Source organism: Bacteroides sp. OM05-10AA, assembly GCF_003439055.1.
Classification (GTDB): Bacteria; Bacteroidota; Bacteroidia; order Bacteroidales; family Bacteroidaceae; genus Bacteroides; species Bacteroides intestinigallinarum.
Genome location: NZ_QSUR01000009.1, coordinates 115,343 through 173,013, shown reverse-complemented (window position 1 = coordinate 173,013; position 57,671 = coordinate 115,343). Strand labels below are relative to the sequence as shown.

Below are 57,671 nucleotides of genomic sequence, written 5' to 3'. Positions count from 1 at the left end.
GGTGAGCCGGTGATTGTTAATGTCAATAACGATTATACAAGATTAGAACGGAAATTTGATGATTTATACGGAGAAAGTCGAAAGACTAACCGAACATTGAGAAAAATATCAAGAGCATCTGATATGCGCTCGATTTTAAGAAGACTATAATAACTAAGAATAAGTGATATGGAAAAGATTACATTAAAAGTGGAACTAGAAAGAGATGATATATCTTGTATATTTAATCTTTCGGGGAATAAACTGTCTGAAGAATTGTGGGATAAAATGAAAGGTAAGGATTGCGTCGTACATGATGAAGATCTGGGAGAAAAATCTGTAGTCTTAAAAATGCTGTTTAGTTCTATCGCTATAGAAAAGTTATTAAAAAATGAATGTTCAAATATAAAAGCAAACAGTCCAAATCAGCAATCTAGGAAAGGTGGGTTTGCTGAAAGAATAAGGGCGATGGAGCAAGAACGAGAAGACATGAGAAAGGGAATACGCCCGCCAGATCTAACTAATGATGAACCAATTGTTTATTAATATAACATAATCAACGTGTGAAGGAGCACGTAAAAACTATGCTATACACCGACCTCGATAAAATCCCACTGGATACATTCATCGATGTATTCACCGGAGATAAAAGCAAACTAATTATCGAAGGAGATCACTCTGAAGAAGAACTATCCGAACAATCGGAAAAGCTCATCACCGAATACGTGGAAATAATCGGAGGCGCCTCTTTTCTGTCTGAAATGTCCCAAAGAAACAATATCATCAATCTTCACATAAAGATTGAGTGTATGAAGGGTGTTGAGATAATGATTAAAAATAAAGATTGGGCGGATGCAGCGCATATTCTTTCAGAGTTCGGATTTTCTTATTTCCCTTCCGAACATGATAAGATACGCAAAAAAGCGGCTTCCATCCTTTCTATGAGTAAATATATGCTTGAACGGATAAATACTAAAGAGAAGCCCGAAAGTGCCTCTAAAATGGATAAAAACTACTTTGTCCGTGAACGTGTCGCAGTGATGTCTCATTATGGGATGCAGATCCGAAAGAATGAGATCAGTGCAAAGGAATACGCTTTCATGGTAAAGCGCATGTGTGAAGAAATAAAATCAATGGGCAAATCACTTAAAAAGAAATAGTAATGTTTAAATGTGAGCTTCTGATAAATGAAAGTGTATATGATGCAACCAATGATCTACGGAATTGGGATGATTTCGATCTTGTTTACAAAAGAAGCATTTATGATGGGGTTGTCAGGTCATTTTCTACCAAGTTTGAGTTTGTAGAGAGGGCATATAATCTTCTAAAGAGTGAATTCTATTCTCAATATCTTGATGCTACGGCTACCGTTATTTTTTCATTGAGGAACAATAGTTGGGAATATGATGAAGTTTTCCGGTGTGCGCTAGATTTTTCTACTTATTCGGAAGATGGGTTAACTGTTTCGATCAATGCTATTGATAATACATTAGCCGCTATTATTAAGGCTAAGAAGAGCATCCAATATGAATATTTGGTATCCGATCTCGAAACTAGTATTTTAAATTATGACAGATTAAGAATGACTAGTAATATTAAATGGGTTGATGGTGGTTCATTAAGTTCAGATGCCAGTTATTCGGAGATAATTATACCTGCTAGAACCGTTAATTGCCTTTTCCCTATTTATATTAACGGTGATCCAGAAATTTCTACAAAAGATGTCGTGGAAATTAGAGATGTTTCTGTCAAAGGATTAACGAGCTATCCGTATGATTTATTAGATACATTCATTAGTAGCCTAAAAGATGGCTTAACAATAAATCTATCGTTTGATTTCTCAATAACATATTCTAGTACTTATCCACAGGTAAGATTAGTGAAAATAAAAAATGGTTCTTATGATGTAATCAAGGCATGGGGCAATTCATTAAATAAAATTGAATATTCTGGAGAAATACCGTTAAATAGCGGTGAAGGATTAGCTTTGCATTTCTGGGCTAGTATTGAACTAGCTATCGATGTGACTGTTCATGTTTCTAATTTTAATTTTTCAGTTACTTTTCAAGATAGAGGAAAAGCTGTTGATATCGATGTAATCTCTCCCAACACCATCCTTTCCAAGCTATTGGATAGTATGACAGAAAACACAATAGATCACAAAGGCGTTATCGATGTTGTACTCCCGTCAGATGACGGGATCACTCCAATTAAGTTTAACCGATTATTAGAGAGAACACATATCATGGCTGCCGAAAGTGCCCGTGGGCTCCCTAAAGCTAAGATATACACCTCTTACAAGAAGTTTTGCGAATGGATGGAAGCTGAATTCGGCTATGTCCCCGTTATAAATGAAAATACTGTAACTTTCAAACACCGTGATAAACTGTTTAGCTCAACAGTAGTCAAGGATCTGGGAACAGAAATAAACAACTATGAGTTAACAGTAAATGATTCTCTAATCTATTCCTCTGTCAAGGTAGGATATGACAAGCAAGATTATGACAGTATCAACGGGCGTGACGAGTTCCGGTTTACCAACGAATTTAGTACAGGGCTAAAACTCACCGACAATACACTTTCTCTGATAAGTCCGTATCGTGCCGATGCTTACGGAATAGAGTTCCTTGTTCAAAAGAGGGGAGAAGATACTACCGACAGCGATAGCGATAATGATGTATTTTTTGTGGATTGTGATGATTCTGTACCGGTAGATCAGCCTTTACCCTTGTACAGACCGTATACCGAAGACCAGCTTTCCGGCCTGTTAAGTCCGGACACTATGTTTAACCTCAATTATTCTCCACGCTTTATGCTGGAAGCTAATAAGAAATACATAGGAGCGTGTACTAATATGCTTAAATTCACATCTTCTGACGAGAACAGCGATGTTTCTATAGATGGAGTAAAGGAGACGGATGATTTCTCAATCCCTGAACGATTATTTACGGTATCAGAGGTTGAAGTAGAGACTAGCGATATTAGTGCTCCAGATGATTTGCTAGGTTTAATATCATTTGAGAACAAAGGCGAAACTATAACTGGGTATATAAAACAATTAAAATTGAATATTGCAAAGGATAAATTATCTTCCTATACTTTGATTGTAAAAGATATAAAGAATTGATTTATCGTTGTATTTATTATAAAATTTATTATATTTGTAGTATAGTGTCATGTGTCACTAACTTATTAAGAACGAAAAGACCTATGATTATAAGTCCATTTACCCCATTATTCTTTCATCCATCTGCAGATAGGCATGGCATTGAAAGTGATTATATTCAAAAATTTGCTCCTTCTGATCGAATATTCGTTCAGGTTATTTCTGAATATTGGGAATCAGATCCAGAAGTTTATGTTAAAAATATAGCAAACGAATATTCTGATAAAATTCATTTGAATTCATGGAATATAAATCAATCTAAAACAATATATTTCCATTCTATAACTGGGCTAAACAACGGGTTCTATACCATAACAATCAATGGCTTTCAGTCTAATGTTTTCCAAATAACGGATGATGTTGTAGAATTATCTGAAACAACCCTTATTCAATATTCTATGAAAGGTAACAATCAGAGAAATGATTGTGCGTTCTGGATCGACAATATGCAGTATTTTTTTGATTTTAGAGCACCTGGCGGTTTTAAAGATGAAAATTGGTCATTTGGAGTAAGCAATGAGCAGTTTGTGATGCAGAATGAAGATGTTATAGAACTGTATAGTCATGAATATTCTTTGCATACGTTTACTCTGGGAAATGCTATGGGTTGCCCTGTCTGGTTTGCTGAATTGCTTAATCGTATTTTATGCTGTAATTATGTCTATTTCGATGGGATTCGATTTGCTAGGAAGGAAAGTAATGTTCCGGAAATTAAACAACAGATCGAGGGGCTAAAAAGTTTTGTATTCAATCAGATGCTACAGAAAGTAAGGACAATGAGCCCCGTTTTGGAGTGGACTAATCAGCTTTCAATAAGAAGGACACAAAGTGATATTTATAGGATAACAGCCGATGATGGCGAGTTGCGAAGAATAAATTCCGGATTAGAAAAAAATATAGTTGAAGAATCTTATATCAATTTGACTAAAGCTACTTCTAATACTGGAACTTCTATTAATAGCGATACTATGGTTGGAGTGAACAGCATCCATCATCCGGGTGTTGACGAACAATCCTATTGGGACTTAATAACAATTAAGACTTCTGATATAGACAACAAGTATATTGGCAGGAAAGGTTATGGTAAACTGGTCGTTTCCGGGCTAGATAACTTAAAGAAAATATTAGCAGACGATTCTATAAATCTATGTGCTGTACTTCAATGTGGAGATTCATATATTAATCTGATTGAGGGTAATGTAATCAGTATGGATGGAGTATGTATTTTAAAGGGCATTAGCGGGTCGGAAGTAAATGATTTGACAAACTTTCAACTTTATCTTGATAATATATATGATTGCCATATTGACAATATTGGGATGACCATTAAGTTGACATGGATATGCGATAATGATTAAAAAAGATAATTATGACAGATTTTGAAAAACAAGAAATTGTAAATCTAGTTTTGAAAGCATTGAAGACAAACAGTTTATCAATAGAGCAGCTAACAAGTATCAAAGAATTACCTGATGATGGCTATTTTGAAATCAGCGGCGGATGTAAGATTTCTTGTAGAGATTTAAAACAGGTATTTAAGTCTTTCCTCCCTGGTATTGATTTGGTAGGATCTTTTGGAAATAGGATTGATGCAGTTATTACACAAGCTTTTTTCACAAAGAAAGTACAAGAAACAAATAAGCATCTTACAAAGATTACTCCTGTGTTCTTATCCGAATCCGAATATGAAGACTTGGCCGTTAAAGACCCTGATACAACCTACATGATTTATGAGGAGGAATAGTCTATGATTTACAAGAATGGTAAGGAAGTAACTTCTATCTTCAAAGAGAACCGACCGATTGCAATTGTGTACAAAGGTTCAAGATTGGTTTGGGAAGCTATCAACTCCTGTTTCGGTAAGGGGTTTTGGGTGAATGTGAAGCCCTGGAATAATAATGAAGGTTGGAAAAATAAATAAATATTATGGCAAAGAAAGTATATGATAAGAAAATAGATAAGCGTCAGGATTGGGGTGGTGACGATAGTACGGGTAATCTTCCCGTAGCTGGCAACCGTGTTCAGGAATTCATTAAAGAGCAGCTCGACACAAAAGCGGGTGTGTTCCATTATGATACAGCCAACAACCGTTATATTGTATTTGCAGATTCGGATAGCCAGGACGCTTATTTTGCCGACCCGACCCAGACCGATTTGATAATTGGAACATTTGATGCTCCATTCAATTACTCGGCAGAAATAACCCTTTCTTCTCCCACGTACAAAGCAATACTGGCAGGAACTAAGAACAACTATATTGATTTCACATTCGACACGAAAAACAAGTCCGGCCAAAGCGTGGGTGAGGATGTGGTTGTTACATTTACCTTCATCCGCAACGGCGTTAAGAAGACTGTTACGGAACGATACCGCTACGGTACGGCTGTTCACTTCAACATAGACAATTTGATTGATACGGGAGCCAATAACATCACAGTAGGCATTGTAGGGCAGACCACATTAGCAGCTACCACTATAGGTATTACTTATCAGGTTATCGACCTGCAACTATCCAGTAGTTACAACGTATCAAACCATTATAACCTAGTGGAGAATCCGGCATCTACTGCCGCCATCCATTACCGGATCAGCGGGTACGGAACAAAAGTAATGGAATGGTATGTAGACGGCATCCAATTGGAATATATCAAGGTAGAGGATGAAATCGTAGATGTATCCACCACCCGCACTAAATACATCTCTGTATCTAACCTTAATCAGGGCAAACACAGCTTGCAGTTCCGGGCCTATACAATTGTGGACGGTGAGAAATTCTATTCTGATACCATCTATCATGACCTGATTATTTATACCGGTGCAGACCGTGAACCTATCATAGGTGTTTCCGCTATCATCCCCTCTGGAAATGACATCATCAAAGATGGTATCTTGCAACTCTACGGTATCCATCAGTATATCCCCTACATCCTTGAATTCTCTGTGTACAACCCTTCAGGTGTAGTGAGCACCGATGCTGTCATAGCGATTGACAGCAAGGCGGAAAGCACCCTTGCCACGCACAACAACGAAGTGGTGAATTACTCGCTGCGCCCGCTTGATTACGGCTTGAAATCACTGACCATAACTGCCGGGAATACGGTATACACCATCGGGATGAATATTGAGAAGTCATCTACTTCGCTGGAAGAGATCAGGGACGGTCTGGTACTCGACCTGTCGGCTATCGGCAAGTCCAACAATGACGCCAACCGTCAGGAATGGGTGTACGGTCTGTTCTCCGCTTCCTTCTCCGGTTTCTACTGGAACCGGGCAAACGGCTGGGTAAACAACAGGCTGCTTATCACGGGCGGTGCGGCTGTTGACGTGAATATAGCTCCCTTTACGCCTGACCCGACAATAACGGGGCGTACACTGGAATTTGAATTTACCACCCGTAACGTGCTCGACGATGACGCTGTGATCTGCGACTTGCGTAATGAAGCCGGAACAGGTCTGCTGATTACCGCCTCGGAAGCTTCACTGACATCTGCCGGAGGAAGCCGTGTGGCGAAAAGGTTCAATTCGGGTGAGAACAAACGTATCTCCTTTGTGATTAACCCCAAGAACGGTGTGACCAACAAGGGGCTGGTCTTCATTTACGTTGACGGCATCAGCTCCGGTTCGGTGAACTATTCAGGGACTGACAATTTCCTGAACGCCAAAACGATGAGAATAGGCGGTACAGGCAAATGCGATGTTGAACTCAAATCGCTCCGCTTTTATAATTCCCCCCTTGACGCTGACCAGATACTGAACAACTTCATTCTCTACCGTGATACTCCGGAAGAGTTGTTAAGCCTTTACGACCGCAATAATATCTACGAGGACGGAACCCGGAATTTCTCCGTAGACAAGCTGGCTGCCCAATGCCCGGTGTTTATCTTTACGGGTGATATCCCAGCCTTGGAGAATACCACCGACAAGAACAAGGCAATTTATGTGGATGTGGAGTATATCAACATGCAGGAAACATGGCGGTCTTTCACCGGGAAAGCCATCCGCCTTACTCCCCAAGGAACCTCTTCTATGGGATTCCCCAAAAAGAATCTTAGACCTTATACCGGCTATGGTGAAGTATGGGATAATATGGGCAAGATTATGGTTGACGGTCTTTATGCTTTCAAAGAAGGTGCGCAGCCTGTGAATGTATGGTGTTTGAAAGCGGACTACGCGGAAAGCTCCGGTACTCACAATACGGGTATTGCCCGGTTGTGGAATGAAGTGATGTACAATGCGCAGGTGAATGGTGAATATGTACTCCGTACTGAAGCCCAAAAGGCAGCGTTAGCCAACAATTATCCTTATGATGTCCGTACGACGGTGGACGGCTTCCCGTGTAACGTGTTCTACCGTCTGACGCCTGACAGCGAGCTGATCTACATGGGCAAATACAACTTCAACAATGACAAGTCAACGGAAAGCGTATTCGGCTTCCGTGATATTCCGGGCTTTGACAACAGCCGTATGCAGTGCTGGGAGGTGCTGAACAACGGTAACCACCTGGCATTGTTCCAGGACGTTGATAATTTCGATGCTGAATGGAAAGAAGCTTATGAAGCCCGATACCCGGACAAGTCAACGAATGTGGCGGACCTGAAAGCGTTCTCCGAATGGGTTGTTTCCACAAAGGATAACGTAGAGAAATTCAAGGCGGAGAAATGGGATCACCTGGATGTGTACAAGACAGCCGCCTATTATATCTACCTGATGCGCTTTGCGGCTGTTGACCAGCCCGTGAAGAATGCCATGCTGACATCGGAAGACGGTGAGCGCTTCTTCTTTATCAATTACGACAATGATACGATAAACGCTCTGCGTAACGACGGACCTTTGAAGTATGCTCCGGATATAGACCGCCAGACAATTGATACTGACTATACGGAACTGGTATACGCCTTTGCGGGTCATGACTCGACGCTTTGGAACAACCTTGAAGCGGACGATGAGTTTATGCGGATTGTCTCCGAGGTTGACAATGCCTTGTACATTGCCGGGCTGACTTATGAAAAGACGGTTGACATGTTCGACAACAAGCAGGCGTCCAAGTGGTGTGAACGTATCTACAATCAGGATGCACAGTATAAATACATCGGTCCGTACACGGATTCGGGCATCAATAACCTTTTCATGTTGCAGGGTTCACGTTCCTCACACCGTAAATGGTGGCTGGGCAGACGGTTCGACCTGTATGACAGCAAGTTCGTTTCCGGGGCGTACAAGGCAAAATCCATAGAGTTCAAGGCTGCGAACGCTCCTGCGGGGCTGACGTTCAGCGTTACGTCCGGTAACAAGCTGTATTACGGCTATGGTATTAACAATGTAGCCGTAGAGACGGGTATTCACCTGAATCCGGGTGAAAGCACCACGTTTACTTCCAAACAGGTAATTAATGTGGGTGACCCGGTCCGTATCTATTCCGCTCCCAACGTGCAGGAGCTGGACCTGCACAACTTTATCCCGTACCTGTCTACCGTGAACATTACGGAGGTGTACGGGCATGAAACAGGCACGAAACTAAAGAAGCTGGTATTAGGAGTCGACACTTCCGGAGATAACCGCAGAAATACGTCATTGTCTGTCATTTCCGGTTTAGCAAGTGCAAAGTCGCTGGAGTATCTTGATATTTCCGGATTCAAGGGTATTACCGGCATTGATTTGTCGGATCATGTCTATTTGCGTACGTTCAAGGCTTTTGAATCCGGGCTGACAGGCCTTTCATTGTCTGACTCGTTAATTTCCACATTGGAGCTTCCGGCGTCCTTGCAGGCTTTGCAGCTTGACAGCTTGGAGTATCTGTCTACTGGACTGAAAATCTCCGAAGGCGGGAGAAGCCTGAACAACATCCTTATTAGAAACTGTACCAAGTTTGACAGCAGATCTTTTTTATTCACCTGGAATAATGTTCGTGAGACGGAGGATTCTTTGTGTAACATTAGAGCCGAAGGTATTACCTGGAATGATGTAAATGTTGGGGACTTGCTGAAATTGGCAGCGATCCGGAAGAATGGCGGTAATTTGGTGCTGAAAGGTAGGATCAAATTGAAGGAGGTCAACGAAAGCCAGCTGACTGAATTGTTATCCATATTCGGGAATGAGGTGACCAATCCGGATAATGAGCTATACATTAATGCTCCGGACGGTATCTTTATAACGGGACCTACTACTGTGCTACAAGGTGATACAGTGGCGTACAAGGCTTCTGTCTTTTCGGAGAATCCGGGAAGGGTGGAATATTGTCTGGTTTATGACGGAAAGGAAATTTTGACTACGGGTTCCATAACTATAAACAAGGAAACGGGGGAGATGGTATCGGTAGAATCTCCTGCGTCCGTTGGCTTGTTGGTGCGAGCCCGGCATTTTCCTACCGCTGGAGCGGTGGTGTTTAAGGATTTGCCGATTACTGTTCTGGCTAGAGTTTATCCGACATCAGGTAGCTTTTCAGGCAAGACATCGCTAAACAGTACCGGGGATTTTTCATGGACTTTAGATACACTTCCGGTAAACGAAACAGGCAGGTATCATGTTGAGTGGGAAGTTTCCGGTCAGGGTGCTGAAGATGGCTATGTAGAATTGAAAGAATGTGTGGACAGAATATGTACAGTGGCGGTTAAGTCTGTTCCGATAGATCTGATAACATTCAATTTGAAGGCAAAATTAATCAGGGAACGTGATAATAACAATTTCTTGAATGTATCCCAAGATATACAATTATTGATTCCCGGAGTCATCATGACCAAGACGAGTAATCCGGAAGTGCTTGATGTTTGCCACTACTTTGGTTGGACAGCTGACGAGAATTATATGACCGAGATAGAGGCGGCAAGCGTATCTTCGCTAGCGGGAGCTTTTGAAAACAACAAGAAGATAAGACATTTTGATGAGTTTCAATATTTCACAGGAGTGACTGTTATTGAAACAAACGCATTTCGCAACTGTGGGAATCTTAAATCAATCATTCTGCCGGATAGTATTAAATCCATTGGTAGTGATGCTTTTTTTAAATCTGGGATAGAAGAGCTGGTTATATCTGATGGAGTGTCTTTGGTAAATGCGTCATTTGCGTATATGCACTCTCTTAAGAAGATAGTACTTCCTATAGACCTTGTTAATATTCCTTCAAATTTGTTTAAGGAGTGTTCTAGTTTAGAGAGCATTGATTTTCCACCGAATATAAAAAATATAGATGTTTACGCCTTCACCAATGCCGGAATAAAAAACATCGTATTGCCGGAATCGCTTGAAACCTTAGCGGGGAGTGCTTTTCAGAATATGTACTATCTAACAAGGGTATATATCGGAGGCAAAGCTTCCATAACAGGGGTACTCTTTCAAAACTGTCCGGCTTTAGAGACAATCACTGTTTCGTCAGACAATAAGGTTTACTCTTCTGTCGATGGGGTGCTATTTTCCGGTAGTGAACTTTTAAGATATCCGCCAGCAAAAGAAAACATTGAGTATGTTATACCTTCTCATATTACATCCATTGGTGAATATGCTTTTCAAAATGCAAAAGTTGAGCATGTAGATTTGAGTAACATAGAGGCGCTGGGAAAGTATGCTTTTCAATATAGCAATATAGAAGAGGTGATTTTGGAGCGGGTGCAATCAATGGGGGGATACGTCTTTTCTGACTGCAGTAAGTTGGCAAATGCCGAGATAATGGGCCCTGTAAGTATACCTCTATTATCCACTTTCTTCAGGTGCTCTGCTCTGAAACGGGCTGTTATTATTCCGGACGCTATTACCGAGGCTACTTTCTTCGGGTGCTCTCTGTTGCAAGATGTTATTTTAGAAAATGTTAAGAGTATAGGTTCAAGTATGTTTAGAGGCTGTAAAGCTTTGAAGGAACTCTCTATTCCAGCATCTGTGACTATTATTGGTGAATATGCTTTTTTTGAGTGTGTTAAGATGGGTAAATTATATATTAATCGTGCTTCTGCTCCTACGTTAAAATCCGGTGTTTTTGGTAGTAATTGGCAGACTTATACCGGCAAAGACAATCCCCCAGGCACCAGTATCCTCTACGTCCCTGAAGGAGCAACCGGATATGATGAGGGACAATGGTTGGACCCGTTGCAAGCAGAGGATAAATGTAAATTCACAATCAGTTATACTTTATAATCATGTATGTAAAAGGAAATACGGTGTATGCAGATGCTTATAAGTATCTCAAACACAAGGAAAGAAATATAGTTGCGTTATCCATTAAGGGTAATCCGGATGACTATGAAGAGGTGTCGATGGATATGCCTCTTGAAGTCAAGGTTAACGGCAATATGATAAGCTGGAATAAGGGGATGTTCATGAAGAATGTCTCCGGCCTTTCCTACGAAGGGATTAAATCAACTATCATCAAGTCCAGATACAGTTATGATGACCAGATTGCCATAATGCTGAATAAGGATGAAAGCGAAGAGAAGAGAATGTATTTTGATAAGATGCAGCAGTGGAGGGAATTTGCTGCGGGTCTAACAAAGGCCGCTCTGCTCGTCACGAGTTAACGACCTTTTTACACAAACAAAACAAACAATAAAAGTACAATATTTTATTTGTGTGTAGTACAAAGGTAGTATTAATATTTAGATAGAGAAATAAAATGAGTTTAAATGAATGGTTAACGATGTTAGGGGCTGTAGGTGGCACTTCTACTATAACTTGGTTTGTTACATTTTGGGTGAATCGAAAGACGAACGCTCGTAAAGAGGATGCCGGAGCTGACAGCATGGAGATACAGAACCTTTTGAGTATAATCACTGCCCAATCAACACAGATTGACAATCAGGAGAAGCGCATGGGTGTAAGAGATACGAAGGTTGATTTCTTATACTCTGAAAACAATAAGCTACGCTCCGATCAGCTTGAATTGATACGTGAAAAGCATGAACTGGAACTCCGGCTCAAAGAGGCTGAATTAAAGAAGTGTGATGTTCGCGGATGCGCTAACCGGCAGCCGCCAAGTGATTATTAATTAAAATGGGAGGAAGAGAAATGAAAACTATTGATTCGATTATTATTCACTGTTCGGCCACACGTGCCGGGCAAGATTTACGTGCAAAGGATATTGACCGGATGCACAGGCAAAGAGGATTCAATCAGATCGGTTATAACTTCGTCATTGACTTGGACGGAATGGTAGAGAATGGGCGACCGTTAAGCATTGACGGGGCGCATTGTAATACCAAAGGATTTAGCGAATCTTCGTATAATAAGCACAGTATTGGAATCTGCTATATCGGTGGATTAGATGCAAACGGTAAGCCTGCAGATACACGGACTACGGCTCAAAAGGCAGCATTACGTGAATTGGTCGCGAAGCTCTGTAAGGAATATCCTATAGTTGAAGTGTTGGGACACCGTGATACTTCTCCAGACCTAGACGGCAGCGGTGAAGTAGAGCCGGCAGAATATATCAAAGCATGCCCCTGCTTCGATGTTCGAAGTGAATTTTCCAATTTCTTACGCAATACAGTGATCCGACCATGAAAGCGTTACCATGGATTTTGATTGTGTTGTTAGCCTTGGCGGTTCTATTTTTGTGGAACCGCCAGCAAGAATCTGTGTCAGTATCCAGTCCAGATACAACCGAATACGTCGAAACTATTCCTTTCTATTATCCAGTAGCAAGGGATAGTGTAGTAATCAGGTATAAGTATGCGAAGTTGCCTGTCAAGAAGGATACGTGTACTTCTAAGAGGGATACTTGTCTTGCTTCTGTTGATTCCGTAGAGGTGGAGTTACCTATTACCCAGAAGATATACGAAGATAGCCTATACCGTGCATGGGTGTCTGGATATAATGCAAAGTTAGATAGTATTGAGGTATATAGTCGGACGAGGGAGATTAGAATACCTGTGCTGGTTCCTGCTAAACGGAAGCGATGGGGGCTAGGGTTGCAAGCCGGATATGGTTACCCGGCCAGTTGGTATGTAGGTGTTGGCATTACCTATAATTTATTGCAATGGTGAATGGGGCGTTTAATAATTATATACAATACAATTTAGTTAATTACTCTAAAAATAGCAAGATGTAATCTGGGTAATATGCTGGTTAATAGGTAAATGTAATAGTTGAATAGCACAAAAATCGTTTGATTGATGAATCTATGGGGAATTCCACTTAATTATTAAAATAAAGCATCTATCTTTGGATATATAATCTAAATATAATAATATGAAATATAAAATATTGTATATAATTGGGAATGGATTTGATCTACATCATGGTTTAAAATCGTCTTATGATGAATATCATAAATATGTAAAAAAGAACTCTCAAAATGTTGACGATTTCCTAAACCAGTATTTTATTCTTAAAGATAAACAGGATGAGAAGGATGGTGCTTATTGGTGGTATGATTTCGAAAATGATCTTGCAAGTTTTAATGTAGAGCAATTTTACAGTGACCGTAATAACGTTTCTGAAGGATTTTGGGATCAAGAAAATCCAAGTTGGAGTGATTATAATGGAGTAGAAGACGAGATTATAGACGAGTCTGGTAAAATGCATTCTGAAATAAGAGAATCGTTTTGGAATTGGATTAATGATATATCTGAAACCGAGATAGAACAGAAAAATATGCATTTTGAAAAAGATGCTCTCTTTTTGTCTTTTAATTATACGCCAACTCTTGAAAAAGTCTATAATATTCCAAATGTTTTTCATATACATGGATATATTGGCGATGGCAATGATGAAAAACTTGTTTTTGGGCATGGAATGGAAGTTTTAGAAGGTGAAATACCTGAACTAGATGAAAATGGAGAAAGTAATAGGACTCCCAGTTATGATGCAGAAGCAGCTTCTCATATTCTTTTTTATCAATTCCAAAAACCTGTAAAGAATATTATTGACGAAAACCAAAGTTTTTTTGATTCTTTAAAAGACGTTGAAAAAGTAGTAGTGTTGGGACATTCTCTTAATGATATTGATATGTTGTATATTTTAAAAATAAAAAAGTGCATTTCTAAAAAATCAAGTTGGCTGATCGTTTATTATGATAATAAAGATAAGGAAAGAGCAAAAGATGCGATGAATATTATTGGATGTGATAAAAAACAATATGAATTATTAACTTGGGATGAGTATGAATCTATTATAAATTGATAATTAATATTTACTTAGAATCTGTTAGATTTTCTTCAACAATAATTTCATAGCGGACATTTAGGCCATATCCCTTGAACTTTTAAGAATGCTATAATCCGGATATCCGTCTGGCTGAATAACTCCCTGTAAATATGTAATTGACAAACACTTCATAGGTACGCAATCCTAAAATTAGCGAAAGAAAAAGGTCTGAAATTTGAAGAGGTAGCTTATCCGGCTACCTCTTTGTTTGTAACCAATTGATAAAAGCAGCCGAATGAGCTGCTTTTTTTGATTATATCTGACTTTGTTTCTATTCTATAAAGTATTCACTATATTTGCATAGAAAATCATTCAATATTGATGCTTTTTTAGTCTCGGTTTTACTAATGATTTACAATAGCTTAAAATTATAGAGGTTAAATGCTTGATGTATAAATGATTACTTAAAAATAACTCCAAATTTCTTATATTTGGGGTCTAAAAGTTAAAACAGTTACACAAGACTGTTTATCATAGGTTAAATAAGATAGATATGAAAATAAATAAACTTGTTATCACTATATTCTTCTCTGCTGTCGGACTTTTTGTTTTGACTGCTCTTCAGGCACAAGAGGCCAAAACGTTGTTTGTGAATATGCCGGATTCTCTAAGCCCCTTGCTTACAAAAGTGAATCGTGAAGATTGCATAGACTTTCTGGAAAGTAAGATGAAAGCGCAAGTAGAAAACCGTTTTGGCAAGAAGTCGGAGATGACTGATCTTAGCAAAGACTATATCCGTATGCAAATGTCAGCTCAATCGACCTGGCAGATGAAAGTGTTGGCATTAAATGATTCAACGAACGTAATCTGTACAGTCTCTACTGTTTGTGCTCCTGCCTGTGATAGCAGCATCCATTTCTATACGGACGACTGGAAACCGCTTACAACATCTCTCTTTATTACCCTGCCCCTGATGGATGATTTTCTGAATGCTCCCGATTCAGCAAGAGTTTATGAGTTTGATGAAGCACGCCGTTCGGCAGATATGCTATTAATGAAAGCCGATTTTAATAAAGAAAATACGGAACTGACACTTACGTTAACAACCCCCGACTATATGTCAAAAGAAACAGCAGAGAAACTGAAACCGTTTCTCCGCCGCCCCGTAGTCTACCATTGGAAAAATGGAGCATTTATTAAATTGAGAATTGAGAATTAAAAATTGAGAAATAGGGATTATTCAATAATCCCCCTGATTAAATATATCAATAAGGCAACTAACTCGTAAAGAATTAGTTGCCTTATATTTTTTAATTTTGAGAATATCCAGAAATAGCTACACCGCAGCGCAGCTTATTTCTCAATTTTTAATTCTCAATTCTCAATTTAACAAGCATTCGTTGATGAACGCTATCATTTCCGGTGTGTTTGCTTCCACACTTTGAAGTAATTTGAATTGTGCTTTGGTGCGAACGAGGTTATGTTCCGGATATTTGATTTTATAATAAGTATCTCCGTTGATATAATCTGCCAGGAACCGTACGCACTGCATGTATGGGAATAAAGCGGCTGCATAAGGAAGATTCTCAATCTCGATCTGAGTCAGGAATGATTTGGCTCCTTTCAGATAGCCCTTGGTAAATGCTTTGAATATTTCCATATTGAAGTTTACACGATCAAGGTCTTTGTCGTCTTCATCACCTGTGTTGGCACCTGTACGTAAGAAGTCACCATAATCGGAGAATATAAAGCTAGGCATTACCGTATCCAGATCAATGACACAAAGCACTTTACCATCCTCGTCGAACATCATGTTATTCACTTTCGTATCGCAATGGCAAACGCGTTTGGGAAGTTTCCCTTCACGATATAAACGTTCAGCTTTACACATTTCATCCGCGCGTTTCTCTATTTCATCCAGATAGTATTTCACTTCTGCTACCCGTCCGGCAGCATCCTTCGCAACGGCTTCACGTAGCTGTTTGAGGCGAAACTCCATGTTGTGGAAATCGGGTATGGTTTCACCCAATGTTTCCGGAATATCGGCCAGCATAGCCTGGAAGTTACCGAAAGCTTCTCCTGCATAGTTGGAATATTCGGGATTTACCGTCTCATACGTTTTTGCACGTGGGATGAATACCATCACACGCCAATAACTGTCACCGTCGAACCAGTATGTTTTACCTTCTTCTGTTTCGAGGAAACTCAACACCTTGCGGTCTATATCCGATTCTCCGGCTTCCGTCAGTTTCTTGCGAATGTGATTGGTAACAGCGCTAATATTGGATTGAAGCATTTCTACATTCTGGAAAATGGCATGATTGATGCGTTGCAAAACATAGTCGGGAGCATCTGCTTCTTTGGTGTTTACTTTATAAGTGTCGTTGATAAGTCCTGCACCCAAAGGTTTGATTTCTTCTATCGTACCTTGGACTTTAAATTTAGCTACGATGCTAGATAAATCTTTCATGTTTTTTTTCTTTAAAAATTTATACTAAGGTTATCGATAATCATATTTAGCAGCTTCGTTGGCTTGGTTAGCCGAGCGAACGGGTACTAATGTGAAGCCCCACTGGTAATCACGGTTAGCCGGGATCTGGTAGAAAGGTTCCGGACGTGAGCCCCAACTGTCATATCCGCCTACTCCTTGTTGTTTCATATCTACACAAACCTCAATAAAATCTCTGGGAGTGATGTCGTTGACATGATGCATTCTCCGTAATACGTTGCGAGCAGCGTTCTCGTCGTGATTGGCAACCTCTTCCGGGCTGAAGTTATTCCATTGGTAAGGGTGGGGCAGAGCTTCTTCGGAGTCAAAGTCTTCGATAGAGTTGCGCAAGGCATTGAAACCGATAAGACTGTCCGCTATCAACACCAGGCCGTTTCCTTTATTAGGAGATAAGGCGATCCAACGGGTATCTGTGTGATGTCCGTTTTCTTGTGGACGCACATAGTTGAAGTACATTTGATCTGCTGTTGTCTTGTATACGCCAACGAGCGTTCCGTGATTGCGGTCGATATAATTCTCTTCCGGGCCACGGCCAAAGTATTGTACATTGTTCATCTGTGCCGGCAAGCGGAAACGCACACCGATACGGGGGACTTCCAGTTTGGAGGCAGCCTTACGGGCAGCATCACTTCCGGGGGTAAATGTAGCCATGCGGGTAGCTTCGGAAACTTCTGTTTCTGTAGGCTGCATATCCGTTGATGTGAATTTGGCATTTACGTTAACTATTCCGTTCGGATAGATTTTGTAAGTGACAACATACAAGTTGCCGGCAGCCAGTAAGTAGGTTACATTTAAGGAGACTGCTTTATCTTCTGCTGTCATGGTAGCATCCGTTATGCGGAAGTTTTTGCTTGATTGTTTCCATACCTGCAAACGTTTAGGAGTGCTGTTACCATAGTCATTATCATTAGGAGCACGCCAGAAGTTAGGCTGAATACCAAATCCGTCTTTGAAATATTCTGTACCATCTACTTTATACGAGGTTACTAATCCGCTATTCTTGTTGAATACAAAGTTTACTTTGGAGGAAGAAACGATTAATTCATCTCCTTGAGTCGTTGTTTTCAATGCCGGACCGTTTGCTTTATAAATACTCTTCTCTGCCTGGATAGGAAGTTGGAACTGGTCGTATGCAATTTCATATCCGGTTGGAATCAACGGTTCAGGCTCTGTGGTTGTTACACTGAAGTTGACAAAATATTCTGTTCCCGGTTGGGCTTTCAGACCATTTACCGGTACGGTGAATTCTTTAGAGGCTTGCGGAGCAATATCCAAAGATACTTTTCCACCTTTTATTGTCTTTCCGTTAGCAAGTACATTGTAGTGAATCTGATATTTTTTCAGGTTAGTGAAATAGAAACGGTTGGTGATTTTGAATATACCGGCTGCGGCATCTACTGCTTCAAAACCTACATTCTGATGTACATATTTCACTTCAGCCATTGCCGGATGCGGACCACGATCCGGATTGACAAGACCGTTGCAGAGGAAGTTACCATCGCTAGGTGCGTCTACGCCGAAGTCACCTCCGTAGGCCCAGTATTCTCTTCCATTCTTATCTTTTTGGAGAAGACCTTGGTCTACCCAGTCCCAGATATATCCACCTTGGAGATTCGGATATTTGTAAATTGCCTGCCATTGTCCCCACAGGTTTCCCGTGGAGTTTCCCATGGCATGTGCATACTCCGAAGGAGCTACAGGACGGTCGCTACCATTCTTTCCGATATTTTCCAGCCAGTCGGCACCCGGATATTGCGGAACATACATATCGGAGTTCCATTCCCATTGAGCACGTTCGTAGTTGACCGGACGATCCATCAGGTCTTTGTCTGCCTTTTTCAACCACAAATAAGTCTGATAGAAATTATATCCGTTTCCGGCTTCATTTCCCAGCGACCAGAATGTGACGCTCGGATAATTCTTATTACGTTCAAACATATTGATGGTACGATCCATGTGCGGTTTCAGCCATTCGGGATTGTTACCCAGTGAACCGCCTTTCCGGAGATCATAATACATTCCGTGGCTTTCCACATTGGCTTCATCATATACATAAAGTCCGTATTCATCACAAAGTTCATAGAAACGGCGGTCTTGCGGATAGTGGCAAAGGCGTACACTGTTTAAGTTATGCTGTTTCATCAATTCGAAGTCACGGCGCATTAAATCCTCTGTTACATAATGACCTGTTGACGGGTTATGTTCGTGGATATTTACCCCTTTCAGTTTCAGAGGCTGACCGTTGATGAATAAGCAGACATACGGTTTTCCGTTGGCAGCCTTCTGTTCGATAGGCTTGATCTCAATCCGGCGGAATCCTACATTGAAAGGAATGATTTCATTGATTTTGCCATTCTCTTTTACTGTCATCAACAGTTTGTATAGATTCGGATGTTCGGAGGTCCATGTGCTGACATCTGTCAGATTCTTATCGAAAGAAAGTGTACGTACTTCGTTCGATGGAATATAGGCTGTCTTCTCTTCAGTAGCTACAACTTTTCCTTGTGCATCTAATAGTTCATAAACTAATGTAAGATTAGTTGCAGCCTTTTCATGATTTCTCAAATCGACATTTAAACCGAAGATTCCATTTTTGTAACTGTCGTCCAGCGTAGACTTAATTCGGAAATCTTTGAGAGCTGCTTTAGGCTGTGAATACAGAAAAACATCGCGTTCAATACCACTCATACGCCAGAAGTCTTGACATTCAAGATAGGAACCGGTGCTCCAACGGAAGATTTTAACTGTAAGTACGTTCTTTCCCGGCTTCACGTAATTGTTGATAAGAAATTCTGCCGGATTCTTGGAGTCTTCGCTATATCCTACTTCTTGTCCGTTGATATATACATATACGCCGGACTTAGCTCCTGCCAGATGCAAGTAGATATCCCGCCCATCCCAGTCTGCCGGAATATCGATGTCCCGGCGATAAACTCCTACCGGATTGGCTTCGGGAAGAGTAGGAGGTTGTGGATTGCGCGGTTTGAATTCATAACCATGATTGGTGTAGATGGCTATTCCGTGTCCTTGTACTTCCCAGTTGCCGGGCACCTGAATATCATCCCACGAATCTGTATTGGTGTTCGGATCGGTAATGTTATCGGGAAGTTTTTTATAAGAGTCTACGAAGTAGAATTTCCAGGTTCCGTTCAGCAAGCGGTAATACTTGCTTCGTTCGAACTTGCCACTCAAGGCATCAGCGCGATTGTTGTATGTCATAAAAGAAGTACGTGGATACTCTTTGTTGACTTCAACTACCTGCACGTCCTGCCAATAAGGTTTCACGGCTTTCTCAGCCATTGTACTAAGTGTTGTCAGGGAAAATATTCCCATGAAAATGCCTGTTAATAAGTTGGGGGTTGGTCGAAATTTCATGTTTCTCAATATTGGTTTTTCATTTCTTTTTTATTTTACTTTGATATGATCGAATCCTTCTCCATACACTCCGATGACAGCACTTTGCGATACAAATGCATTCGGGTCTATGTCTTTTATCAACCGGAAGATGATAGGCGATTCCCTTTTCTTGGCTAATACAAACATCATCTTTACTTCTCGTCCTGTATAAAAGCCGGTTGCATTGATAATCGTTACTCCCCGGTGCGGATATTCGTTAATATGCCGTCCAATTTCTTCATATTTGTTAGATATGATAAAGAACTGTACGGATTGGCGGGCGCTATTCACTACCTGGTCGAGAACGAAACTACAAATATAAAGAGTTACAAACCCATACACCACTTTTTCCCAGTCTTTTAAGACAAAATAACTGGAAGAAATGATAATCATATCGCAGATGAGCACGACTCTTCCTAATGTGATGTCCCGGTATTTGTTGATGATGGCTGCAATAATATCTGTACCTCCCGTACTTCCATTAGCCGAAAAAGCAACACCTATGCCGCCTCCACAGAAGGATGCTCCGATGACACATGCCATAAAGGGCTGGTCGTGGAGAAGCCCGAAACCTGCTGTCAATTTTTGAATGACGGACAGAAAGAAGGTGAGGGTAAATACACCAAAAATAGTTTTGATGCAAAACTTTAGTCCCAGCAACTTGAGGGCTAGTAGCAGCAAGAAGAAGTTGATGCTGAAGTACGTATATTGTACCGGAAAACCTGTGGCCCAATATACGATAGAAGCAATACCCGGTACTCCCCCGGTGGTGATATCGTTAGGCAACAGAAAAACGGTCCAACCGATACCATACAAAATCATGCCGATGGCAATCATTACATAATCTCTGGCTTCACGGATAATGCTTTGCTTAGAAGGCTTTGGAATAGCTGTTTTCATAAACGTGATTATGATAATCTATAAAATGTTCAAACACGAACCCATGAATAATCCGGCTTTGGGGGAGAAGCCGGATTGGTTCATTATGCTCGTGCTAAAAGGAAATATTCTGTTTTATTTTGCAAAAGCGTGACGGTAGCCTTGTACTTTATTCCATCCGCCGCGAGTGAAGTCGGGTACTTCTACCGGAGCTGAATTGTTCTCGATAGAAAGTCTGGTAAGTTCAGCCATGCAACACCATTCTGCCAGGTCATAAACGTCTATATCCAATGGTAGTCCATTCTGCAAGCAATATGCCAGACGGTAGTCCATGATAAAGTCCATACCACCATGTCCACCTACTTTCTTGGCTGTTTCTTCCAACTCTATATGAATAGGATCTTTATATTTATCCATCAAGGCTTTTTTTACGTTTTCAGGTACAGAACCATGTGCATTCAGATTCTCATGATTAGGCACATCTTTTGAATCAACTTGTGAAGGTCTCAGGCAATATTCTTCAATCGGATATTTGCTTGCGTAACCATCGGCTCCCACTATCTGATACATACGGCTGTATGGGCGTGGAGTCATTACGTTGTGCTGAATCAACATTGTTTTACCGTTCTCTGTGCGAATCAGGGTAGAAGTCTGGTCACCATTCTGGAAGTCGGTCACCTCTTCTCCTGTTTGTTTCTTAATATAAGCCGGTCCGTTGACAGCTTTCGTATCCATCGATACCAATGTTTTCATGCGGTCGCCACGGTGGATATTAAGTACCTGACAAGCAGGGCCCATGCCATGGGTAGCATATACATCACCACGGTGTAGATGATTATAATCCATTCGCCAGTTATTCCAGTATTCAGGCCAGAAATCTTCCAGATTGTGGATATATGAACCTTCTACATGAAGTACTTCTCCGAATACGCCTTGTTGTGCCATATTTAAAGAAGTCAGTTCAAAGAAGTCATATACGCAGTTTTCGAGCTGCATACAATGCTTACGTGTCTTTTCGGAAGTATTGATTAGCTGCCAGATTTCATCCAGTGTCATGGCGGCAGGAACTTCGATAGCTACATGCTTACCGTGTTCCATGGCATAAACACCCATTGCTGCATGATGTTTCCAGTCGGTGGCTATGTATACCAGATCAATATCGTCCCGTTCACAAAGTTGCTTCCATGCCTCTTCCGAACCACTGTAAGAAGCAGCTTCAGGAAGTCCGGCATTCTTCAAAATTTCTTGTGATTTTTCAACACGTTCGGGAAGCAGGTCGCATAATGCTACAATCTTAGTTCCCGGGATATGGGTCCAACGTGCCACGGCACCGGGACCACGCATTCCTAATCCGATGAAACCGACACGAACGGTATCAATTTTAGGAGTAACGAGTTGGATTACATCTTCTTGTCCGGCAGGGCGGGCAGGAGTTTCTACTTTGATAGGAGTAAAGGCTTCGGGAGCCTTTGGTTGTTGAGTACAACTGGTGTGCCAAGTTAACAAAGCCAAGCCGATGGCAGTGACTGTAAATAGTTTCTTCATCATATTTTAAAGTTTTTAATAGGGGTTATTCGATGTTTTTCATTTACGTGTCAAAAATAGTAATTAATTAGCCAACTATTTGTATTTGTTCCCGATATTTTCATCACAAAAGTTTCTATTATGAGGTAAAAGATGAGTCTGACTTTTTTTACCTGATTTTGTGTAGGCTTATGTGATGTCAAATACATATAAAAGACATGCCATAAAAAGGCTCTTCCTAAAAAGAAGTCACCTTTTTAGAATTGCTTAACGTTTACTACTCCTGTTGGGGTAAACTATCTACTTCGTCTGTACTTCTGATAGAACCTAGTATTTGTATTTTTTCCAGGCTCCCCTGGTGAAATCCGGTATTTCTACTGCTATGCTCTTATTCAGTACAGATTTTTCACTTAGTTCTGTGATACACGACCATTCGGCTGCATCGTATACATCCATATCCAGTGGAAGCCCGTTGCGCAGACAATGAATAAGGCGGTAATCCATAACATAATTCATTTCATTGGGTAGGCCTCTGCGATGTGCTTCTTCGCCAATGGTTGCGCTAAAAGGATGTTTATAGCGTGCCATCATTTTTTTCTAGCAGTTCTCCTTCAAGTGGAGTGTCTCCATTAGGATCCAGGGCGATACAGGGGACAGGGTATTTTTGGGCGAATCCCAGTGTGCCGCATACTGTTTGAAGGCGGCTGTAAGGACGTGGGGTGGATATGTCGTATTGAAGCATGATTGTCTTCCCTTTGAGCGTGTGGATAAGAGTCGTGTTTACGTCTCCCAATTGATATTTCTGGTGGGCTTCCGGTGAATATTCGCCGAATAGTCTACGGGCATACTCGCTCATTCCTGCCTGATGAGTAGACATGGAAACGAGATATTCCATTCTGTCACTGCGATGAATATCCAGTATCTGGCAGGCGGGGCCTAACCCATGAGTGGGATAAGGATTGCCTGTATGTTCGATGCTGTATCTTTTTCCCCAATGGTTGTGATAGCCGCCTTCGCTCTCTTCGGCAAAGTACATTGAACGAAGATCGTGAATGTAGGCTCCTTCTACATGCATGATTTCTCCGAACAATCCTCGTTGGGCCATGTTGAGAGTCATTAGTGCAAAGGGATCATAACAACAATTTTCGAGCATGATGCAGTGTCGCCTGGTTTTTTCTGCAGTGTCTACCAATTGCCAACATTCTTCCACGCTCATAGCAGCCGGAACTTCAATAGCTACATGTTTATTGCATTCCATTGCGAAAGTTGCCATTGGAGTATGCATTAACCAGTCGGTGCAGATGAATATTAAATCTACTTCATCCGATTCGCACATCTTCTTCCATCCCTCCACTCCGGTATATCCGGTGGCTTCGGAACGGTCAGCTTCTTTTAATAGTTGTTGGGCCTTACTTAGATTTCCTTCTCTTATTTCACAAAGAGCTTTGATTTCTACTCCTTCAATTTGCAGATAACGTTGTAAGGTGAGCAATCCTCGATTGCCCAGTCCTATAATCCCGATGCGGATAGTGGGGATAGGGGGATGTGCTAGTCGGAGTACGTGCGATTGTACCGGAGAATTTTTCATAAGCTTAGCGGTCTAAAGTAAAACAAAAAAAGAGAATCTAATTTCTCAGATTCTCTTTGGAGAGCGGAAGACGGGGCTCAAACCCGCGACCCTCAGCTTGGAAGGCTAATGCTCTATCAACTGAGCTACTTCCGCAATTTTTGTGGGCAAAGATGGATTCGAACCACCGAAGTCGAAAGACAGCAGATTTACAGTCTGCCCCATTTGGCCACTCTGGTATTTGCCCTTTTTTGCTTTTGAGGAGGTTTGTTTCTCAATTGCGGTGCAAAGATACAACTATTTATTTAAACTCCAAACAAAATCGATCATTTTTATTGCAGTAATTGCACATTCATCTCCTTTGTTACCCAGTTTGCCACCGGCACGATCCTCTGCTTGCTCCATTGTATTTGTGGTAATTAATCCGTAAATAACTGGTATATCGCCAGTTGCGTTTAATTCGGTAATTCCTTGGGTTGCTCCCATGCAAACATAATCAAAATGTGGGGTATCTCCTTTAATTACGCAACCAATTGCAATAATTGCATCAAGATCGCAATTTTCCATCATTTGGTTAGCTCCAAAAGTAAGTTCGAAACTTCCCGGTACAGTTTTCACCAGAATATTTTCGTCTTTTGCTCCATGTTTTTTTAATGTATCGACTGCGCCTTTCAGTAAAGCACCGGTAATATTGAAATTCCATTCGGATACGACGATACCAAATTTCATTGCTTCTGCATTCGGAACGGAATTGAAATCATATTCGGATAAGTTATGGTAAGCTGTTGCCATAGTTAATTAAAAGTTGAGAATTATAAAATGAAGATTTGAGAGTATGAGAGATTTAAGAAGAAAGGCACGGATTTCACGGATTCCACGGTTTTAATAGATAGTCCGCTTAATCCGGTGTAATCCGTGCCTCGATTCCCTTATATAATAGATGGTATATTATTTTTTCATCAATTTAGCTTGCTCGATATATTTGTCGATGTCCATAGCCTGATAAGATTGGAAATATTTATCCTTGATCTTAGTGTAAGCGTTTACAGCATCGTCATATTTTCCCTGTTTTACCAGGATTTCACCAGCTTGTATCAGGAAGATCGGGCTTAATGTGTTGTTGTCAGCTTTGTCTGCTGCCGACAATAAAGTAGAAGCCGCTTTGTCTAATTGGCCAAGTTGTGCGTAGCAGTTACCTGCAGCACCCAAAATTGCCGGAGCAACCATTTGGTCTTTTCCATTGAAGCTGTCCAGCATCTTCACTGCTTCTTCATATTTGCCAAGTTGTGCGTAGCAAATACCAGCATAAGCTTTTGCCAAATTGGCAGCTTTTGTTCCGCTGTAGTCATCAGCAACTTTCAGGAAACCTGTATAACCGATGCTGTCACCGTTCAAAGCCTGTTCAAAAGCATCCTGTTCAAAGTATTCCTGTCCTTTGAAAAGAGCTGCCTGTGCTTTTTCTTCACGTGGTTCAGCATAGAGGTTTTTGTACATGATAAAACCTGCTACAATAATAATCACAGCAACAACACCGCCAATAATTGCGTTTTTGTACTTGATAAGAAATGCTTCCGATTGTGTCAGTGCATCTTCTACGTTCAGATGTTCGTTCTGATTCTTTTGTTCTGCCATTTTATATGATTCTTTTTGTTATTATTCACAGTTTGATATTTCGACTCGCAAAAGTAGTTTTTTTATATCTACAAACGAAATTTAGAAGCATCTTTTTTTGTTTTACACCCGAAAACCACGAAAATCTTGCTACTTTTGTGAACAAATTAACGTGTACACAATGATACTGAAACGAATATCCATATTAAACTATAAGAATCTGGAAGAGGTAGAACTGGGATTCTCTGCTAAGCTGAATTGTTTTTTCGGACTGAATGGAATGGGAAAGACGAATTTGCTGGATGCGGTGTATTTCTTGTCTTTCTGTAAGAGCTCCGGAAACCCGATTGATTCTCAAAATATTCGTCATGAACAAGACTTTTTCGTAATTCAGGGCTTTTATGAAGCGGAGGACGGAACTCCTGAAGAGATTTATTGTGGGATGAAACGCCGTTCGAAGAAACAATTTAAGCGGAATAAGAAAGAATATAGCCGTTTTTCGGACCACATCGGTTTTCTGCCTTTGGTGATGGTTTCACCTGCCGATTCCGAATTGATAGCCGGGGGAAGTGAGGAGCGTCGCCGGTTTATGGATGTAGTGATTTCGCAGTATGATAAGGAATATCTTGAAGCGCTGATACGGTATAATAAAGCATTGGCGCAGCGTAACACATTGTTGAAGAGTGAGTTTCCGGTGGAGGAGGAGCTGTTTCTTGTGTGGGAGGAGATGATGGCGCAAGCCGGTGCAATCGTATTCCAGAAACGTGAAGCGTTTATCCGGGAGTTTATTCCTATTTTCCAATCTTTCTATTCCTTTATCTCGCAGGATAAAGAGGTGGTGGGATTATCTTATGAGTCTCATGCGCGGGATGCTTCTTTGTTGGAAGTGTTGAAGCAAAGCAGGGAGAGGGATAAGATAATGGGATTCTCTTTGCGTGGGATTCATAAAGATGAGTTGAATATGTTGTTGGGTGAATTCCCGATAAAGAAAGAAGGTTCGCAGGGACAGAACAAAACGTATCTGGTAGCATTGAAACTGGCGCAGTTTGATTTCTTGAAGCGTACCGGCCGGACTGTTCCTTTATTATTATTAGATGATATTTTCGATAAGTTGGATGCTTCCCGTGTAGAGCAAATAGTGAAGCTGGTGGCTGGAGACAATTTCGGGCAGATATTTATAACGGACACGAACCGGGGACATCTCGACCGTATTTTACATAAGGTAGGCAGCGATTATAAAATATTTCGTGTAGAAGAGGGCACAATTCAAGAAACGGAGGCTGATAATGAAGCGCAATGATGCCGAACAAATAGGAAAACTGATTCAACAGTTTCTTCGTCAGGAGAGTTTGGAATCTCCGCTGAACGAACAAAGACTGCTGGATGCCTGGCCTCAAATCTTGGGACCGGCGGCGGCTTATACCAGCAATCTTTATATTCGTAATCAGACATTATATGTACATCTGACTTCCGCAGCTCTTCGTCAGGAATTGATGATGGGGCGTGAGGTATTGGTGCGCACGCTGAATCAGAGAGTCGGAGCTACCGTAATTACAAATATTATTTTTCGTTGAAGAAAGATATTCTGTCTATAACCTTTATACCTAGCTTCCGGAGTGTTTCGGTTGCACGGTTGTAATAAAAAGGATTTTCCAAATATTGATTGTTATGGGCATCTACGCCGATGATAGCGGTGCAACCTTCATGGGCGGCTATTTTCCAGAAATCCGGATGAGGAATGGTAGTAATGCCATGAATATCATTGTACTCTTCATATCCGATATTATATTCCAACGGTAAGTTTAACCGTACTGCCGTCCGGCAGATATGTCTGCTGACTAGCTTACAATGACGATCGAACTCGGGGTAAGAACGCATAAATAAATCCGGATGGGCAAGGTAGGCAAATAGTCCGCTTTCCATTCCTTCAATAGCACTCTCTTCATAGAGTTCGAGCATGTCTACCGAATCTGTATTCCGGCCGAAGTAGGGGAACTTCTCATCTGTGTGAAAATGGTGATTTCCAAAGATGATATAGTCCAGTTTATATTCTTTGATGATTCCTTTTAACCAGTGTATGTATTCAGGAAAGTATTCGCATTCCAATCCTATTTTTATGCTGATTTGATTTTTATATTTCTCTTGCAGCGAACGGATACTTTCCACATATCCCGGTAACTCTTCGGGAAGCATCCGGATGTCGGATATATAATCAGTGTGATATTTCCACGGAGTGTGGTCAGAAAAGCCTAATTCTTGATAGCCGCCTTTGATGGCACTTAAAACAAATTCTTCGTCACTCCCTGTCGCATGATGGCAGCGGGTGGTGTGGGTGTGATAATTCGTCTTCATTGATTGTTATGATTATATCCATGCGGATGTCGAATGATTCCGCCGGAACTTCTTCTACTAATTGAAATGGGAAACAGATTCCTGCTTTATAGGCTGATGGTATGCGTGGCAGGAGACGGTCATAATATCCTTTTCCCCGCCCCAAACGGTTACCTTTAGCATCGAAAGCTACTCCGGGAACGACGATGAACTCTATGGCTGCATAGTCTGTGAATATTTCTCCGGTTGGTTCTGCTATACCGTAGATGCCGCTGATTGACATGTCTTCCGGTCCGGTGTATATCCGTAGTTCTAAATCATCGCCTACTACTACAGGGAGTAGAATCCGTTTTTCGCTACTCCATTTTTGAATAAAGGCATGTGTATCTACTTCGTCATTCAGCGAATGGTATAGTAATACAGTATTTGCCGCCCTGAAAGCCGGATGGGCTTCAAGGGCGGCAAGTATATTAGCTGATTGCAGCTTTCGCATAGTTGAATCCGCGTGTTGGGTCTTCAGTAATGCTATATGCTTGCGCAGTTCTTTTTTTCTTTCCATCTTTTTTATCCTTCGTCACTTCTTCTTCAACGGCTACCGGAGCTTTGGGGAAAGCTTCTCCTTTTTCAAGTATCTCAATACCTTTAATGACAGTAGCATCTGTTTTGTTGAAGTATTGGAGATAGGCTTCCAGTCCAAGCATATTGTAGATGATGTTGCCAAAGAGGTTCTTTTCCAATAGTTTGTATGATTTCTGAATGAGGATATTTCTTCTTTTCACTCCTTTACTGTCGGCAAAACGGACAAACTGTTCCACCAAACCTTGATGACGAAGATAGTTTAGTAATTCTTCCTCAGTTTCGTATTGGCTTAACTTCTTCCGGTTATTGTCGGTGTATTGGAATGTGAACTGAATAGTCAGTCCCCGGTTAATAACTGTCGATAGATAAGAAGTGACTCCCGTTGTATCCTGCGGAACGAATATATCCGGCATGATACCACCGCCGCCATACACAGTACGTCCCAAGCTGGTATTATAACGTTCGCTCTCATTCTGCTTGATACTATCACGTGAGAAAAATTCTCCATGTTCGTAACGGGTGTATAAATCCAGCTCGTAGTTACGGTCTTTACCGCTTTCGTATGGGCGTTGGATGCAACGTCCGGATGGGGTGTAGTAGCGGGCGATTGTCAGGCGGATAGCCGATCCGTCACTGAAATCGATAGGCTGTTGCACAAGTCCCTTACCGAAAGAACGGCGTCCTACAACTGTACCCCGGTCGTTATCTTGAATAGCTCCGGTGAAAATTTCACTGGCGGAAGCAGAACCTTCGTCAATCAATACAACGAGCGGCATTTTCTGACAACTACCCGTACCGTTGGCAAATTCTTCTGCACGTGGATATTTACGGCCTTGAGTATATACGATCAGCTTACCTTCAGGCAAGAATTCATTTACCATGCGGATAGCAGCTTCCATATATCCTCCGGTATTACCGCGCAGGTCAATGATTAGACCTTTGCATTTTTTGTGGTTGAGTTGTGCTAATGCATTAAGCAATTCTACATGGCTGGTACGTCCGAATTTGCTGACTTTCACATAACCGATATCGTCGTTCACCATGTAAGCAGCATCTACGGTATTTTGAGGAATGTCTCCACGTGTGATGTTGAAGTGTAATAAGTCCTTTTCTCCTGTTCGTTTGATTCCCAATTTTACCTGTGAGCCTTTCGGACCTTTCAAGGTGCGCATAGCCCGTTCGTTCGTTACTTTCTTGCCGACAAACAAGCTATCGTCTACAGTAACAATGCGGTCGCCCGCCATTAATCCTATCTTTTCAGAAGGACCTCCCTGAACAACAGCATTGACATGAATGGTGTCATTCTGTATGGTAAACTGGATGCCAATTCCGCTGAAGCTGCCTTCCAGTTCAGAGTTGACTTCTTCGAGATTTTGGGCTGGGATATAAGTTGAATGCGGATCCAGTTCGGCTAGAATTTGCGGCATGGCTTTTTCTACCAAATCGGCCATGTTTACGGTGTCGACATATTGATCGTCTACAATGCGTAACAAGGCGTTTAGCTTATTGGAGGAGCCATTGATAATACCCAAACGGTTGCCGGCAAAATGCTTGGCATAAAATGTGCCGATAAGAATCCCGACTACCACACTGACTGCTATGATGACAGGTGTAAAACGTGAAGAGTTTTTTGTACTCATGTCTATTCCTTTTTTAAAACGTTCGTCTTCTTATTTATTTGGAGAGGAATTATCATCTAACTCTGTGTAGATAACTTCGATTCCCGCCCGTTTTAATAACTCTATTCCATCTTCCAGGCGGTAATGCTCGGAATAAACTACCCGTTTGATTCCTGCCTGTATGATTAACTTTGCACATTCGATGCAAGGAGAGGCGGTGACGTACATGGTAGCACCGTCGCTACTGTTATTTGAACGCGCTATTTTGGTAATGGCATTGGCTTCCGCATGCAGAACGTATGGTTTTGTCAGGTTGTTTTCATCTTCACATACATTCTCGAATCCGGAAGGTGTTCCGTTATATCCATCAGAGATAATCATTTTATCCTTAACAATTAAAGCTCCTACTTTACGGCGTTGACAATAGGAGTTTTCAGCCCATATACTGGCCATACGTATATAACGTTTGTCAAGTTCTAATTGTTTTTTTTCAGTGTCCATGTTGTTTACTATTTATTGCTGACTACCCGGAAAACCATACGGAAAGTTTGTTTACCGGATGCCGGTTTGTATAAAAGGTATAAGTTATTGCTGTCTCCTTCGTAAGATGTAGCTGCATTAAGTCCCTCTATGAAATTTCTGGCAAGTTTGTCGTCACCATAATTACCAGCAGTGGTAACGGTAGCTTTAAAACCGTTATTCTTGGCATTGGCATTCCATTTTCCTTCAAAAGTACTGGTTGCAATTACACTTCCTTTTATATTTCCGTTAATAACGTCTCCATCTACTGTGCCATCAAATACGATGTTGTATGTACCGTTCTTATTAAGTTCTTTAATACTTGCTTTTTCTTGTTCTTCATTCTCCCAAAAGCCAAACATCTCATGACCTCCATCTACTGTGATATAATTTAGTTTCCAGGTTTTTCCTGTAAAGATAGCAGCTACATCGTCCGAATCATTACATCCTGAAAATAAAGGAAGCAATAAAAGCAATCCTACTATTTGAAATATACTTCTCTTCATACTTAATACCTTCATACTTAATACTTATTTCTTTATCCCATTTCTGATTAGCAAAGCATCAATGCTCGGTTCCTGTCCGCGGAAACGTTTATAAAGTACCATCGGATGTTCCGTTCCTCCTTTCGACAGAATATGATTGCGGAATGAGTCTGCCACTTCCTGATTGAATATCCCTTTTTGCTTGAATAATGAAAAAGCGTCAGCATCCAATACTTCCGCCCATTTGTAGCTATAGTATCCGGCGGCATACCCACCGGCAAAGATGTGGGAGAACTGCGTACTCATGCAAGCTTCTTGTACTACCGGCAATATTTGCGCATCCTTCCAGGCTTCCTGTTCATAAGCTTTCACATCTCCTTCAAAAGGAGTGTTACGCGTATACCATGCCATATCAAGTAGACCGAAGCTGATTTGTCTCAGGCAAGCATAAGCAATATTGAAGTTTGATGCATCTACAAGACGTCTTATTAATTCATCCGGCAAAACTTCTCCCGTCTGATAATGACGGGCAAAGGTATTGAGGAAATCTTTCTCTATGGCGAAATTCTCCATAATTTGTGAGGGGAGTTCCACGAAATCCCAATATACATTGGTTCCACTTAAACTCCTGTAAGTGGAATTGGCAAACATACCGTGCAGGCTATGTCCAAACTCATGCAAGAATGTTTCTACCTCATTGAAAGTCAATAAAGCGGGCTTATTCTCGGTTGGCTTGGTGAAGTTCATCACAACGGATACATGAGGACGGCTGTTTTCACCAGTCTTTTTATCGATCCATTGGTCTTTGTAGCTCGTCATCCAGGCTCCGGCACGCTTTCCCGGACGCGGATGGAAATCGGTGTATAGGACGGCTAAGAATTTGCCGTCTTTATCAAACACTTCAAAGGCTTCTACCTCTTTATGGTAAACCGGAATTTCTGTATTTTTCCGGAAAGTGATTCCATATAACTTTTCTGCCAGGCCGAATACTCCTTTCTTCACTTGTTCCAGTTCGAAGTAAGGGCGAAGCATTTCTTCGTTGATATTGAATTTTTTGTCTTTCAGTTTGTTTGAATAATAACTCCAGTCCCAAGGCATGACAACGAAATCAGCTCCCTGTTCTTCACGAGCCAGTTCTTGTATCTCTTTATATTCTTGCTGTGCAGTAGGAGTGTATGCTTCCAACAGTTGGTTGAGCAGCTTGTATACCGACTTGCTGTTTTCAGCCATTCTTTTCTTTAGCGTATATTCCGCATAATCTTTGTATCCCAGTAACTGGGCTATTTTCATGCGTGTATTGGCTATCTTTTTTACAATGTCGATATTATTGAATTCGTTATCGTGTGTACATTTGGTATTATAAGCCATATACAGCTTTTGACGTAAATCCCGATTGTCGGAGTACGTCATGAAAGGAACATAGCTCGGAGCGTGAAGCGTGAATGCCCATCCTTCTTTACCTTCGCTCTTAGCTGTTTCTGCAGCTGCTTCTATGATAATTTCGGGTAGTCCGGCAAGGCTTTCTTTTTTTGTTAACAGCATTTGATAAGCATTCGTCTCTTTCAGGTTGTTTTCACTGAAAGTTAGAGTCAGTTTACTCAATTCGGTAGTCAGGCGACGGTATTCTTCCCGTGCTTCTCCTTCCAAGTTGGCGCCATGGCGTACAAAACTGTTATATGCATTTTCCAGTAACTGTTTTTGTTCCTGTGTCAGCTGCAAAGCCTCTTTCTGGTTATACACTTCTTTCACACGTGCGAATAACTTTTCGTTCAGTGTGATATTGTTGCTGTGTTCACTAAGCAACGGCATAATCTTTTGAGCCAGCTCTTGCAGATCGTCATTCGTTTCTGCGCTTAGCATATTACCGAAGACGGCTACTACTCTATCCAGTAATTCTCCGGATTCGTCGAAAGCTTCTATTGTATTGGTAAAATCAGCCTTTTCCGGATTCTGTATGATAGCTTCTATTTCAGCATTTTGCAACCTGATTCCTTCCAGAATAGCAGGTTCATAATGTTCTGTTTCAATCCGGTCAAACGGCACGGTTTCGTGTGGCGTATGGTATTGCCCGTAGAAAGGATTCTGGGCATTTGTTATATTGTTCATAGTGCAAACTAGTATCAATGTTATTAATAATCTCTCCATAGAGGTACAAAGCTACTAAAATTGTAGCTTATTCAACGGATAACACGTTGCTTTTTAACAATATATAAAATGAAATGTATAAAAAAACCGCTACGGTTTCCCGCAGCGGTTTCTATATTGTTCAGGCTTCTAATTAAGCGTTAACTGATGCCATGTGAGCGATCAAGTCAAGAACTTTGTTAGAGTAACCGATTTCGTTGTCATACCAAGATACAACTTTAACGAAAGTATCAGTCAAAGCGATACCAGCTTTAGCGTCGAAGATAGAAGTACGAGCGTCACCCAAGAAGTCAGAAGAAACTACTGCATCTTCAGTGTAACCCAGGATACCTTTCAATTCGCCTTCAGAAGCTTCTTTCATTGCAGCGCAGATTTCAGCGTAAGTAGCCGGTTTAGCCAAGTTAACTGTCAAGTCAACTACAGATACGTCCAAAGTCGGAACACGCATAGACATACCAGTCAATTTGCCGTTCAATGAAGGGATTACTTTACCTACAGCCTTAGCAGCACCAGTAGAAGAAGGGATGATGTTGCCAGAAGCAGCACGACCACCTCTCCAGTCTTTCATAGAAGGACCGTCAACTGTTTTCTGAGTAGCAGTTGTAGAGTGAACTGTAGTCATCAAACCGTCAAGGATACCGAACTTGTCGTTCAATACTTTAGCGATAGGAGCCAAACAGTTAGTAGTACAAGAAGCGTTAGATACGAATTGAGTACCTTTTACATATGTTTTTTCGTTTACACCGCAAACGAACATCGGAGTGTCATCTTTAGAAGGAGCTGACATTACAACATATTTTGCACCAGCTTCGATGTGAGCCTGAGCTTTGTCTTTGCTCAAGAACAAACCTGTAGATTCAACAACGTATTCTGCACCTACAGCATCCCATTTCAAATCAGCCGGATTTCTTTCAGCTGTGATACGGATAGCTTGACCGTTAACGATCAATTTGCTGTTTTCAACATCAGCTTCGATAGTACCGTTGAACTGTCCGTGCATTGTGTCATACTTCAGCATGTAAGCCAAGTAATCAACCGGGCAAAGGTCATTGATACCTACGATTTGAATATCGTTTCTCTCCATTGCAGCGCGGAAAACGAAACGTCCGATACGTCCGAATCCATTAATACCTACTTTAATCATTTTGTTTAAACTTTTAAGGGTTTTATAATATTTGTTCAAATATCTCTCAGCCTCCGCACTTGTTTTATTTTCAAATGCGGTGCAAAATTACAAAAATGTTTTTATATTCGCATATTAAATTCACATTAAATATTGAAAAAAGATGGGAAAGAGCACATTTTTACAGGACTTTAAGGCGTTTGCCATGAAAGGCAACGTCATTGATATGGCTGTCGGTGTTGTTATTGGTGGTGCATTTGGAAAAATCGTATCATCATTGGTTGCTAATGTTATCATGCCTCCGATTGGTTTACTGGTTGGCGGTGTGAACTTTACGGATTTGAAATGGGTGATGAAAGCGGCGGAGGTCGGTGCCGACGGCAAGGAGGTAGCTCCGGCTGTAACACTGGATTACGGCCAGTTTTTGCAGGCTACCTTTGATTTTTTAATTATCGCTTTCGCTATATTCTTATTTATACGTTTGATAACGAAATTGACTACTAAAAAACAGGCGGAAGTTGCGGCAACTCCTCCTGCTCCTCCTGCACCAACGAAAGAGGAAGTTTTGTTGACGGAGATACGTGACTTGCTGAAAGAAAAGAATAGTTGATTCTAACTTAAAATAGAGGAGATTCCAGGTGTAAACTAGAGAATCTCCTTTATTTTTCTCTTCATTATTAATATAGATTGCGTACTTTTTTCTACTTTTGCAACTCAATTTATTCAAAATCCAACCATTGATATGCAGGAAAAAATAATAATTCTTGATTTCGGTTCGCAGACAACACAGCTCATAGGCCGTCGTGTACGTGAATTGGATACGTATTGTGAAATTGTTCCTTATAACAAATTTCCTAAGGAAGACCCAACTATTAAAGGAGTTATTCTCTCCGGAAGTCCTTTCTCGGTTTACGATAAAGATGCTTTTAAAGTAGATTTGAGTGAAATTCGTGGTAAATATCCAATATTGGGTATTTGTTATGGTGCACAATTTATGTCATACACCAATGGCGGAAAAGTGGAACCGGCCGGAACACGCGAATATGGACGTGCCCACTTGGCTTCATTTTGCAAAGATAATGTGCTGTTTAAAGGAGTACGTGATGGTTCGCAGGTATGGATGAGTCATGGAGATACGATTACTGCTATTCCTGATAATTTCAAAAAAATAGCTTCAACAGATAAAGTAGAGATTGCTGCTTATCAGGTAGAAGGTGAGCAAGTGTGGGGTGTTCAATTCCATCCGGAAGTATTCCATAGTGAAGACGGAACTCAAATCCTGAAGAACTTTGTGGTAGATGTTTGCGGTTGCAAACAAGACTGGTCGCCGGCTTCTTTCATTGAAAGTACGGTTGCCGAGCTGAAAGCGCAGTTGGGGGATGATAAAGTCGTTCTCGGTTTGAGTGGCGGAGTTGATTCTTCAGTTGCAGCAGTGTTGTTAAACAAGGCTATCGGTAAGAACTTGACTTGTATCTTTGTAGATCACGGTATGCTGCGTAAGAATGAGTTCAAGAATGTGATGAAGGATTACGAGTGTCTCGGTCTGAATGTGATTGGTGTTGATGCCAGCGCAAAGTTCTTCGCAGAACTGGCTGGTGTGGCTGAACCGGAAAGTAAGCGTAAGATTATAGGTAAGGGCTTCATCGATGTATTTGATGTGGAGGCTCACAAGATAAAAGACGTGAAATGGCTGGCTCAGGGTACTATTTATCCGGATTGTATCGAGTCATTGTCTATTACGGGTACAGTGATAAAGAGCCATCATAATGTAGGCGGTCTTCCTGAAAAGATGAATCTGAAGTTGTGTGAACCACTTCGTTTGTTATTTAAGGATGAAGTGCGCCGGGTAGGTCGTGAGCTGGGTATGCCGGAGCATCTGATTACCCGTCATCCGTTCCCGGGGCCGGGACTGGCAGTGCGTATTCTGGGAGATATTACTCCTGAAAAAGTACGTATTCTGCAGGATGCTGACGATATTTTTATCCAGGGATTGCGTGACTGGGGATTGTATGATAAAGTATGGCAGGCAGGAGTTATCTTGTTGCCGGTACAGTCTGTGGGCGTAATGGGAGATGAACGTACTTATGAAAGAGCGGTTGCTTTGCGTGCTGTGACATCTACAGATGCTATGACAGCCGACTGGGCACATTTACCTTATGAATTTATGGGTAAGGTGTCGAATGATATTATTAATAAGGTGAAAGGAGTGAACCGTGTAACCTATGATATCAGTTCCAAGCCACCAGCAACCATTGAATGGGAATAATAACATTATCCATCATAAAAATAGCCTCAACAGGAATTTCCGTTGAGGCTATTTTTATGATGGATAGTTTCTTTTTTTGATTGGTCAGTCCGTATCTACTCGCTTACCAGCTTCTGTGCGTCCGGAATAAGAATCTCTTTCCGGCGTAACTCTAATAGTCCTTTGTCTTGTAGCTCGTTGAGTGCTTTCGATGTATTCAATCGGGTATCATCTAAGTAGTGGGCAAGGTCGTCCATTTTTACTTTGAATATCTTTTCTCCCTGTGTCTTTTCACAATGTAACAGGAAAAAGCGAATGATTTTCTCTTTTAAATCCTGTGTCGGCTCTTCCCATAAACGGGAATAAAGGTTTTGTGCCCGGTTACTGACAATATTCATGTAGTTGAGCCGGAATATTTCATATTTGAACAGGTCGCTAAGTACGAATGCTTTGCTGATACTGACTGTATGTGCTTCCGTATGTGCCACATAAGCAGAAGTGTAATTGGTATTCATGCCAAACAACGACTGTGGTTCCAGCAGGTAAGGTGCTTCCATCTGTTCGATGACGGTGTATATATTTTCTTTGGAACTTGTGACGATAGAAACCTCTCCTTTTAACAGGAAGCAGAGTTGTTTACACGGACTACCACTCTCTATGATAGTTTCTCCCACTTTATGCTTGATAAAGTGTAGCTTGACCTTATCCAGAATACTTGTGAAATCTTCATGACAAAGACCTTGAAATAAAGGCAATTGGAGCAAAGTGTCGAACATTGTTTCCATATGTTGTAATCTCTTGTTAATCGTACAAATTTACTCATAATACAATACTGCTGTCAACATCTGACCGTTCTTTTTGTTTTTTTTATTGTTTGAATGCATAAAAATAGAGTATATTTGCAGAAAAAAAGGAGGGAATTATGTTCGCAGGCTTCAATTGGCAGCAGATGATTAGTGCGTTTATCGTACTTTTTGCCGTGATAGACATTATCGGCTCTATACCTATTATAATTAACCTCAAAGAAAAAGGGAAAGATGTGAATGCGATGAAAGCTACTGTCATCTCTTTTGCTTTGCTGATCGGATTTTTCTATGCGGGAGATATGATGCTGAAACTCTTCCATGTAGATATTGAATCGTTTGCAGTAGCCGGCGCATTTGTCATTTTCCTCATGTCTTTGGAGATGATTCTGGATATTGAGATTTTCAAGAACCAGGGGCCTATCAAAGAAGCTACTTTGGTGCCGCTTGTCTTTCCTCTGTTGGCAGGTGCCGGAGCTTTTACCACTTTGCTTTCGCTCCGGGCGGAATATGCCAGCATTAATATCATTATAGCTTTAGTCTTGAACATGATCTGGGTTTACTTTGTTGTGAGTATGACCGGTCGTGTAGAACGTTTCCTGGGAAAAGGAGGTATTTATATTATTCGTAAGTTCTTCGGTATCATCTTGTTGGCTATATCTGTAAGATTGTTTACGGCCAATATAACGTTATTGATTGAGGCGCTGCATCGGTCTTAATGAGTATTTAGATTATCTTATTAGATTGGAATACTATCGTATCGGCTGTGCCATCGTGTTGGCACAGTTGTGTCATCGTATTGGCACGGCTGTGACACTTCGATGGCACAACTGTGACAATAAGGTGGCACGGGTTGGCATTTATAATGCTTCTTTTTCTTCTTCTACTGCTACTGTTGTTGTCTCTTCTGTATTCTCTTCGTCTTCCGTTTCATCTGCAAAAGGTTCCGGTCGTTGTGGCCCGTGATTGACAAAAACGAAAGCGCAGAGCGTTCCCATAATTCCGCCGCTAAGATGACCTTCCCACGACATATTGGTGGGGGAGAAATAAGGAAACATGTGCCATATAATTCCTCCATATAAAAAGGTAACGAGTAGAGAGATGGCAATGAGCGGAACATATTTGCGGAGAATACCACTGAAAAAGAGAAAGAAGGCAAGTCCGTAAATTAATCCGCTGGCACCAATGTGCCATCCCGGTTTTCCAATCAGGAAAGTAAGCAGTCCGCCTCCGAGCCAGATTAGGATAAAAATCTTACCTGCTATCCCCCGGTAAAAGTAAAAAAGACACCATGACAAGAAAAATAAAGGAATGGTATTTGCCAGTAAATGACTGAATCCGCTATGTATCAGCGGGTGAGTTAAAATACCTACCAGTCCCCGTTTCTCCATAGGATATACCCCCAAGCGAGAGAAGTCCCAGTCCATTCCGACTTCCATAATCTTGAGTATATAGAGAATAAAAATAAGAAACAAAGGCTTTGCTGCAGCCAGCATGATACGCTGAATATCTTGCTTCATGACATTCTTTTCTTTAGATATTTTACGCAATACTACGAATATTTGCACAAAATCTGAAAATAAAAAGCCTTTTTATTTTTGTTTTTATCTATAATTTGTACATTTGGGCGTTATACCCGTTGTATATGATGCTACAACCAATATATGCGGTATGTAACAATAAATAGATATACGATATAATGACCAATAATTAACCTTTAATAATGCACAACTATGAGTTATTTACGATTTGACAAGACCCTCATGACGAATCTGGAAGAGTCTCTTCAAAGAGAAATCCTCCGGACGAACAAAGCAGGAGCTTATCATTGTACGACGATTGTTGATTGTAACACACGCAAATATCACGGCCTGTTGGTAATCCCAGTTCCCAATATCGACGATGAAAATCATGTGCTGCTATCTTCTCTTGATGAAACGGTAATTCAACACGGTGCGGAGTTTAACTTGGGATTGCACAAATATCAGGGAAACAACTTTAGTCCTAACGGACACAAGTATATCCGCGAGTTTGATTGTGAGCATATCCCGGCAACAACTTACCGTGTTGGAGGTGTTATCCTCCGCAAAGAAAAAATCTTTGTACATCATGAAAATAGAATCCTGATTCGTTATACTTTGCTGGATGCGCATTCGGCTACGACTTTGCGCTTCCGCCCGTTCCTCGCTTTCAGGAGTGTACGTGAGTACACACATGAAAATGCGCAGGCAAGCCGCGAGTATCAACTTGTGGAAAATGGTATTAAAACCTGTATGTATCCCGGATATCCGGAACTATATATGCAGTTGAATAAAAAGTGTGAGTTTCATTTCATGCCTGACTGGTATCGGGGGATTGAATACCCGAAAGAACAAGAGCGTGGGTATGACTTCAATGAAGACCTTTATGTTCCCGGTTATTTTGAGGTGGATATAAAGAAAGGGGAGAGCATTGTATTCTCTGCCGGAACTTCAGAAGTGACTCCCCGTAGATTGAAACAGACATTTGAGGCTGAAGTGGCTGATCGTACCCCGCGTGATAGTTTTTACCACTGTCTGAAGAATTCCGCTCATCAGTTCCATAACCAGCAGGAAGACGAACATTATATTCTTGCCGGTTATCCGTGGTTTAAATGTCGTGCACGTGATATGTTCATTGCCCTGCCGGGACTGACGCTTGCGCTCGATGAGGTCGATCAGTTTGAGGATGTGATGAAAACGGCGGAAGAGGCAATTCGCAATTTTATAAATGAAGAACCAGTAGGCTACAAGATTTATGAAATGGAGCATCCTGACGTTTTGCTTTGGGCTGTCTGGGCTTTGCAGCAATATGCAAAAGAAACTTCCCGTGAGCAATGTCGTCAGAAATACGGAGAACTCCTGAAGGATATAATGGAGTTTATTCGTCAGCGGAAACATGAGAATCTTTTCTTGCATGATAATGGATTACTTTTTGCCAACGGTACGGATAAGGCGATTACATGGATGAATTCTACGGTGAACGGACATCCGGTGATTCCTCGTACGGGGTATATTGTTGAATTTAATGCATTGTGGTATAATGCGTTGCGTTTTATAGCTGATTTGGTGCGCGAAGGAGGAGATGTATACTTGGCGGATGAACTCGATGCGCAGGCAGAAGTAACCGGAAAGTCTTTTGTCGAGGTATTCCGTAACGAATATGGTTATCTGCTTGATTATGTAGACGGTAATATGATGGATTGGAGTGTACGTCCTAACATGATATTTACCGTAGCGTTTGATTATTCTCCTTTGGATCGTGCACAAAAGAAACAGGTGCTTGATATTGTGACCAAAGAGCTGCTCACTCCGAAAGGGATTCGTTCGTTGAGTCCTAAGAGTGGCGGATATAATCCGAACTATGTAGGTCCGCAGATACAACGCGATTATGCTTATCATCAGGGAACGGCCTGGCCTTGGTTGATGGGATTCTATCTGGAAGCTTATCTTCGAATTTATAAGATGAGCGGATTGTCATTCATTGAACGCCAACTGATTAGCTATGATGACGAGATGACAAGCCACTGTGTTGGTTCCATTCCCGAGCTATTCGATGGGAACCCGCCTTTCAAAGGACGCGGTGCAGTATCGTTTGCGATGAATGTAGCAGAAATACTGCGTGTCTTAAAGCTACTGTCTAAGTATTATTAAAAAAGGAGGAACGAAGATGAAAGTTTTAATGTTTGGATGGGAATTCCCTCCCAAAATATATGGTGGTCTTGCGGTTGCTTCTTATGGAATAACTAAAGGATTGAGTCTGCAAGGTGATATGGAGACGATTTTCTGTATGCCTAAACCGAGCGGTGAAGAAGAAAAGTTCTTGAAAATAATCGGTATGAATCAAGTACCCATCGTATGGCGTGATGTCAACTACGACTACTTGAAGTCCCGCTTGTTGGAAATGACACCAGAGGAGTATTATTCTTTCCGTGATCACATCTATGCCGATTTTTCTTATATGCATGTGAATGATTTGGGATGTATGGAGTTTGCAGGTGGTTATCCCGGGAACTTACACGAAGAAATTAACAATTTCTCGATCATTGCCGGAGTAGTGGCTCGTCAGCAGGAGTTTGATATTATTCATGCTCATGACTGGCTGACTTACCCTGCCGGCGTACATGCCAAGATGGTAAGTGGAAAGCCGCTTTGTATCCATGTGCATGCTACTGATTTTGACCGTTCTCGTGGCAAAGTCAATCCTACTGTTTATTCGATTGAGAAGAATGGTATGGATCATGCTGATTGTATCATGTGCGTATCCGAGTTGACTCGCCGCACTGTTATTAACGAGTATCATCAGGACCCCAGAAAAGTATTTGCGATGCATAATGCTGTTTATCCATTGTCGCAGGAGCTGTTGGACATTCCACGTCCCGATCATTCAAAAGAAAAGGTGGTCACTTTCCTCGGACGTATTACAATGCAGAAAGGACCGGAATATTTTGTAGAAGCTGCTGCACTTGTGTTGCGTCGTACTCGTAATATTCGTTTCGTCATGGCTGGCTCGGGCGATATGTTGAATGCTATGATTAACCTGGTGGCTGAACGCGGTATTGCTGACCGATTCCATTTCCCGGGTTTTATGAAAGGTAAGCAGGTATATGAGGTTTATAAGAACAGTGATGTATTTGTCATGCCGTCTGTCTCTGAACCTTTCGGTATTGCTCCATTGGAGGCCATGCAGTGTGGAACACCTTCCATTATTTCTAAGCAGTCGGGGTGTGGCGAGATTCTTGATAAGGTGATAAAAACTGACTACTGGGATATTCATGCAATGGCTGACGCTATCCATTCTCTTTGTACTAATCCGTCTCTTTTCGAATACCTCAAGGAAGAGGGAAAGAAGGAAGTAGATGGGATTACTTGGGAGAAAGTCGGCTTGAGAATCCGTGCTCTCTATGAGGCTGTGTTAAGAAACTATGGTAAATAACAAAACAATAAATAAAAATGAGAACTATCTGTCTTTATTTTGAAATACATCAAATTATCCATTTGAAACGTTATCGTTTCTTCGATATTGGTAATGACCATTATTATTACGATGACTATGCGAATGAAACGGGTATGAATGAGGTTGCTGAACGTTCGTATATTCCTGCTCTCAATGCTTTAATTGAGATGGTGAAAAACTCGGGTGGTGCTTTTAAAGTAGCGCTTTCTATCTCGGGGGTAGCCTTGGAACAATTGGAAATTCATGCTCCGGCAGTCATTGATTTATTGCACCAGTTGAATGAAACAGGATGTTGTGAGTTTTTGTGTGAACCTTATTCACATGGTTTGTCTTCACTTGCCAACGAAGATTGCTTCCGCGAAGAAGTGCTTCGTCAACGTGATAAGATGAAACAGATGTTTGGTAAAGAACCGAAAGTGTTCCGCAACTCTAGTCTGATTTATTCTGATGAAATTGGTGGCTTGGTAGCTTCTATGGGTTTCAAGGGGATGTTGACGGAAGGGGCTAAACATATCTTGGGATGGAAGAGTCCGCATTATGTTTATCACTGTAATCAAGCTCCCAGTCTTAAGCTTTTGTTGAGGGATTTCAAACTTTCTGACGACATCAGCTTGCGCTTCTCCAATTCGGATTGGGCTGAATATCCTTTGTTTGCCGATAAGTATATTAATTGGATTGATGTATTGCCGCAAGAGGAACAAGTGATTAATATCTTCATGGAATTGAGCTCGCTTGGTATGGCTCAACCATTGTCTTCTAATATTCTTGAATTCTTGAAAGCGTTGCCGGAATGTGCAAAGGCTAAGGGAATCACTTTCTCTACACCGACAGAAATTGTAACGAAACTGAAATCGGTGTCACAGCTTGATGTCGCATATCCGATGTCATGGGTTGATGAGGAAAGAGATACTAGTTGTTGGCTAGGTAATGTTATGCAACGCGAGGCTTTCAATAAATTGTATAGTGTAGCTGAACGTGTTCATTTGTGTGACGACCGTCGTATCAAGCAGGATTGGGATTATTTGCAGGCTAGCAATAACTTCCGTTTCATGACAACGAAGAATAATGGTATGTGGTTGAATCGCGGAATCTATGATTCTCCTTATGATGCTTTCACCAATTATATGAATATTCTGGGTGACTTTATCAAACGGGTAGATGCACTATATCCTGCTGATGTAGACAGCGAAGAATTAAATTCTTTGTTGACTACAATTAAGAACCAGGGGGATGAGATTACCGAGTTAGAAAAAGAAGTGGCTAAATGGCAGGCAAAAGCAGAAGCGGCAAAGAAAACGACAGTCAAAAAGGCTGCTGATGCTAAAGAACCGGTAATAAAAGAAAAAGCTGTTGCTAAATCAAAACCTGCTGCAAAGAAAGCTGAAGTTAAGAAAGCAGTTGCGGAGCCGAAGAAGGCTACAGGTAAAGCTAAAAAGGCTGCTGCTAAATAAGGAGTATAAGAATTTATCATATATGGAACCGTGAGTGAGATAAAATCAAACTCACGGTTTTTTTGGATATGCCTGCTTTATTCTATATAGGTCTGCTGAAGTTTTATTATATTCGATTGTGTTGTATTTAACGGCTTGATTAGCGGGGGATTTGGTAACTTTTACCTTTGTTTACAATAAAGGATATTCATTGAATACATAATACATAAATAAAGAGGGTCCACTTCACATTGAATGGCACCCTCTTTATTTATTACTGTTTAGTCTAGGACTAATTTGTATGTTTAGTCTTTATCCTATGGTTTGGTAAAACTGGTATAAACAACTTCCAAATTTAGTGCTCCACCGTCTTGTCCTCCTTTTAATTTTACATATCCGGGGCGCAGGTCATGTTGGATACCAATAATATTGCTGGAAGTACCATAATAATTATTACTACTTGAAGAGTCGTAAGTTACCAGAACCGGAATTAATACGACTCTATCCCATTTGGTATCTTCTTCCCATTCTGTGATCTTATTAGTCGATTTGGGTTCATCAATACCTGTATCTGTATTATACACTGTATACTTAACCTCGCCTTTTTCATTGATGTCTCTTTCGGCAGCTTTTCTGTCGTTTACACACGCATTGATAAGCCCAGTGATATTATTGAAAGTATATTGGTTGGTACTGGTGGAATGAGAAGTTAAGAAAGAGGAAACTCCATCATTTAACTGGTTTTTTGCAAAGAACCTGTCTTTCTCTTTTTCCCGTATCAGCATTACATTAGCTGGTGCAGACATTCCGAAATTGCTACTATTGCTTGATTGATTGTAATTGGAGAATGTTAATTTGACGGCATTTAATGTGTCTCCATATAATTCTTCATTGATCTTGCTAATAGGCAGAACTGCTTCTGTGAAAATTCCGGCAGGAGTTTTCAGGTATGTACAACTCTTATCATTTTCAATTAGGTCGTCAATTTTGCTGTCATTGTCGAGCCGATTAGCTTGAATGACTTCACGTGTAGAGTTAAAGACGCGATAAGCATAATAGGTTGAGTCTTTTCCGTCATGTGTTAGATGTGGCGTTCCTTTTATACTATCAATAGCATAACATTTATATACTACATTCATTTGGACTTGATTGACATATAATACTGTTCCGTCTCCAAAATCGCTCCTTACATATAGTCCCTTGAATGCTTTAAAGAATTCTTTATTATCAAATTTAGCACCTTTATCTTGAGCTTTTCTGAATTCTCTTAATATATTTCCTCCTACTCTTTCAGCAATAGACTTCTCAAAAGTAAGATGTACACTTGGAACATAAGTGTCTGAGTTACGAATAGAGTCTTTAACAGAGAGGTCAACAGCTGTATATGCTTTACTTCCTAAAATATCACTCTCTTTATAAAACTCATCTGGGTTAATGTCGGTATAGTAATAATCTTTATTTTCCGCTTTTTCTAATTCTTTCTCTAACTCATAGACACTTAGACGACAAGCAGTCAATGAATCTCCAAAATAGCTGTTGTACCATAAATAAAGTTCGACAGTGTGGATGTTGCCTATTACTTCGCTACTTTCATCATTTGGGTCCTTATGAATCAATACGATATCATCAGAATCAGAAGCTTTTTCTACCATTGTATTGGTAATCTTATTATTATTACCGAAAGCAGTATTGTTATACAATCCAGGAAAAGTCAATCCTTCCGGACAATTCAGTGTAGACAAGAATCCCGCCTGATAAGTACCGAATTGACTATCTGTGAATTTACCTACATATCCAATATTTGTTTTAGCATAAATTCGTCCGGCAGGCACAGAACTTGTTGTTACAGGATATGTTCTTAATTGTCCATTGATATTTTGGTCGCTTCCCGGAAACATTCCCAATCCCAGTCCGGCAGTGTTGTCATCACAACCCCAAAAGGTGATTGCCAGTAAAGCTATTAAGGCGTATTTTGCTTTCATGATCGTCGTATCTTGATTTTTTATTCTTCTTCGTTTGCAGTGGCTTCCCATACTTGGTCGTAGAACTCGTTGCAGGCATCTGCATAGTTTTCCGGGTTCTGGTAGTCAAGTACCAATTTGCCAGATTGGCGGGCATATTCAATAATAGACTCGTCTACCTTTTCACTGTTTTGTATTACTCCGTCCGAATAGTCAACAGCGAGTTTGCAAAGAGCGGCGTAGTCTACCGGTTCCTTCAAATCACCTAAATCTTTCTTAGTAATACCTTTCAGCATCAGTTTTGTTGCGAAATCGTCGCTAAGTGTACTCTTGAAATCATCTTCATAAACAGAGAATACCACTTTAGCGTCGCGGAAAGAAGGCTCGTCTTTATAGGCTTTCTTAATATAAAGAGGAGCTAAAGCTGTCATCCAGCCATGACAGTGAATGACATCAGGACACCAGCGAAGCTTTTTCACTGTTTCCAATACACCGCGTGCATAGAAAACGGCACGGCTATCGTTATCATCATATTCTATACCATTTTCATCCGTTGTCTGCATACGATTCTGGAAATAATCATCGTTATCGATGAAATATACCTGCATGCGTGCGGATTGGATAGAAGCAACTTTTATAATCAAGGGGTGGTCAGTATCGTCGATAATCAGGTTCATACCAGAGAGGCGGATCACTTCGTGCAGTTGATTTCTGCGCTCATTGATATTTCCCCATTTAGGCATAAAGGTTCTGATTTCACGGCCTTTTTCTTGTATCGCCTGTGGAAGGTTTCTACCTATATTGGCCATTTCGGATTCTGAAACGTAAGGTGTAATCTCTTGAGTAATAAATAAAACTTTATTCGCCTTTGTCATAATAACAATAGTTCACTATAATATTCTGCAAAGATACGAAAAAAAAGACACATTAAATAAGATATTCTTTCTTTATGTGGCAAATATTAGTTTATTTTGCAGAGTTTTTGCAAACGAGTAAAACATAAACCAATTGACGAAAATGAAAGTAGTGCACACTATCAAGGACTTACAGGCAGAATTGACTGCCCTAAGAGCCCAAGGTAAAAAGGTGGGACTGGTTCCTACAATGGGTGCTTTACATGCGGGACATGCATCTCTGGTAAAGCGCAGCGTAAGTGAGAATGGTGTAACTGTTGTGAGTGTTTTTGTGAATCCCACACAGTTTAACGATAAAAACGACTTGGAGAAATATCCGCGTACATTGGATGCAGATTGCCGTTTGTTGGAAGAATGCGGGGCGGATTTCGCTTTTTCTCCTTCAGTTAGCGAAATGTATCCGGAACCGGATACCCGTCAATTTAGCTATGCGCCATTGGATACGGTGATGGAAGGAGCTTTCCGTCCGGGACATTTTAACGGTGTTTGCCAAATTGTCAGCAAGCTGTTTGATGCTGTACAGCCGGATCGTGCATATTTCGGAGAGAAAGACTTCCAGCAGTTAGCGATTATTCGTGAGATGGTTCGGCAATTGAAATATAACCTTGAAATTGTAGGTTGTTCAATTGTACGTGAGGAAGACGGACTGGCATTGAGTAGCCGGAACAAACGTTTATCTGCAGAAGAACGTGAAAATGCTTTAAATATTTCTCGCACCTTATTTAAAAGTCGTAACTTTGCAGCCACTCATACAGTGAGCGAGACGCAAAAGATGGTTGAAGATGCGATTGAAGCCGCTCCGGGTTTGCGTATGGAGTATTTTGAGATCGTAGACGGAAACACATTGCAGAAAATTAGCAATTGGGAAGATACTTCCTATGCAGTAGGATGCATCACAGTGTTCTGTGGAGAGGTCCGGCTGATCGATAACATTAAATATAAAGAATAACTAAAAAGACGAAACCTTATGATGATTGAAGTGTTGAAGTCGAAAATTCATTGTGCACGTGTCACGGAGGCAAATCTGAACTACATGGGTAGTATCACGATTGATGAAGACCTGCTGGATGCTGCAAACATGATTCCGGGAGAGAAAGTGTATATCGCTGATAATAACAACGGTGAACGCTTTGAAACCTACATTATCAAAGGTGAACGCGGTTCGGGCAAAATTTGTCTGAATGGTGCTGCTGCCCGCAAGGTGCAACCCGATGATATTGTGATAATCATGTCCTATGCATTGATGGATTTTGAGGAAGCCAAGTCGTTTAAACCGGCTGTAATTTTCCCTGATCCTGCGACGAACAAAGTGGTAAAGTAGAAAGTATCTTTGATATTTGAAATAAGAAAAGCCCCGTTTACATTTCGTAAACGGGGCTTTTCTTATTCTACTTTTTATGCCGGGGGTGATCGGTGTTCTACCCACGTGTGAGTTGGTTTTAGCACACCTCTCGATAAACTTCCGCCCACGTGTCAGATGTAGTTATCCCACGTGTTAGGGAAGTTTAGCCCGGGTGTTAATAAGCGGCAGTTAGTTGCCGGCGTTTGTTTTCAGTTGCTCATTCATAGCAGCGGCAGCTTTACGGCCATCACCCATCGCCAGAATTACGGTAGCTCCACCGCGAACGATGTCACCACCTGCGTAAATCATTGGAATAGAAGATTCCATGTTGTCATTTACTGCGATAGTTCCTTTTCGTCCTAATTCCAGTCCTTTGATAGAGCTTGGAACAATCGGGTTGGGCGATACCCCAACGCTGACAATGGCCAGGTCTATATCGATTGTTTCTGTTGCTCCTGGGATGGCTACAGGACTACGACGTCCAGAAGCATCAGGTTCGCCTAATTCCATCTTTTGCAGAATAACCTGTTTTACGCAACCTTGTTCATCAGCAATATATTCGATGGGATTATGCAGAGTGAGGAATTCAACTCCTTCTTCTTTGGCGTGTTTTACTTCTTCGATACGTGCAGGCATTTCTTCTTCCGAACGACGATAGATAATAATAGCACGTTCAGCGCCAAGACGTTTTGCCGTACGGACAGAGTCCATAGCTGTGTTACCGCCGCCGATTACTGCCACATTCTTACCGAAAGCTACCGGAGTGTCCGAATCTTCGCTGGCGGCATCCATCAAATTGACACGGGTGAGGTATTCATTTGAAGACATGATATTAATAGAGTTCTCTCCCGGGATATTCATAAAGTTTGGCAGTCCGGCACCGGAAGCCACGAATATTCCTTTGAAACCTTCCGCTTTCAAGTCTTCTACACCGATAGTCTTTCCTACAATACAGTCTTTGATGAAGTTAACGCCCATCTTACCGAGGTTGTCGATTTCTACGTCTACAATCTTGTTTGGCAAACGGAATTCGGGGATACCGTATTTCAATACACCGCCAATTTCATGCAACGCTTCGAATACAGTTACATCATATCCATATTTAGCCATATCTCCGGCAAATGCCAATCCTGCAGGTCCTGAACCGATAACAGCTATTTTGATGCCGTTTTTCTCTGCAATGACAGGTACGGAGATTTGTCCGCTTTCACGTTCATAATCAGCTGCAAAACGTTCCAAATAACCGATAGCTACCGGCTTTTCATTCATTTTCAGATGAATACATTTTGATTCGCACTGTTTTTCTTGTGGGCACACACGACCGCAAACTGCAGGGAGCGCACTTGTTTCTTTCAATGTTTTAGCAGCTTCGAGGAATTCGCCGCGTTCGATATTCTTAATGAAGCGGGGAATATCAATGCCTACCGGACAACCTTCCATACATCCCGGATTAGCACAGTCGAGACAGCGTTTCGCTTCTGTAACAGCCTGTTCCGCTGTTAATCCTTGATTAACTTCCTCTTTACGGCTGTGTGAACGGTATTCAGCATCGAGTTCATTCATCTCTACACGAGGAATAGTCGTACGTTCTTTTGGCTTCATGGATTTACGTAATTCCTGTCTCCAAGCAGCATTACGACTTTTTTCATCGATTTCTTTGGTTGCTTCACATTCCGATTCCAGCTTATGCATTTCTTCGCGTTCGATATTCTTGAACGCACCCATACGTTTCAGCATTTCGTCGAAATTCACTTGGTGACCGTCGAATTCCGGACCATCTACACAAACGAATTTAGTCTTTCCTCCTACAGTGATACGGCAAGCACCGCACATACCTGTTCCGTCCACCATGATCGTATTTAGCGAAACATCTGTCGGAATTTCATATTTTTTAGTCAGCAAGCAAACGAATTTCATCATGATGGCAGGGCCAATAGCGAAACATTTGTCTACTTTCTCACGTTTGATAACTTCTTCTACACCTTCTGTCACCAGACCTTTACGGCCGTAGGAACCGTCATCCGTCATGATAATTACTTCGTCAGAGCTTTCACGCATTTCTTTTTCCAAGATGATAAGATCTTTATTGCGTCCGGCCAATACAGTGATAACACGGTTACCGGCAGCCTTCAAAGCCTGTACGATAGGAAGCATCGGAGCCACACCTACACCACCACCAGCGCAGACTACTGTTCCGAATTTCTCTATATGGGTAGCTTGTCCGAGTGGGCCTACTACGTCAGTGATAGATTCGCCTTCATTCAGTTCGCAGAGACGGGTAGAAGAAAGCCCGACTTCCTGCACTACCAGAGTAATGGTACCCTTTTTCAGGTCGGAACCTGCGATAGTCAATGGCATACGTTCTCCTTTTTCGCCTACACGTACGATGACGAAGTGTCCGGCCTTACGAGATTTAGCAATTAAAGGAGCTTCAATTTCAAATTTGAATACTTTTTCAGAAAAGCGTTCCTTGCTAATGATTTTGTTCATTATCTAATTAATTTGTTGTTTTTATTACGTAACTGCTATCAGAATGATATAAATTTTGGCAAAGATACAGCTAATTTACGAAATATAAAAGAAAAGCCACTCTTTTGATGAGTGGCTCTTTATATACGGTACTTTTATTAGTCTGTCATGTCAAATATTAGTCTATCATGTCAAAGCCGCAATATGGAACCAAAGCTTTCGGAATTCTAATACCTTCCGGAGTTTGGTTGTTTTCAAGTAGGGCGGCAACGATACGTGGCAATGCTAATGCTGAGCCGTTCAATGTATGGCAGAGTTCGGTTTTCTTTTCTGCATTACGGTAACGGCATTTCAGACGATTGGCCTGATAGGTGTCGAAATTGGATACGGAACTTACTTCCAACCAGCGTTTCTGTGCCTCTGAATATACTTCGAAGTCGAAACAAAGGGCAGCAGTGAAACTCATATCACCACCACAGAGGCGGAGAATACGATATGGAAGTTCCAGTTTTTGCAACAGACCTTCTACGTGGTCGAGCATTTCCTGATGAGATTGTTTGGAGTGTTCCGGTTTGTCAATACGAACCAATTCTACTTTGGAGAATTCGTGCAGACGATTCAGTCCGCGTACATCTTTACCATAAGAACCAGCTTCACGACGGAAACATTGTGTATAGGCACAATTCATGATTGGCAACTGTTTTTCTTCCAAAATTACATCACGGTAGATGTTGGTTACAGGTACTTCTGCTGTCGGGATCAGATATAAATCATCTACTTCGCAATGATACATTTGTCCTTCTTTGTCAGGAAGCTGTCCTGTGCCATAGCCGGAAGCAGCGTTAACTACTGTCGGTGGCATGATTTCAGTATATCCGGATTTGCGTGCTTCGTCCAGGAAGAAGTTGATAAGAGCGCGTTGAAGTTGTGCGCCTTTACCTTTATATACAGGGAAACCTGCACCTGTGATTTTTACACCCAGGTCGAAGTCTATTAAATCATATTTCTTAGCCAGTTCCCAATGGGGGAGTGCATCTTTAGGAAGTTCAGTTTCCATACCTCCCATTTTTTCCACTACGTTATCTTCAGCGCCTACACCTTCGGGTACACTGTCGTAAGGAATGTTGGGGATGGTATAAAGTACATTCTGCATATCTGTTGCAGCCTGTGTCATAGCGGCGTCTAATTCTTTGTTACCTTCTTTTAGTTCGGCAACGCGGGCACGTGCAGTTTCAGCTTCCTCTTTCTTGCCTTCTTTCATCAGTTGACCGATGGTGCGTGAAAGCGAGTTAACCTCTGCCAGATTCTTATCTAATTCATTTTGTGTGCTACGTCTCTTGTCGTTAAGAGCGATCACTTGGTCGATCGTTTCCTTTGCATTTTTGAAATGCTTCTTTTCCAGTCCGCGGAGTACCGCCTCTGTGTTTTCTGTAATTTGTTTAATGGTAAGCATATCTATACTTTTTATGAACTTTCTTATTTAAGGCTACAAAGATAAAGAAAAAACGAATAATCGAGCAAGTATATGTGTATTATCTGATACATATATGCATATCAAGTACACATTTTATGAGGGAAATCTTAGTTAGGTGCTGATACAATGAAGTGAATTAGACATAAAAAGAAAGGAGATGTAATCCAATGGATTACATCTCCTTCTCTTAAATATTTTCAGTTGTGCAATTATGCCTCGGTAGCAGGAACAACAGAAACATATCTTCTGTCTTCTTTGCCAACTTTGAAGCTAACTGTACCATCTACTAAAGCGAAAAGAGTGTGGTCTTTACCCATTCCGATGTTTTCACCCGGGTGGAATTCAGTACCTCTTTGACGAACGATGATGTTACCTGCTTTGCAAGCTTCGCCACCAAATATCTTAACGCCTAATCTTTTACTTTGTGATTCGCGGCCGTTCTTAGAACTACCGACACCTTTCTTATGTGCCATTTCTTCTTACTTTTTAATTGATTAAGCTACTACTTCTGTAATTGTTAATTCAGTAAACTGTTGACGGTGACCGTTCAGTTTTCTGTGTCCTTTTCTTCTTTTCTTGTGGAAAACAAGAACTTTGTCGCCTTTAACCAAGTTTGAAACAACCTGGCAAACAACTTTAGCGCCTTCTACGGTAGGAGCACCTACTGTTACGTTTCCGTCTTTGTCTACCAAAAGAACTTTTTCAAATTCTACTGTTGAACCGTTTTCTGCACCTTCGATGTGGTGAACGAACAACTTTTGACCAGCTTCTGCTTTAAATTGCTGACCGTTAATCTCTACAATTGCGTACATCTTATATATAAATGTATAAGTTAGCTCCGGCGGGTGGTCTTTAATCACTTAAAGAACTCTTTATCGAACCCGTTGCGGAATAATCGGGCACAAAAGTACTATTTTTATTCGTTCCCGACAAATATTTCTTTTATTTTTTATAGGAGATAAAATGATTACGGCAAATAAATGAGCATTTTAGCTCTCATTGTAGCCTATTGGACTAATTCTCCTAAATTCTGCATAATGATTTTGTGTGGATAAACACGAAGTTCCTCTGCAGTTGTCATTCCGTTCAGCACACCTGCAAAATCGACTCCTGCATTCTGCGCTGTTTCGGCATCTACGGTGCTATCTCCAATATACAATGTCTCTTCGGGGCTACTTCCCAGATGTTCCAATGCAAATTTAACTCCTTCCGGCGAAGGTTTCGGTGCTTTTACATCTTCTCCTCCCACTACTATATCAAGAAAATCCTTAGGCAGATATTCTTCCAGATAACTCAATATCCGGAAACGATACTTGGTAGAGATAATTCCGACGCGGGCACCCCGTTTCTTCAATTCTTTCAGCGTAGACAATGTGTCGGGGAAAAGACGGGTATTTACATTCATGTGCACATCAGCTTCCAGTCTGTACTCCTGCCGGAAGGCCTCCAGCTGTGCCGGGTCGGTAATTCCGGTAAGGATACTGAATGATTCTTCCAATGTTTTGCCGATTGTACGCTTGATAGCTTCATCAGTAACGGTTAAATACTGATGCCGGGTAAGCACAATTCTGAAACACTTAACGATACCACGCGACGAATCGGCTAGTGTGTAGTCGAAATCGAATAAATAGGTTTTGTAGTTCATTGGGGAAAACTTTTCCGCAAAAGTACTAAATACTTTTCTTATTTCACAGCTTCTACCGTGTATCCTTGTCTTTTTAGTAAGTTTAATAATCCTTTTTCTCCGGGGAGGTGCAGGGCGCCTACTGCAACAAAAGTCGGAGAAGTCTTCATGATTGCCGGTAGTTTTTCAGCCCACGCTTTATTACGGTTGTAAATCATAGCATCTTCTTCGCCGGGAAGTGCGTCACATTGATCGCCTTTACGCTCTTCGCTGATTTTAAGCATGGTGTTCAGATCTTGGTTCATGTAGGCGTTTGTGAGCCTTTTCAGGTTTTCTACTTCAGTCTCTATATGGTTAAGAGTGCACATTAATAGTTGTGCTTGCCGTTGTAGTGAACTGCCATTGAAAAGCAGGTTGAATTGGAATTCTGCAGTTTCCAGTCCGTCCACCTTTTTTCCGTTTTGGATGGCTTGGCTCTGAAAGAATGTGTCGAGTTGCTCTTGCGGGTTGAATTTCCCTATATGTTTTACGTAAGCCATCACCACTACATTATTTAATAAGAAGGCAGGTTTTAGCTTCGGAGCCATATTTAAATCTACCATCAGGTTTTCTTTGCAGAATTTATTAGCAGTCTCAAAGTCTTTCGGAGAAAGGAGAGAGTTCAGCGTGGTATCACTTTCAATCATCATTGCCTTTTGCATCTTTTCCATGGTGGCAGGCGATTGCATTTCCGACATTTTCATCTCTCCATATACTTGTTGGGTTTCATTCATAGCCTTTTTAAGTCCGGCAATGCTGTCCATGATGCTGAACGGTGCCAGATGGTGAGTGCCTATGATATAGGAAGGTTGGTTCAGTCCGTTGCCGGACGCTTTCCATAAAAGCTGTGCATTGGCGCTGAATGCCACGCAAATAAATAGAACTGCTCCGATGAATGATTTCATAATTTTATATCATTAGAAGTTGATAATTAACGTATTCTGCCGCCGCTTATCCAGTGTTTGGTATAATAGTTCTCGTTCAAGTTGCTGACGATCACTCCTTTACTGGTGCTGGAATGAATAAACTTACCGTTTTTGAGGTAAATGCCTACATGAGCTACTTTATTTTTTGAACGACTGCTGGTGAAGAATACTAAGTCTCCTTCCCGGAGATTCCGCTTGGCGACTTTATTACTTTCTTTTTTCAGATCTTCCGTGTTACGCGGCACTTGGGTGCGGTATACCTTACGGTACACTTGATAAACTAATCCCGAACAGTCGGCTCCTCGTTTCGAATCACCTCCACCACGATAGGGAACCCCTATCCAGTCGGCTGCTTCCAGATAGAGCTTATGGTTATCCTCCATATTAATATCTACCCCCAACAATATAGAAGCTCGCGCCAATGCTTGATAATCCAGCCGGGGCGCGGAAGTGCGGCAGGAACTAAGGCTGGCAACCAGTCCTAATAAAAGGATGAATTGCAGGAAGTATCTTTTCTTTCTATCAGGTTTCTTTATACTAGACTTATGGGTATCAGACTTTTCTGTTATATATCTCATCATAATTAGTTTATGCAATAATTTTGGTAAGGATGAATACTTACCATTCATTATTTTATCATTCCCTATTTATCGTTTACTCTTCTTCTACATTAAAATAATCCTCCAGTTCTTTCTCTGCGGAGTTGTCCTCGTTGATAATATCCCGGATGATGACACCGTGTTCCAATAAAGCGATCCTCGGACATACATCTACGGTATGATTGAGGTTGTGACTGGATATAATAACCGTAGCTTGATGCTCCTCATTATATTTCTTGAGCAGATGTTTGATGATAGACTGAGAACTTGGATCGAGGAAGTTGAACGGTTCGTCCAGTATCAGTAATTGCGGGTAATGAAGCATGGCAGAAATAATTCCGATCTTTTGCTTATTACCTGCGGAGTAGTTGCGGATTAGCTTCTTGTGCCCGATCACTTCTCCACTCATAAAACGTTCGAAAGGAATCAGACGTTCGTCCACTTCTTCTTTCTTTAGTCCGTACATCTTTCCGATGAAATAGAAATATTCTTCCGGAGTGAGATAATCAATCAGAAAACCATCGTCAATGAAAGCACCGGTAATGCTTTTCCAGTCTTCGCTTTGGCTGACATCAATATCATTAATAATCACCTTACCATCATCTGCTTTTAGCAGATCCAGCATGATTCGGAAGAGAGTTGTTTTACCGGCACCGTTGTTTCCCACCAATCCGAGCATATCGCCTTGATTGATTTCGTAGTGTTCTATGTCTACGGCAATCTTCTCACCGAAATTCTTTTTAAGTTTGTCAATGATAATCATGATCTTCAATGTTTATATGGTTAATGATTCATGAACGTTTATTGGCGGCTGTCTCTGAAGCCTTCCATGTTTTCGTATCGCCGTTTCATGAAACGATGATATACATTTTTAATCCATAAAGGAGAAGTCAGGGTAAATCCGAGACCGACAACTAACAGAATTATGTAAGTGATTGTTTCACCTAAAAATGCATTTAATAGACTGTATAAGATGAGAGGCACACCGAAAGCAGCGAAATTAACCACCATCTGTATAGCGCTATTCGTTTGCCGGGTTGCCACTTTCTCGTTTAAGGGTACCGTCTGTTTGTTGTAGACAGCCAGTTGGAAAAAACAGAAATAAATAAAGCCGATGGTATAGAAAAACCAGGCAAAGGCGCCCAGTAAAGTGAGTTTATTCATGATGATGGCGGGAATCATGAGTATGAAAGGTATGATTTCGCCAATGCTATATGTGTAATATTTGGCTTTCAGCAGGCTCATAATTGATTCTTTACGAGACATCAGGCCATCAATGTAATTACCTTCGAATGACATAATCTGTGAAAGGATAATCATTCCGAATACGGCAAAGTTGTATACACAGATGAAAGAAGTCATGAAATTGCCGTCGTAGACACTGGAAAAGCTAAGTGCGACGGAGAAAGCCACCACTACAATTGCGATATTGCGTAATGCACCTTTGCAGCGGCGGTTGCGTAAAAGCATTTTCAGTTCCAGCCTCATATATTCGCCAACTTCCCCGTAGCGTTCGAAGAATTTATATTCGGAGACATGTTTAATCTGGCTATCTTCTACTTTTGCCAGCTCTGCATAGATAAGTCCGGACATGATCTTGCGGTTAATCAGCCATAAAATGGCAATCACAAGTATGGTGCCGAGAAAATAGAGAATGTTGCCCTGTATATATCCGTCTCCCAGATCCATGAAGAAATAGAAGAGAGGACTATCTTCGGGAATGAAAAGAAGGCAGCCTATTCCACCGTAGAAAGCGATAGGTAATAGAATCCACCAAATACGTTCGTTGATAAGAGTGCGGCAAAGCAAGTACCAGTAATTATTGGCAATAATCAATAGTAAGATACCGATAAGATAGGTGATGACACCGGGGATACCGAAAAACTTGGTAATAGTGATGAAGGAAAAAGGGACAAACAGAAACAACCAGAACAGGTTGAACAGGCTTAGTCCCGAGCGGATTAGTAAGAAGTCGATGACACGAATTCGTTTAACCGGCAGCAGGAGGTAAGGTTTTACCTCCTGCGTCGGTGTTTTTTGAAACGGAACACGCAACAGAAAGTCCAGTGCCAGGATAAAGATCAGAACCACTGCGTTCATCACATGATATGGTTCCCGGTTGGGAACCATATCAGAAAATCCGAACGCGAACGTCGTACCGAAGAATATCAGGTAACCGGCCCAGAATGCGCCCATGACATAACCGAGTATTTTAGCAACTTTGTTCTTTTCATACATCGGATGCCGTTTGGCGGCAAGCCTTCCATGTTTGCGTAATTCGTTGAATATCATCATTCAGTAGATATACTAGAGAATTTTTATTTGTTTTCTTCTGGCACGGTCATGATGACTTGAATTTCGTTGTTCTGTTT

51 protein-coding genes, 2 tRNA genes and 1 pseudogene (2 of these 54 running past the window's edge) are annotated in these 57,671 nt (G+C 41.2%); 24 read left to right on the top strand and 30 right to left on the bottom strand.

Translation table 11 applies throughout. From position 1 onward, the window contains the following. From DXB58_RS09210 to DXB58_RS09145, 14 genes are all read left to right on the top strand, one after another. Positions 1-150, top strand: partial view of a phage tail tape measure protein gene (locus DXB58_RS09210; protein ID WP_122136611.1) — the 3' portion only. The gene continues 3,915 nt to the left of window position 1, outside the view; 150 of the gene's 4,065 nt are visible here — the last part of the coding sequence; the start codon falls outside the window, past its left edge; it ends in the stop codon at positions 148-150. 18 nt (positions 151-168) lie between these two features. Next, positions 169-525 (top strand): hypothetical protein, encoded by a 357-nt coding sequence (locus tag DXB58_RS09205; RefSeq protein ID WP_122136610.1) that lies wholly within the window; start codon positions 169-171, stop codon positions 523-525. Between the two features lie 38 nt (positions 526-563). Then, on the top strand, positions 564-1,139 hold the full coding sequence (locus DXB58_RS09200) for a hypothetical protein (protein WP_122136609.1): 576 nt from the start codon (positions 564-566) through the stop codon (positions 1,137-1,139). A gap of 2 nt (positions 1,140-1,141) precedes the next feature. Next, positions 1,142-3,106, top strand: a complete 1,965-nt coding sequence (locus DXB58_RS09195) for a hypothetical protein (protein ID WP_122136608.1) — start codon at positions 1,142-1,144, stop codon at positions 3,104-3,106. Between the two features lie 83 nt (positions 3,107-3,189). Then, entirely contained in the window at positions 3,190-4,503 is a 1,314-nt protein-coding gene (locus tag DXB58_RS09190) for a hypothetical protein (protein ID WP_122136607.1), read from the top strand. A gap of 11 nt (positions 4,504-4,514) precedes the next feature. Beyond that, entirely contained in the window at positions 4,515-4,889 is a 375-nt protein-coding gene (locus tag DXB58_RS09185; RefSeq protein WP_122136606.1) for a hypothetical protein, read from the top strand. 3 nt (positions 4,890-4,892) lie between these two features. Continuing rightward, entirely contained in the window at positions 4,893-5,066 is a 174-nt protein-coding gene (locus DXB58_RS09180; RefSeq protein WP_122136605.1) for an MFS transporter, read from the top strand. Between the two features lie 5 nt (positions 5,067-5,071). Then, on the top strand, positions 5,072-11,266 hold the full coding sequence (locus DXB58_RS09175; protein ID WP_122136604.1) for a leucine-rich repeat domain-containing protein: 6,195 nt from the start codon (positions 5,072-5,074) through the stop codon (positions 11,264-11,266). 2 nt (positions 11,267-11,268) lie between these two features. Next, a complete protein-coding gene (locus DXB58_RS09170; RefSeq protein WP_122136603.1) occupies positions 11,269-11,646 on the top strand; it encodes a hypothetical protein in 378 nt (125 codons plus the stop codon). Positions 11,647-11,741: 95 nt separating this feature from the next. After that, the gene (locus DXB58_RS09165) at positions 11,742-12,113 is read left to right on the top strand and encodes a hypothetical protein (protein ID WP_122136602.1); all 372 of its coding nucleotides are present in this window, start codon (positions 11,742-11,744) and stop codon (positions 12,111-12,113) included. Positions 12,114-12,133: 20 nt separating this feature from the next. Then, complete coding sequence (locus tag DXB58_RS09160; RefSeq protein WP_117937820.1) at positions 12,134-12,628, top strand: N-acetylmuramoyl-L-alanine amidase; 495 nt, start codon at positions 12,134-12,136, stop codon at positions 12,626-12,628. Then, positions 12,625-13,110, top strand: a complete 486-nt coding sequence (locus tag DXB58_RS09155) for a DUF6808 domain-containing protein (protein ID WP_122136601.1) — start codon at positions 12,625-12,627, stop codon at positions 13,108-13,110. The genes DXB58_RS09160 and DXB58_RS09155 overlap by 4 nt, the downstream gene beginning before the upstream one ends. A 205-nt stretch (positions 13,111-13,315) precedes the next feature. Continuing rightward, positions 13,316-14,248 carry a bacteriophage abortive infection AbiH family protein gene (locus DXB58_RS09150; protein ID WP_122136600.1) on the top strand — a complete coding sequence of 311 codons (933 nt, stop codon included), beginning with the start codon at positions 13,316-13,318 and terminating at the stop codon, positions 14,246-14,248. A 517-nt stretch (positions 14,249-14,765) separates the two neighbouring features. Then, the gene (locus DXB58_RS09145) at positions 14,766-15,431 is read left to right on the top strand and encodes a DUF3256 family protein (protein ID WP_122136599.1); all 666 of its coding nucleotides are present in this window, start codon (positions 14,766-14,768) and stop codon (positions 15,429-15,431) included. A 162-nt stretch (positions 15,432-15,593) separates the two neighbouring features. On the opposite strand, the gene DXB58_RS09140 is transcribed toward DXB58_RS09145, so the two are convergent. From DXB58_RS09140 to DXB58_RS09100, 9 genes and pseudogenes are all read right to left on the bottom strand, one after another. Next, the gene (locus DXB58_RS09140; protein ID WP_004301757.1) at positions 15,594-16,682 is read right to left on the bottom strand and encodes a phosphotransferase enzyme family protein; all 1,089 of its coding nucleotides are present in this window, start codon (positions 16,680-16,682) and stop codon (positions 15,594-15,596) included. 30 nt (positions 16,683-16,712) lie between these two features. Next, a complete protein-coding gene (locus DXB58_RS09135; RefSeq protein WP_369907099.1) occupies positions 16,713-20,054 on the bottom strand; it encodes a glycoside hydrolase family 2 TIM barrel-domain containing protein in 3,342 nt (1,113 codons plus the stop codon). Between the two features lie 72 nt (positions 20,055-20,126). Further along, complete coding sequence (locus DXB58_RS09130) at positions 20,127-21,017, bottom strand: YitT family protein (protein ID WP_004301761.1); 891 nt, start codon at positions 21,015-21,017, stop codon at positions 20,127-20,129. Between the two features lie 114 nt (positions 21,018-21,131). Beyond that, positions 21,132-22,541, bottom strand: coding sequence for a Gfo/Idh/MocA family protein (locus DXB58_RS09125; protein ID WP_122136650.1), 1,410 nt, complete (start codon positions 22,539-22,541; stop codon positions 21,132-21,134). A 306-nt stretch (positions 22,542-22,847) separates the two neighbouring features. Then, a pseudogene (locus DXB58_RS09120) lies at positions 22,848-24,108 on the bottom strand (Gfo/Idh/MocA family protein). Positions 24,109-24,170: 62 nt separating this feature from the next. Beyond that, positions 24,171-24,243 (bottom strand) — tRNA-Gly (locus DXB58_RS09115). An 8-nt stretch (positions 24,244-24,251) separates the two neighbouring features. Further along, positions 24,252-24,334: transfer RNA gene (locus DXB58_RS09110), tRNA-Tyr, on the bottom strand. A gap of 50 nt (positions 24,335-24,384) precedes the next feature. Beyond that, positions 24,385-24,879 (bottom strand): 6,7-dimethyl-8-ribityllumazine synthase, encoded by a 495-nt coding sequence (gene ribH / locus DXB58_RS09105; RefSeq protein WP_004301766.1) that lies wholly within the window; start codon positions 24,877-24,879, stop codon positions 24,385-24,387. A 156-nt stretch (positions 24,880-25,035) separates the two neighbouring features. Then, the gene (locus DXB58_RS09100) at positions 25,036-25,719 is read right to left on the bottom strand and encodes a tetratricopeptide repeat protein (RefSeq protein WP_004301767.1); all 684 of its coding nucleotides are present in this window, start codon (positions 25,717-25,719) and stop codon (positions 25,036-25,038) included. A gap of 160 nt (positions 25,720-25,879) precedes the next feature. Between DXB58_RS09100 and DXB58_RS09095 the strand changes: the two genes are divergently transcribed. After that, positions 25,880-26,998 carry a DNA replication/repair protein RecF gene (locus DXB58_RS09095; RefSeq protein WP_032855812.1) on the top strand — a complete coding sequence of 373 codons (1,119 nt, stop codon included), beginning with the start codon at positions 25,880-25,882 and terminating at the stop codon, positions 26,996-26,998. Beyond that, positions 26,985-27,272: a DUF721 domain-containing protein gene (locus tag DXB58_RS09090; protein ID WP_004301769.1), complete on the top strand. Its 288-nt coding sequence runs from the start codon at positions 26,985-26,987 to the stop codon at positions 27,270-27,272. The genes DXB58_RS09095 and DXB58_RS09090 overlap by 14 nt, the downstream gene beginning before the upstream one ends. Here the strand turns inward: DXB58_RS09090 and DXB58_RS09085 are convergent. The 7 genes from DXB58_RS09085 to gap form a co-directional block, all read right to left on the bottom strand. Continuing rightward, a complete protein-coding gene (locus tag DXB58_RS09085) occupies positions 27,259-28,050 on the bottom strand; it encodes a histidinol-phosphatase (protein WP_004320889.1) in 792 nt (263 codons plus the stop codon). The two genes, DXB58_RS09090 and DXB58_RS09085, sit on opposite strands and share 14 nt — an antisense overlap. Then, a complete protein-coding gene (locus tag DXB58_RS09080; protein ID WP_004301771.1) occupies positions 27,995-28,522 on the bottom strand; it encodes a 5-formyltetrahydrofolate cyclo-ligase in 528 nt (175 codons plus the stop codon). The genes DXB58_RS09085 and DXB58_RS09080 overlap by 56 nt, the downstream gene beginning before the upstream one ends. Then, positions 28,500-30,248, bottom strand: a complete 1,749-nt coding sequence (locus DXB58_RS09075; protein WP_004301772.1) for a S41 family peptidase — start codon at positions 30,246-30,248, stop codon at positions 28,500-28,502. The genes DXB58_RS09080 and DXB58_RS09075 overlap by 23 nt, the downstream gene beginning before the upstream one ends. 30 nt (positions 30,249-30,278) lie before the next feature. Next, positions 30,279-30,728, bottom strand: a complete 450-nt coding sequence (locus DXB58_RS09070) for a dCMP deaminase family protein (protein WP_004301773.1) — start codon at positions 30,726-30,728, stop codon at positions 30,279-30,281. Between the two features lie 8 nt (positions 30,729-30,736). Beyond that, the gene (locus DXB58_RS09065) at positions 30,737-31,252 is read right to left on the bottom strand and encodes a DUF4847 family protein (protein WP_122136649.1); all 516 of its coding nucleotides are present in this window, start codon (positions 31,250-31,252) and stop codon (positions 30,737-30,739) included. Between the two features lie 24 nt (positions 31,253-31,276). Then, positions 31,277-33,337 (bottom strand): M3 family metallopeptidase, encoded by a 2,061-nt coding sequence (locus DXB58_RS09060; RefSeq protein ID WP_122136597.1) that lies wholly within the window; start codon positions 33,335-33,337, stop codon positions 31,277-31,279. 172 nt (positions 33,338-33,509) lie between these two features. After that, entirely contained in the window at positions 33,510-34,520 is a 1,011-nt protein-coding gene (gene gap / locus DXB58_RS09055) for a type I glyceraldehyde-3-phosphate dehydrogenase (RefSeq protein WP_122136596.1), read from the bottom strand. Between the two features lie 142 nt (positions 34,521-34,662). On the opposite strand from gap, the gene mscL reads away from it, so the two are divergent. After that, positions 34,663-35,109, top strand: a complete 447-nt coding sequence (gene mscL / locus DXB58_RS09050; protein WP_122136595.1) for a large-conductance mechanosensitive channel protein MscL — start codon at positions 34,663-34,665, stop codon at positions 35,107-35,109. A gap of 132 nt (positions 35,110-35,241) precedes the next feature. Continuing rightward, entirely contained in the window at positions 35,242-36,765 is a 1,524-nt protein-coding gene (guaA, locus tag DXB58_RS09045) for a glutamine-hydrolyzing GMP synthase (RefSeq protein WP_004301779.1), read from the top strand. Between the two features lie 95 nt (positions 36,766-36,860). Here the strand turns inward: guaA and DXB58_RS09040 are convergent, their stop codons facing one another. Next, positions 36,861-37,529: a Crp/Fnr family transcriptional regulator gene (locus tag DXB58_RS09040; protein ID WP_122136594.1), complete on the bottom strand. Its 669-nt coding sequence runs from the start codon at positions 37,527-37,529 to the stop codon at positions 36,861-36,863. Positions 37,530-37,666: 137 nt separating this feature from the next. Between DXB58_RS09040 and DXB58_RS09035 the strand changes: the two genes are divergently transcribed. Then, on the top strand, positions 37,667-38,266 hold the full coding sequence (locus DXB58_RS09035) for a MarC family protein (protein ID WP_008650877.1): 600 nt from the start codon (positions 37,667-37,669) through the stop codon (positions 38,264-38,266). A 141-nt stretch (positions 38,267-38,407) separates the two neighbouring features. Here the strand turns inward: DXB58_RS09035 and DXB58_RS09030 are convergent, their stop codons facing one another. Further along, positions 38,408-39,067 carry a rhomboid family intramembrane serine protease gene (locus DXB58_RS09030; protein WP_122136593.1) on the bottom strand — a complete coding sequence of 220 codons (660 nt, stop codon included), beginning with the start codon at positions 39,065-39,067 and terminating at the stop codon, positions 38,408-38,410. A 213-nt stretch (positions 39,068-39,280) separates the two neighbouring features. Between DXB58_RS09030 and DXB58_RS09025 the strand changes: the two genes are divergently transcribed. From DXB58_RS09025 to DXB58_RS09015, 3 genes are read left to right on the top strand one after another with little or no spacing between them, the layout of a single operon-like run. After that, positions 39,281-41,218, top strand: coding sequence for a glycogen debranching enzyme N-terminal domain-containing protein (locus DXB58_RS09025; RefSeq protein WP_122136592.1), 1,938 nt, complete (start codon positions 39,281-39,283; stop codon positions 41,216-41,218). A gap of 16 nt (positions 41,219-41,234) precedes the next feature. Beyond that, positions 41,235-42,500: a glycosyltransferase family 4 protein gene (locus DXB58_RS09020; RefSeq protein ID WP_004301784.1), complete on the top strand. Its 1,266-nt coding sequence runs from the start codon at positions 41,235-41,237 to the stop codon at positions 42,498-42,500. A 17-nt stretch (positions 42,501-42,517) separates the two neighbouring features. Then, entirely contained in the window at positions 42,518-43,972 is a 1,455-nt protein-coding gene (locus DXB58_RS09015; protein WP_122136591.1) for a glycoside hydrolase family 57 protein, read from the top strand. A gap of 296 nt (positions 43,973-44,268) precedes the next feature. Here the strand turns inward: DXB58_RS09015 and DXB58_RS09010 are convergent, their stop codons facing one another. Both DXB58_RS09010 and DXB58_RS09005 read right to left on the bottom strand, forming a co-directional pair. Next, positions 44,269-45,933 (bottom strand): DUF4270 domain-containing protein, encoded by a 1,665-nt coding sequence (locus tag DXB58_RS09010; RefSeq protein WP_122136590.1) that lies wholly within the window; start codon positions 45,931-45,933, stop codon positions 44,269-44,271. Between the two features lie 20 nt (positions 45,934-45,953). Beyond that, complete coding sequence (locus DXB58_RS09005) at positions 45,954-46,787, bottom strand: glycogen/starch synthase (protein WP_004301787.1); 834 nt, start codon at positions 46,785-46,787, stop codon at positions 45,954-45,956. A gap of 142 nt (positions 46,788-46,929) precedes the next feature. Here DXB58_RS09005 and panC point away from each other — a divergent pair, with 142 nt between their 5' ends. Continuing rightward, the gene (gene panC / locus DXB58_RS09000; protein WP_004301788.1) at positions 46,930-47,775 is read left to right on the top strand and encodes a pantoate--beta-alanine ligase; all 846 of its coding nucleotides are present in this window, start codon (positions 46,930-46,932) and stop codon (positions 47,773-47,775) included. An 18-nt stretch (positions 47,776-47,793) separates the two neighbouring features. Beyond that, positions 47,794-48,147: an aspartate 1-decarboxylase gene (panD, locus tag DXB58_RS08995; protein WP_004301789.1), complete on the top strand. Its 354-nt coding sequence runs from the start codon at positions 47,794-47,796 to the stop codon at positions 48,145-48,147. A 210-nt stretch (positions 48,148-48,357) separates the two neighbouring features. Here panD and DXB58_RS08990 read toward each other — a convergent pair whose 3' ends face one another. The 10 genes from DXB58_RS08990 to DXB58_RS08945 form a co-directional block, all read right to left on the bottom strand. Continuing rightward, positions 48,358-50,658: a bifunctional dihydroorotate dehydrogenase B NAD binding subunit/NADPH-dependent glutamate synthase gene (locus DXB58_RS08990; protein WP_122136589.1), complete on the bottom strand. Its 2,301-nt coding sequence runs from the start codon at positions 50,656-50,658 to the stop codon at positions 48,358-48,360. A gap of 157 nt (positions 50,659-50,815) precedes the next feature. Beyond that, on the bottom strand, positions 50,816-52,090 hold the full coding sequence (gene serS / locus DXB58_RS08985) for a serine--tRNA ligase (protein ID WP_004301791.1): 1,275 nt from the start codon (positions 52,088-52,090) through the stop codon (positions 50,816-50,818). A gap of 230 nt (positions 52,091-52,320) precedes the next feature. Then, entirely contained in the window at positions 52,321-52,584 is a 264-nt protein-coding gene (gene rpmA / locus DXB58_RS08980; RefSeq protein WP_004301792.1) for a 50S ribosomal protein L27, read from the bottom strand. Positions 52,585-52,605: 21 nt separating this feature from the next. After that, positions 52,606-52,923 carry a 50S ribosomal protein L21 gene (gene rplU, locus DXB58_RS08975; RefSeq protein ID WP_004316691.1) on the bottom strand — a complete coding sequence of 106 codons (318 nt, stop codon included), beginning with the start codon at positions 52,921-52,923 and terminating at the stop codon, positions 52,606-52,608. A 194-nt stretch (positions 52,924-53,117) separates the two neighbouring features. Then, the gene (locus DXB58_RS08970) at positions 53,118-53,756 is read right to left on the bottom strand and encodes an HAD-IA family hydrolase (RefSeq protein WP_004301795.1); all 639 of its coding nucleotides are present in this window, start codon (positions 53,754-53,756) and stop codon (positions 53,118-53,120) included. 38 nt (positions 53,757-53,794) lie between these two features. Next, complete coding sequence (locus tag DXB58_RS08965) at positions 53,795-54,679, bottom strand: TraB/GumN family protein (protein WP_122136588.1); 885 nt, start codon at positions 54,677-54,679, stop codon at positions 53,795-53,797. 26 nt (positions 54,680-54,705) lie between these two features. After that, entirely contained in the window at positions 54,706-55,329 is a 624-nt protein-coding gene (locus DXB58_RS08960; protein ID WP_004301797.1) for a C40 family peptidase, read from the bottom strand. Between the two features lie 25 nt (positions 55,330-55,354). Beyond that, positions 55,355-56,062 (bottom strand): ABC transporter ATP-binding protein, encoded by a 708-nt coding sequence (locus DXB58_RS08955; RefSeq protein WP_004301798.1) that lies wholly within the window; start codon positions 56,060-56,062, stop codon positions 55,355-55,357. A gap of 38 nt (positions 56,063-56,100) precedes the next feature. Next, complete coding sequence (locus tag DXB58_RS08950; RefSeq protein ID WP_199487937.1) at positions 56,101-57,594, bottom strand: DUF5687 family protein; 1,494 nt, start codon at positions 57,592-57,594, stop codon at positions 56,101-56,103. Between the two features lie 23 nt (positions 57,595-57,617). Beyond that, positions 57,618-57,671, bottom strand: partial view of a pitrilysin family protein gene (locus DXB58_RS08945; protein WP_122136587.1) — the 3' portion only. The gene runs 2,784 nt beyond the window's last position; 54 of the gene's 2,838 nt are visible here — the last part of the coding sequence; the start codon falls outside the window, past its right edge — the gene reads right to left on this strand; it ends in the stop codon at positions 57,618-57,620.

Coding starts and splice junctions, on each gene's coding strand:
- ribH (WP_004301766.1), bottom strand. CDS start 24,879: ATGGCAACAGCTTACCATAACTTATCCGAATATGATTTCAATTCCGTT.
- rplU (WP_004316691.1), bottom strand. CDS start 52,923: ATGTACGCAATTGTAGAGATTAACGGTCAGCAATTTAAAGCAGAAGCT.
- DXB58_RS09030 (WP_122136593.1), bottom strand. CDS start 39,067: ATGAAGCAAGATATTCAGCGTATCATGCTGGCTGCAGCAAAGCCTTTG.
- DXB58_RS09160 (WP_117937820.1), top strand. CDS start 12,134: ATGAAAACTATTGATTCGATTATTATTCACTGTTCGGCCACACGTGCC.
- panC (WP_004301788.1), top strand. CDS start 46,930: ATGAAAGTAGTGCACACTATCAAGGACTTACAGGCAGAATTGACTGCC.
- DXB58_RS09020 (WP_004301784.1), top strand. CDS start 41,235: ATGAAAGTTTTAATGTTTGGATGGGAATTCCCTCCCAAAATATATGGT.
- DXB58_RS08970 (WP_004301795.1), bottom strand. CDS start 53,756: ATGAACTACAAAACCTATTTATTCGATTTCGACTACACACTAGCCGAT.
- DXB58_RS09190 (WP_122136607.1), top strand. CDS start 3,190: ATGATTATAAGTCCATTTACCCCATTATTCTTTCATCCATCTGCAGAT.
- DXB58_RS08960 (WP_004301797.1), bottom strand. CDS start 55,329: ATGAATGGTAAGTATTCATCCTTACCAAAATTATTGCATAAACTAATT.
- DXB58_RS09095 (WP_032855812.1), top strand. CDS start 25,880: ATGATACTGAAACGAATATCCATATTAAACTATAAGAATCTGGAAGAG.
- DXB58_RS09070 (WP_004301773.1), bottom strand. CDS start 30,728: ATGGACACTGAAAAAAAACAATTAGAACTTGACAAACGTTATATACGT.
- DXB58_RS09025 (WP_122136592.1), top strand. CDS start 39,281: ATGAGTTATTTACGATTTGACAAGACCCTCATGACGAATCTGGAAGAG.
- DXB58_RS09005 (WP_004301787.1), bottom strand. CDS start 46,787: ATGACAAAGGCGAATAAAGTTTTATTTATTACTCAAGAGATTACACCT.
- DXB58_RS09140 (WP_004301757.1), bottom strand. CDS start 16,682: ATGAAAGATTTATCTAGCATCGTAGCTAAATTTAAAGTCCAAGGTACG.
- DXB58_RS09100 (WP_004301767.1), bottom strand. CDS start 25,719: ATGGCAGAACAAAAGAATCAGAACGAACATCTGAACGTAGAAGATGCA.
- DXB58_RS09065 (WP_122136649.1), bottom strand. CDS start 31,252: ATGAAGAGAAGTATATTTCAAATAGTAGGATTGCTTTTATTGCTTCCT.
- DXB58_RS08990 (WP_122136589.1), bottom strand. CDS start 50,658: ATGAACAAAATCATTAGCAAGGAACGCTTTTCTGAAAAAGTATTCAAA.
- DXB58_RS09150 (WP_122136600.1), top strand. CDS start 13,316: ATGAAATATAAAATATTGTATATAATTGGGAATGGATTTGATCTACAT.
- DXB58_RS09170 (WP_122136603.1), top strand. CDS start 11,269: ATGTATGTAAAAGGAAATACGGTGTATGCAGATGCTTATAAGTATCTC.
- DXB58_RS09035 (WP_008650877.1), top strand. CDS start 37,667: ATGTTCGCAGGCTTCAATTGGCAGCAGATGATTAGTGCGTTTATCGTA.
- DXB58_RS09195 (WP_122136608.1), top strand. CDS start 1,142: ATGTTTAAATGTGAGCTTCTGATAAATGAAAGTGTATATGATGCAACC.
- DXB58_RS09165 (WP_122136602.1), top strand. CDS start 11,742: ATGAGTTTAAATGAATGGTTAACGATGTTAGGGGCTGTAGGTGGCACT.
- DXB58_RS09145 (WP_122136599.1), top strand. CDS start 14,766: ATGAAAATAAATAAACTTGTTATCACTATATTCTTCTCTGCTGTCGGA.
- DXB58_RS09135 (WP_369907099.1), bottom strand. CDS start 20,054: ATGGGAATATTTTCCCTGACAACACTTAGTACAATGGCTGAGAAAGCC.
- DXB58_RS08965 (WP_122136588.1), bottom strand. CDS start 54,679: ATGAAATCATTCATCGGAGCAGTTCTATTTATTTGCGTGGCATTCAGC.
- DXB58_RS09175 (WP_122136604.1), top strand. CDS start 5,072: ATGGCAAAGAAAGTATATGATAAGAAAATAGATAAGCGTCAGGATTGG.
- DXB58_RS08950 (WP_199487937.1), bottom strand. CDS start 57,594: ATGATGATATTCAACGAATTACGCAAACATGGAAGGCTTGCCGCCAAA.
- DXB58_RS09080 (WP_004301771.1), bottom strand. CDS start 28,522: ATGCGAAAGCTGCAATCAGCTAATATACTTGCCGCCCTTGAAGCCCAT.
- DXB58_RS09205 (WP_122136610.1), top strand. CDS start 169: ATGGAAAAGATTACATTAAAAGTGGAACTAGAAAGAGATGATATATCT.
- DXB58_RS09185 (WP_122136606.1), top strand. CDS start 4,515: ATGACAGATTTTGAAAAACAAGAAATTGTAAATCTAGTTTTGAAAGCA.
- rpmA (WP_004301792.1), bottom strand. CDS start 52,584: ATGGCACATAAGAAAGGTGTCGGTAGTTCTAAGAACGGCCGCGAATCA.
- DXB58_RS09015 (WP_122136591.1), top strand. CDS start 42,518: ATGAGAACTATCTGTCTTTATTTTGAAATACATCAAATTATCCATTTG.
- DXB58_RS08955 (WP_004301798.1), bottom strand. CDS start 56,062: ATGATTATCATTGACAAACTTAAAAAGAATTTCGGTGAGAAGATTGCC.
- gap (WP_122136596.1), bottom strand. CDS start 34,520: ATGATTAAAGTAGGTATTAATGGATTCGGACGTATCGGACGTTTCGTT.
- mscL (WP_122136595.1), top strand. CDS start 34,663: ATGGGAAAGAGCACATTTTTACAGGACTTTAAGGCGTTTGCCATGAAA.
- DXB58_RS09125 (WP_122136650.1), bottom strand. CDS start 22,541: ATGAAGAAACTATTTACAGTCACTGCCATCGGCTTGGCTTTGTTAACT.
- DXB58_RS09180 (WP_122136605.1), top strand. CDS start 4,893: ATGATTTACAAGAATGGTAAGGAAGTAACTTCTATCTTCAAAGAGAAC.
- DXB58_RS09040 (WP_122136594.1), bottom strand. CDS start 37,529: ATGGAAACAATGTTCGACACTTTGCTCCAATTGCCTTTATTTCAAGGT.
- panD (WP_004301789.1), top strand. CDS start 47,794: ATGATGATTGAAGTGTTGAAGTCGAAAATTCATTGTGCACGTGTCACG.
- DXB58_RS09200 (WP_122136609.1), top strand. CDS start 564: ATGCTATACACCGACCTCGATAAAATCCCACTGGATACATTCATCGAT.
- DXB58_RS09090 (WP_004301769.1), top strand. CDS start 26,985: ATGAAGCGCAATGATGCCGAACAAATAGGAAAACTGATTCAACAGTTT.
- DXB58_RS09010 (WP_122136590.1), bottom strand. CDS start 45,933: ATGAAAGCAAAATACGCCTTAATAGCTTTACTGGCAATCACCTTTTGG.
- DXB58_RS09060 (WP_122136597.1), bottom strand. CDS start 33,337: ATGAACAATATAACAAATGCCCAGAATCCTTTCTACGGGCAATACCAT.
- DXB58_RS09075 (WP_004301772.1), bottom strand. CDS start 30,248: ATGAGTACAAAAAACTCTTCACGTTTTACACCTGTCATCATAGCAGTC.
- guaA (WP_004301779.1), top strand. CDS start 35,242: ATGCAGGAAAAAATAATAATTCTTGATTTCGGTTCGCAGACAACACAG.
- DXB58_RS09155 (WP_122136601.1), top strand. CDS start 12,625: ATGAAAGCGTTACCATGGATTTTGATTGTGTTGTTAGCCTTGGCGGTT.
- serS (WP_004301791.1), bottom strand. CDS start 52,090: ATGCTTACCATTAAACAAATTACAGAAAACACAGAGGCGGTACTCCGC.
- DXB58_RS09130 (WP_004301761.1), bottom strand. CDS start 21,017: ATGAAAACAGCTATTCCAAAGCCTTCTAAGCAAAGCATTATCCGTGAA.
- DXB58_RS09085 (WP_004320889.1), bottom strand. CDS start 28,050: ATGAAGACGAATTATCACACCCACACCACCCGCTGCCATCATGCGACA.